Genomic DNA, 57671 nt, shown 5'->3' with positions numbered 1-57671 from the left:
AATAGCTCGTTACCTAACTCGGAAAATGTCCTGTTACAACTCCTAGCAAAGCTCTCTTTAAAGTTAAGTGTACCCATCCTAACTTGCGGGTCGTTTTCACCATATAAATCTTTATTACAGTTAAATGTTCGATTAAACAAATTTACTTTTTGATCAATGACTGCAGCTGCAACTACTGTTTTAAAAACAGAGCCTGGAAAATGTGGCGTTAACATTTGATTTTCAAGTGTAGTTTTATATAAATTCTCATCCCTTACTTGTAAAGACGGCTTACTAGCCATCGCTAATATTTCATTTGTCTTTACATCAATTAATACTAATCCCCCCTTCTTTATTTCGTTTGCTTCAATCACTTCTTCTGCTTTTTGCTGCAACTCTTTATGTAAAGTAGTTTGAATCCTAACTGGATAAAATGGATTTCCTGGTGAAGTGTATTTCGCTTGCTTTCCGAAAATTGGTTCTCCTTGCCGATCTACTTGATATAATACTTTTGCCTCTCCATCAGTCAATAGAAATTCATCAAATGATTGCTGTAATCCTGAAATACCTATCGGCGTTTGTTTTGAAATTCTTTTCAATTCTCCATATCGCTTTTGAAACTCCCTTTCGTTCTCCCCTACATCACCAATTAAATGATTTATCTCTCCAGTCTGTTTTAATCGCACTTCAGCTGCTACAATACCTAATACATGTAATTCATTTACCTTCTCCATCTGCTCTCGTGTCACTCGAAATGGAGCAGTTTCTCCTTGTAGTGTAAATGCATTTTTATTATTTTTCATTTGTCTTCTAATCTCTTGTCTCGACACACCAATGATATGCGCGATTTTCTCTAACATGTCATTTTTTATTTGTAAAAATGGAAAAATAATTAAAACAGGATATTTTTCCTCACCTATTTTTTTACCATTACGATCTATAAACTGCCCACGTCCATCGTCTACTGTAATGGATTGTGTGCGTTGCGTAACACTTTTTTCAATTAAATTTATTTTGCGATCAGTAAATGATTCTGTATCTATAATTTGAATTTGGATTAAACGACAAAGCAATACAAACATAACGCTCATAAAACAAATTAAAACAATTGTAATTCTCCGTTTTATTTTCATAAAAAACACCTCGTCTATTGTAGTTTAGACGAGGTACTATTTTATTTATACAATCCCCAAACAAAAACAGATATTATATAAGGTTATTATTGTTTCTTTGGCTTCTCTAAAAATTTCATAAGAAGCGATCTAAATTCAGTTTCATTCACTCCAGTGTTTTTAGCAACTTCAATTACAGTGGTTGTTACATTAGCCGCTATTTTTAAATAATCCTTACTAAGATTATCCATTTCATTTCTTTTTTCTTTTGCATTCTCAACTGTTACAGAATCAATACAAGTAATCATCTTATCTACAATATGTAAATAATTATTTTGTGCATCTATTATTTTTTGAATATCATCTTTATTACTTACTTTCGATTGTTTTAAATATGTATACGCTTGATTCACTTCATCTTTTAAAATTTTATCATTATTCTTCGCCTGTTCTTGTAACATATTCTTCATATCATCTATTGTTTTTTGATCCATCGAATCTCGCAATAAATAATCTGGATTCCCAATTGCGTAATCATACTTAATCGTTACATCTTGAAATATTTTCATGACAATAGCTAATTGATACGCCACATCAAAATCATTAAATTCCTTTTTATCTTGTGGATTTTCTAAGGCTTTTGAACTCTCAGTTGCTTTAATATCCTTTTTTTCTTCTTGCTTTACTTTTTCTCCCTTTGATGATGTAGTTTCTTCATTCGTTCCGCATGCAGCAAGTCCTAATATGGATATACTACACACCAATCCTGTAAAGATTTTATGTTTCATAATTAGCCCCTTTTCCCTTTTAAAACCTATATTCTCCAATTATGATATCAAATCTTAAAGTGTTTTTTTGACATTTTTTGTCGAATCACTCTAAGGTTTACACAATTTTTTTCATTCTACAGAAAAAAAAGATTCTCCCGATAGGAGAATCTTTTTTTTATTTTACAGAGACAATCTCTACTTGCATTTCTCCGCCTGGTGTTTGGATTGTTACTTTCTCACCAATTTGCTTACCTAATAAGCTTTTTGCGATTGGAGAATCGTTAGAAATTCTTCCTTCGAATGGATCAGCTTCCGCGCTACCTACGATTGTATACGCTTCTTCATCTCCGTTTGGTAATTCTTTAAATGTTACTGTTTTACCTAATGTAACAACAGTAGATACTTCGCCAGTATCTTTAATGATAACTGCGTTACGAATCATATTTTCTAATTGTGTAATACGTCCTTCTACGAACGCTTGCTCATCTTTCGCTGCATCGTACTCAGAGTTCTCAGAAAGATCCCCGAAGCTACGTGCGATTTTAATACGTTCTACTACTTCTTTACGTCTTACTGTTTTTAATTGCTCAAGTTCGTTCTCTAGTTTTTGCTTACCCTCTTGCGTCATAGGGTATGTTTTTTCTGTTGACATATTTTCCACTCCTTTTATATACCAATCCCCTGAAAAAAAGAGGAGTTCCATATGAAAACTCCTCCGCTTCCATTGTTAGCGGAGGTTTCTAGTACCCTTGCACTAGCGGAGTTGTCACATACAACCCCGTATTTCCAATTCTTCTTTATATAAAGAAGATATGTATGGAAAGTTGATATAAATATGCCCTCACCTATATATAGATGAGGTTGCATGTTTCATTGTATTCGATAAGAAGGGAAAAAATCCCTTCCTACCGTACATCTTTTACTATGCTATTACAAATTTACTTTTTGTTCAAGAATTGTTGCAATTTTTGTCACCATAATATCAATTGCAACGTGGTTTTGTCCACCTTCAGGGATAATAATATCCGCAAATTTCTTAGAAGGCTCAATAAATTGATTGTGCATTGGACGTACAACATTTACGTACTGATCAATAACTGAATCCATCGTACGACCGCGCTCTTTAATATCACGTTGCATGCGGCGCAGAATACGAAGGTCAGCATCCGTATCAACGAATAATTTAATGTCCATTAACTCGCAAAGACGTGGGTCTTCTAAAATAAGAATTCCTTCTAAAATAATTACATCTTTCGGCTCAACCGGAATAATTTCTTCTGAACGCGTATGCAATGTATAGTCATATACAGGCTTATCAATTTGCTCATATGCAAGCAACTGCTGCAAATGTTCAATTAACAGATCATTATCAAACGCAAGCGGATGATCATAATTTGTTTTTAAACGCTCTTCCATTGGTAAATGGCTTTGATCTTTGTAATAATAATCTTGCTCTAAGATTAAAATAGAATGACCTTTAAAATGGTCAAAAATCGCTTTCGTTACACTCGTTTTACCTGATCCCGAACCACCAGCAATTCCAATTACAACAGGCTTATTCGTCCCCATTCGACTATCACTCTTTCTTATTGAAGTATGCTTTTGCGCATCATATTATTCACATACACTCGTTGATCCACTTTGAATTTCACGATTTGCAACGGATGTCTCGCTGCATCTAATTCGTTTCCATCCTCATCCCAAATTTTCTCCACCGTTTGCGTAAAGTTTTCTATTTCTGGTCCAAAGAACTCCACTTCATGTCCTGGTTTAAAATGATTACGTTGCTCAATCGTTACGATGCCCGTTTCTTCATTATAATCTAACACTAAACCAGCAAAATCATACGTTGTTTTCTTACTATGATTTCCAAACATTTGCTCTTGATGTCCTGGAACCCCTTCAAAGAATGCAGGAGCTGTATCACGATTTGCACATTTATCAAGCTCATCTAACCATTCTTGTTTAAACTCAAAGTTATCTGGATCAGCACAATAAGCATCAATTACTTTACGATATACAGTTGCTACAGTCGCTACGTAATGGATTGATTTCATACGTCCTTCTACCTTTAAGCTATCGATTCCGATTTCAATCATTTTCGGAATTGATAAAATTAAATTTAAATCTTTTGGACTCATCGCAAAGTGAGCATCTCCTTCTTGGAATAGAGGAAGCTCTTTTGCATCTTTATGTTGTGATACTGTTTGAACTAAATCATAATCCCAGCGGCAAGATTGGCAACAACCACCACGATTAGAATCACGCGCTGTCATATGGTTACTTAATGTACATCTTCCTGAATATGCGATACACATTGCACCATGTACGAACGCTTCAATTTCAATATCCACTTTTTCTTTAATTTCTTTCATTTCTTCATAGCTTGCTTCACGAGCTAATACAAGACGATGTAAACCTTCTTCTTTCCAATACTGTGCTGCTTTCCAGTTGGATAGTGATTGCTGTGTGCTTAAATGCACCTCAACAGAAGGCGCTACGCGTTTACAAGTCTCAATGATAAGCGGATCAGCAACGATAATTCCCGTTACGCCAGCTTTTTCAATCCCTTTTAAATATTCCTCTAGCCCGTCCATATTTTCATTATGTGCAAAGATATTTGTTGTTACGTATATTTTTGCTCCATACTTCTTTGCAAACTCAACGCCTTCTGCCATTTCTTCTAGCGTAAAGTTACCTGCATTCGAACGAAGACCAAATTCTTGTCCACCTAAATATACAGCATCTGCCCCGTAATGGATAGCTACTTTTAATTTTTCTAAGTTACCCGCAGGGATTAACAGTTCAGGTTTCTTCACAATAACACGTTTGCCATCGATTACTCGTGAAATTTCTTGTACAGTCATTTCCTACACCCTCCTCGTTTAGTAAACCGTTTCTTTAAAGAAGAATCCTGTATCTAACGGACGATTTACTGGTTGCATTTCTTCTATTTCTTTATATAGATCATCTTTCACGTCATAATATGCATCACGATCTTCTACGCATAAATCAATTGCTTTACGATATTTTTTCGTTACTTCAATAATGTATTCAGAGGTTTTTAGTACTCCGTCGATTTTTAAGCTATCAACTTCAGCTTCGATTAGTTCCTCTAATTCATCGATGAAACAAATATCGTTCGGACTCATAATGTGAGTACCATTTTCATCTTCATAAATTGGATATTTATTGTTACGCTCTGGGTCATATAAGAACATATTCTCTTCATATTTTTTCTTTTCAATGTCTAGATTACGTCCTTGATACTCAAAGTAGTTTCCTACTAATGAACGCTTCGATTGGAACATACAAGTCATACCGTGAATTTGTACTTCCAGTTCCACTTCAGCATTTTCTTTTAAATCAACAATTTCATCTAAGCTCAGCTCACGAGCTAATACAGCACGCTTCGCTCCTCTTTGTCCCCAGTAATTACAAGTGAACCAGTTTGTTGCTGTCGTTTCTGTATTCCAGTGCAACTGCATATTTGGCGCTACTTCGCGAACAGCCATTAATACCGCTGGATCTCCGAAAACAATTGCATCTACATTTACTTCGTTTAAAAATGAAACGTAATCTGTTAATTCTTCTACTTTATCGTTGTGGAACATAGCGTTCATGGCTACGTATACTTTCACACCATTTTCATGTGCAATCTTCACAGTTTGTTTTACATCTTCACGTGAAAACTCCCCTGCTAAACGTAAACCAAACTTTTGCTCACCGATCATTACCGCATCTGCTCCTGCTTTCGCAAGTTGTTCGATATCCGCCACCGCTCTTGGCGTTACTAACAATTCAGGTTTCTTCATACCTTGGTCACCCTCTCTTTTTACTAACAGCTACTCCATCACCAATTGGGAAAATCGTTGTATCGTATCCTTCATGGTTCATAAGCCACTCATTGTACGTCTTAATACGACGGATTAAACCTCGTGTACGTCTGTTTTCAATTTTCTCTTTTGTCGTTACAAGACCGTGATACATAACATTATCTGAAATAATTACGCCACCAGGATTTAATAACGGTTCATATAAGTCAAAAAAGCGACGATACTGTCCTTTTGCTGCATCAATAAAAATAACGTCAAATGTCCCGTGTTCTTTTACTTGTTCACCTGTCTCTAACGCATCACCGTAAATAACTGAAATACGATCTGTTACTGGGGAACGTTCTATATATTCAAGTGCTTTTTCATATCGCTCACGATTGCGCTCAACTGTCACAATACGTGAATTTGGAATAGCTTGCATCATACGAATACTAGAATAACCGATTGCTGTTCCAAGTTCTAAAATGCTTTTCGGTCCAATTAAACGTAAAAATTGCAGCATAAATTCCATTCCAAGTCGATCCATAATCGGCACATGATTTTCTGTTGCATATTCTTCCATTTCAAGAATTAATTTATCTTTCGGATCAATAAATGATAATAGGTACTCGTTAACTGCATCCTCCATAAATGGTCCTCCTTATTTACATGGAGAAGTGCCTCTATGACGTCTTTTCACACATAGAATGCAATAAAAATACAAGCCAGCTTTATCCTTAGCTTGTACGTCCCGTTTTGATATTAAAAACGATTCTTCTGCCAGTTTTTAACCCGATATATTTTACCACAAAAAAGAGGGATGTGCGACTTTTTTCGCTATCCCTCCCCATTTCACTATTTTTTCGTAATGTATTTTTGCTTTAATGCATTATGCTCTTCTAATGTTTTCGCATAGTACACTTCACCACTTGGTGCGGCTAAGAAATAATAATAATCTGTTTGCGCAGGTTCTAACGCAGCTTCTACTGAATGTTTACCAGAGTTTGCGATTGGCCCTACCGGCAATCCTTTTACAACATACGTATTGTACGGTGAGTTGACCTTTAAATCTTCGTATAATACACGTTGTTTATGCTTTCCAAGTGCATATAATACCGTTGGATCCGTTTGAAGCGGCATACCTTTTGCTAAACGATTATAAAAGACACTAGAGATCTTTTGACGATCTGTAAAACCAGTTGCCTCTTCTTCAATAAGTGAAGATAATGTTAAAAGCTGATGAACATCCCAATTCTTCGCTTTCATTTTCGCCTCATTTTGAACAATGATTGCATTTGTTTTCTCAAGCATTGGAATTACAATTTCTTCTAACGTTGTATCTTTCTTATAAAACGAATACGTTGCAGGATATAAATAACCTTCTAATGGGTATTTAATATTACTATCAAAGATTTTATCCGTTAATAACTTCGGATACTTTTGCTGCATTTTTTGAATAAATGCTTTATCGTTTAATTGACGCGTAACATCATCTTTATTCCACTTTAGTTCTGTCGCAATCGTTTCTGCAATTTCAGTTACTTGCGCCCCTTCTTTAATCGTCACTTTATAAAGAGCTGGACGATGCACGTTGCCAGATGACATTTGTTCAATCACATCTTCAGCATTCATTGAAGGATTTAATAAATATGTACCTGCTTGTAAACTTTTCGATTTAGCCTTTGTATAAAAACTAAAAACTGTACCGTTTTTCACAGCACCTTTTTCTTCTAAAATTTCTCCAATTTTACTAGTAGATGATCCCTTTGGAATTTCTACTTCAATCTCTTTTTTATTCCCGCTATCAACTGGTCCTAATGCGGATGAAATATACGCATAGACTGAACCACAAACTAAAAGCAGTGCAATAATCGAAAATAAAAAGATGCGTCTACGCTTCTTTTTCACTTGATTCTCTATCAAAACATTTCCTCCTTACTTAATTGTAGACCGTATGTACACCTTTCTATACAGCACGATGTAAAAACGCTAAAAATTTACTTATCTTTTTTAATTGACACTTTATTTTTCTACAATCCGTCTCATTATACTACAAAGACTTACACAGTTTCGACAAAAAATCTTTCATTTTACATATAAATACAAAAAAAGATGGACTGTATGTCGTCCATCTTTTCAGTACTTATTATTCAGCTTCTTGCTCATCAGCAATAGTGTTAAACGTTTCTTGTACCATTTCCCACTCTTCTTCTGATTCGATTGGAAGTAAAACTCCGCCCTCTTCTTCATTTTGCTCATAAGCCATTGCATCATAAATTGGGTCTCCATCTTCATCTACTTCACCGATTGGAGAGAAGATTACGTATGATTTTTTACCAAATTTGTCAGCATCAAAAGTGAAAATAATTTCACATAAATGTTCGTTACCTTTTTCGTCTACAATTGTAATTTGACGTTCTTCCATTTTGGTCACCTCTTATTTTCTATCTAAAAATCCTTGTAAGATTACGACTGCAGCCATCTTATCGATTACTTGTTTTCGCTTCTTACGACTTACATCAGCTGAAATGAGTAGACGTTCCGCTGCCATTGTTGACAAACGCTCGTCCCACATTACAACGTCTAATTGTAACAGCTCTCGTAGGTTTTCTGCAAATTGTTGGCACGCTTCGCCACGTGGGCCAATTGTACCATTCATATTTTTAGGTAAACCTACTACTATTTTGTCCACATTGTACTGCTTTACTAACTCAGAAATACGATCAAAACCAAAGTGACCTCGTTCTTCGTTAATCTTAATTGTTTCTAATCCTTGTGCTGTCCAGCCCATTTCGTCGCTAATTGCAACTCCGACTGTTTTTGTACCTACATCTAAACCTAATATCCGCATAAACTACTCCTCACGATGATGTTTCAAGTAAGACTTCACAAGCTCTTCAATTAACTCATCACGTTCAAGCTTGCGAATGATGCTACGTGCATCTTTATGGCGAGGTATGTATGCTGGGTCTCCACTTAATAAATAACCGACGATTTGGTTAATCGGATTATAGCCTTTTTCTTGAAGTGCATCATACACAGTTAAAAGTACATCATTTACATGGACACTCTGTTTTTCATCTTGAATGCTAAACTTCATTGTTTTATCAAAACCGTCCATTTCAAGCACCTCACTTATATAGTAAGTATAGGGAGAAGAACTTCTCCTCTCCCTACCATTGTACACTACTATCTCTTTATTTTGAAACAGATTTAACGTACTCTTGTACAAATGCTAAAGCTTCTTCGACTTGAGCTGGGTTTTTACCGCCTGCTTGTGCCATATCAGGACGGCCACCACCGCCACCGCCGCAACGAGAAGCTACTTCTTTCACAAGTTTACCAGCATGGTAACCTTGGCCAATTAAGTCTTTCGTTACACCTGCTAGGATGTTTACTTTATCGTCATTAACAGACGCCAATACAACAACTGCTGACTCTAATTTATTTTTCAGATCATCCATCATCGTACGTAAGTTGTTCATATCTGCAACATTTACTTTCGCTGCTAATACATTCACACCATCAACTGTCATTACAGAATCAGTTAAGTTTCCAGCTTCGATATTGCTTAATTTCGCAGCAAGAGATTCATTTTCTTTTTGCAGTTGTTTCACTTCAGCAAATAGACCATCAACTCTTGTTAAAATATCTTTCGGATTTGTTTTCATTTTTCCTGCTGCTTCTTTTAATAAACCTACTTGATCGTTCATTAATTCGTATGCAGACTTACCAGTTACTGCTTCAATACGACGAGTTCCTGCACCAATACCAGACTCAGCAACGATTTTGAAAATACCGATAGAAGCTGTATTATCAACGTGACAACCACCACAAAGCTCTAAGCTGTAATCGCCAACTTGTACAACGCGTACAACATCTCCGTATTTTTCACCGAATAATGCCATTGCGCCCATTTCTTTCGCTTCTTCGATTGCTTTTTGAGAAATCTCAACATCAATACTTTCCCAAATTTTTTCGTTTACCATACGCTCAATTTTTTCTAATTCGTCAGCTTGTACTTGACCGAAGTGAGAGAAGTCAAAGCGTAGACGTTCAGAAGTTACAAGAGAACCTGCTTGGTTAACGTGTGTTCCAAGTACGTCTTTTAATGCTTGGTGTAGTAAGTGAGTTGCTGTATGGTTCTTCACAACGCTACTACGGTTTTTCGTATCGATAATAGCTTTTACAGCCGCATCTTTCGTTAATGTACCTTCTTCAACAACAACTTTGTGCAAGTTTTGTCCGTTTGGTGCTTTTTGTACATCTTTTACAAGAACTTTCACGCCATCAGCAAGAAGGTAACCACGGTCTGCAATTTGTCCACCGCTCTCAGCATAGAATGGTGTTACATCAAGCATTAATTGTCCTTCTTCACCTGTTTGTAAGCTGTCTGTGTATTCGCCATTTTTCACAAGTGCAACAACGTTACTTTCTGTTGCAACTGTACCGTAACCAACGAATTCACTCGCTACTTTCACTTCTCCAAGGACACCGCCTTGAACTTGCATAGAATCAACATCTTGACGAGCAGCACGTGCGCGCTCACGTTGTTTTTCCATTTCATTTTCAAAGCCTTCATGATCAACAGTCATACCAGCTTCTTCTGCATATTCTTCTGTTAATTCAATTGGGAAACCGTATGTGTCATATAGACGGAACGCATCTACTCCAGAAATAACAGTTGTTTTTTCTTCTTTAGCTTTTGCGATAACTTCAGCTAAAATTGCTTCACCATCATGAAGTGTTTCGTGGAAACGCTCTTCTTCATTTTTCACAACTTTTGCGATGAAATCTTTCTTTTCAAGTACTTCTGGATAGAAGTCTTTCATTACTTCTCCAACAACCGTTACTAATTCAAACATGAATGGACGGTTGATGTTTAATTTCTTCGAATAACGAACCGCACGGCGTAATAAACGACGTAATACATAACCACGGCCTTCGTTAGATGGAAGAGCACCGTCACCAACAGCGAATGTTACTGTACGGATATGGTCAGCAATTACTTTGAATGCCATATCTTTTTCTAAATCGCCATTACGATATTTTTCACCAGAAATTGTTTCTGTTGCACCAATCATCGGCATGAATAGGTCTGTATCAAAGTTCGTAGGTACATCTTGAACGATAGATGTCATACGCTCTAGACCCATCCCTGTATCAATGTTTTTCTTAGGAAGTGGTGTATATGAACCGTCTGGATTATGGTTAAATTGAGAGAATACAAGGTTCCATACTTCTAAGTAACGCTCGTTTTCTCCGCCTGGATATAATTCTGGGTCACTAAAGTCATTACCGTAAGCTTCTCCGCGGTCATAGAAAATCTCTGTATTCGGTCCACTTGGCCCTTCACCGATATCCCAGAAGTTTTCTTCTAAGCGGATAATACGCTCTTTTGGAACGCCCATTTTCTCATTCCAAATTGTGAATGCTTCTTCATCTTCTGGATGGATTGTAACTGATAGTAATTCTTTATCGAATCCGATCCATTTGTCGCTCGTTAAGAATTCCCAAGCCCATGTAATTGCTTCTTCTTTGAAGTAATCACCAATTGAGAAGTTTCCTAACATTTCAAAGAATGTATGGTGACGAGCTGTTTTCCCTACGTTTTCAATATCGTTTGTACGAATTGATTTTTGAGCATTTGTAATACGTGGATTTTGTGGGATTACACGTCCATCAAAATATTTTTTTAATGTAGCTACACCACTATTAATCCATAGAAGAGATGGATCTTCATGTGGAACTAGTGATGCACTAGGTTCTACTGCATGTCCTTTTTCTTGGAAAAAGTCTAAAAACATTTGACGAATTTGTGCGCCTGTTAGTTGTTTCATTGTATTTTCCTCCTTAAATATAAAAAACTCCCGTCCCTATAAAAGGGACGAGAGTTAACTCGCGATACCACCCTAATTATGAATTGATTACAATAACAATCAATTCATCACCTCATGGTGCCGTAACGTGGCAAGACGGCAGTGATTAGCTGCTCTCAGGATTAGCTTTCTGTTACCCTTCATTTAAAGCTTCTTTCAGCCATATGGAAGCTTCTCTCTATAAATGGACTGTAACGTACTTGTTCCGTCATTGATTTAATGTATTATATGACTAAATATAATAGAATTCTCTTAAGTTTGTCAATGTAGATAATCATTTATATTGTATTAATTGCTTATTAATCATAGGTATTCTACTATTCATTCTTAACAGCCTTTTCATATATTATGCGTTTATTAACAAATCGGAATCTCCTTATAAGAATGATTTATAAAAATTTCTAAATATTACTTTTTTTGCTACAATTAAATTATTGTTAATAAAATAAAGGAGCGATCACAATGACAACCTTACTTAACAAAGCTAAAAACATATTAGCGACTGACGAAACGATATTATTTTACGCAGCATGTTCATTAGACATATTTATTTATCGTTCCGTCGCAAGGCCAGGATTGCTAATTTTAACGAACAAAAGACTATTCTTTTATGGGCCAGATGTAAGTAAGAATCCAATATTTGAAGAGTACTCTTTCGCAAAAATTTCTAATTTAAAAGAACAAAAGCGTCTTTTCAACAATCAAATTATATTTATGTATGATAACGAATGGAAAAAAATAAAACATATTCAAACAAATGATGTGAGCTCCCTCATTCAAAAAATACACGAGCAACTTTCTAAATAAATATATGATTAGCCCTCTATTTCTTACATAGAGGGCTTCTATACTTACACATCTTCTTTTTTCAAGAGCGGTCTCACATGAACAATGACAGTGCGAATAACTGCTAAAATCGGAACCGATATTAGCAATCCTACAATCCCAGCTACCTCTCCCCCAACTAGTAAGGCAAGCATAATAATAACGGGATGCATACGAAGTGACTTACCAACGATGTAAGGCGATAAAATGTTACTCTCCACAAATTGCAAAATCGCAATCGTAATCCCCGCCTTAATAAGTAAACTCGTTGATACTGTTGCTGCAATCATTAACGTCGGGATCGCTCCTAAAATAGGACCGAAGTATGGGATTATATCCGTTACCCCAATAATAATGCCAAGCAATAATGGATATTTCATACCGATAAACCAAAAAGAAAGAGCTGATACTCCCCCTAATACTAAACAAACAAATAACTGGCCTCGAATATAACTTCCAAGTGACTTATCAATTTCTTTCGCAAGCATTTGCCCCGTACCTCGCCATTTACTTGGGACTAGTTTCCAAAAGATATGATAAAACTCACCATAATCTTTTAATATGTAAAATACAATGAACGGTATTAAGAAAATAATGAGCAATGAATCGAGTACACCACGAGCTGTACTCATCACTTTATTTAAAAGCGCTTGAATCTTCGTTTCCACACCCACAAAAAGTTGCTTCACCTTTTCATGAATGAACGAAGGGAAATTCGCTGTTTGTTCTGTAACGCCATCCATCCACGAATCGTACATCTTTGTAAACTGGGGAAATTGTTCATTAATCTCTTGTAACTGTTTAATAACGACTGGTGTTCCTTTATAAATCCCATAACCAATTCCGCCAAAGAAAAGGATATAAATGAGCAAAATGGCAAGTGTACGGGGCATCCCTTCCTTATGAATTTTTTCAATTAAAGGGTGCAATAAATACGCAATAAAACACGCGATAAGAAACGGCGTGATTGCTACTTTAAATACAAAAATAATCGGTGCCCATAGCGGCTTAATTTTTAAAAAGACGAGCAGACAAAGAAAAACAAGTAACAATAATCCTAAACGATATATCCAAATGATTTTAAGATTCTTCACATGAAAAACCTCCTCCACCTTTATTTTGAAAATAAATGGGGTAGGTTATGTGCGAAACTTTTAAAATCTTTTCATACGGACCATACTGTTTTTTAAAGACGTACATATAAATAACATAACAAGGACAACCACCCCTGAGAATACAGCATGAATTAATATAATCAGGAGGGCTAATTATGGTTTTGTTTATGCTTGGATTATCAGCACTTTTTATGATTCTTGAATGGATTTGTATCGGGTTCGGTATTTGGAAGGGGTTCTTTATTCATTCCTCACGTAAAGAAAAAGCGAAGCAATTATGGCAGTATGGAATACTTGGCGTTGGCTGCTACGGTCTATCTTATCTTTTCTCAGAAATCGGACTTTTTTATTTACATATGAGTGCATAAAAAAACTCCCTTGTCTATAAGGGAGTTTTTCACTTTATCGAAATGATTATAAGTAAGACTTAATCATCTTACGTGCTTTTTTCATATTGCGTTTTGAAAATACATCTTGTTTACGAGCATATTGATATGCTGCAGCTCCAACACCTAATGCGATTAATGAATTGCGTAGATTCAAAGTAAATCCCCCTTTTCGTTATCCGATCGTTCTTTCATTCTCATCAAATAAATCATCAAGAGAGCTTAATGAACCGTCTTCCTCAACTTGATGTGTATGGATTTTCCCCTTTGAAACCGATAATTCGATATAACAATTCCAGCAATAAAATTGGTTGACACCTATTTTTCCAATGTCTTTCCCTTTGCAATTTGGACAAATGAACATATGGCTTTCATCTCCTTACAGTCTCCCAGATTCTATTCGCCATTATGTCCAAACTGCATTCATTTATACATTGCTGGAGCCTTTCAACGCTATGCGTTTGAAAGTTTCACTATATAATTTCACCTTGTTACATGAAATCATACGGTGAAATGTTTTCCACGTCCATTTCCTCGCCATTAACTGTGACCATCTGTACTTCTCCTTGTGATTCTTGCAAGCGACTAGCTAAGGTTGTTTGACGCATTGCATCATCAAGGCGATTTACACCAGATTGGAAAGCTGCTTCCTCTCCGCAAATAATAAGGAACTTCTTACTTCTTGTAATGCCCGTGTAAATTAAATTACGACGTAACATACGGTTGTAACTCCTCACGATTGGCATAATAACAATCGGAAATTCACTACCTTGTGATTTATGAATGGAACAACAATATGCATGCGTAATTTGATTTAAATCGGGCTTCGTATACGTTACCTCAATTCCATCAAACGAAACGATAATCATATCTTGTTGCTCAACGTTTTCTTTCGCATAAAACACCGAAACAATTTCCCCAATATCACCATTAAACACTTGGCTCTCCGGCTGATTCACGAGTTGCAGTACTTTATCGCCTCTTCGGTACACAACATCACCGTAAGCAATTTCTTTACTCTTTTCCCTCTTCGGATTAAATACTTGTTGCAGCGCTTCGTTTAATACATTAATACCAGCAGGCCCGCGGTACATCGGTGCTAATACTTGTACATCTCTTGCGCTAAAGCCTTTTGTTTTAGCATTTTCACAAACTTTTTTCACAACCTCAACAATTTGAGCTCCTGTACAGCCGATAAATGAACGATCTTTTTGATTTTGTGCTAAATCTGGTGGTAGAGTTCCATTTTTTATCGCATGGGCAAGTTGAATCACTGATGAGCCTTCCGCTTGACGATAAATTTCAGTAAGCTTCACTGTCGGAACTGCGCCTGCATTTAATAAATCTTTTAATACTTGTCCAGGTCCTACAGATGGCAACTGATCTTCATCACCTACAACGATAACTTGAATGTTCGTCGGCAACGACTTAAATAGCTGATTTGCAAGCCAAATATCAACCATTGAAAATTCATCGATAATAAGGAGCTTACCTTGGACAGGATCCGTTTCATTACGCTGGAACGATCCTTCTGGCGTCCAACCAAGTAAACGGTGAATTGTGCAAGCTGGAAGTCCTGTTGATTCACTCATTCGCTTCGCTGCTCTTCCTGTTGGAGCTGTTAATAGTATTGGAAATGGATTATCATCACTGTATTCATTCGGATTTAACGATAACCCGTGTAGTGATGCATACATTTCAACAATCCCTTTAATAACTGTTGTTTTCCCTGTTCCTGGTCCACCTGTCAATAACATCATCGGTTTATGAAGTGCCGTTTGAATTGCTTCTTGCTGAAACGGTGCATATTGTACGTTCAGTTGTTCTTCAATTTCACCTAACGTTTTTAACACTTCTGCTTCTGGAAATGAAGGTGTTTCTTCTTGATTCATAAGCCTGCGAATAGACTTTACAACACCTTTCTCAGAGTAGAATAACGTTGCTAAATACACTCGTTCTTCTTCTATGATGACTTTCCCTTCGCTTTGCATCGTTTCAATACAACCTATAATATCTTCCTCAGTCACTCTTCCTTCTTGATTGTTTAAAAGTGACATCGTTTCTCTTACAAGTTGATCTTTCCTCATATAAACGTGACCAAGTTGTAATGAGACATTCTCTAATGTGTAAAAACATCCTGCGCGTACACGGTCGTCATGATTACCCGATATCCCTAACGCACGCCCTATATCATCCGCTCTTCCAAAACCAATCCCATCCACTTCTTCGATAAGTTGATACGGATTATTACGAATCACTTCTAATGTCATCTCTTTATATTGCTGGTAAATCTTAATAGAAAGTTTCGTTCCAAAACCGTAGCCATTTAAAAAGCTCATTACTTTCTCTAGCCCTTGATGTTCAACAATTGTCTCATATATTTCCTGAGCCTTTTGTTTATTAACAACACCATTTAATGCCTCAGGGTCATCCATAATTTTCGAAATAGCATGTTCTCCGAGATGGTCCACAATTTTTTCAGCTGTACGCTTTCCTATCCCTTTAAATAAATCACTCGCTAAATATTGCACCATACCTGCTTTTGTTTGCGGCAATTCTTTTTTAAATGTTTCAACCATATATTGTTTTCCATACTTTGGATGGTCCTTAAAGTGACCTGTCAATGTAAACACTTCATCTTCATGCATGCGGGGAAAATGACCGTTTATCATTACTTTCTTTTCGTCATATGTTTCATTCGTTTCAATGACTTTCATACTGACAACGGAATAGAGGTTTTCTTCGTTGTGGAAAATGGTATGAAGAACTTGCGCTTTTATAAACTTTTTCTCTTCCTCAAACAAATCCATTGCATGTTGATTTCCCATCTTTCCTCTCCTTTCCGATATTTTCACTTTAATGAGCAGTACATCCCCCACCTTTTTAGATGAGGGATAACTACCCATTAAACTATATTTTTATCTTATTCAGCTTCTTGCTCTAATAAACGAATGCCATTCCCCGCTAAAAAGTGATCTGGCTGAATTTCAGTTGCTTTCTTAAATAAAGCGAGAGCCTTCTCATTATTTTCCTCAAATACGTACGCAACACCTAAATTGTAATACGCATCTGCATGCTCTTCATCCATTTCTAATACCTTTTCAAAATAAGGTTTCGCCTCTTGAATGTGTTCTAGTCGCGCGAAGCAAAGTCCACACTGGAATACAGCTTCTACATCGTTTTCATCTAATTCTGTTGCTCTTTGTAAGAATGGTAGTGCAAGACGATCATTTCCAAGCTGCACATGTGTGATACCTACCATAAATGTTACATCAGCTGATTGTAACCCAGCTTGCATTGCTTGTTCAAATACAGCTTTCGCCTCATTAAATTGCTCTTGGCCGTAATATACGTTTCCTAAACCATAATAGGCAGCTGCAGATTTATCATCTAACTCTAGTGCACGTTTATAAAATAAAATCGCTCGCTCACTATCACCTAATACGTCTAATAAATTTGCAAAATTAATGTATCCCAGCGCATCTTTCGGATTTTCTTCGATTGCTTCTGTAAAATTTTTAGCTGCTTCTTCCCAATTTCCTTCTTGCATATATTGAATACCTGTTTCAAGTTTGTTTGACATGTCCTTCACCTCTACAACAAATTATAACAAAGAATGTATTTTCCAAGCGAACGAAAATTCGCTTTATGTAAAAGAAACCTCTAACCGCTAATCGGCAGAGGCTTCTCGTTTATCCTAAATAATCCAATTTCTTACCACTACGGTATACTTCATCAATTGTAGCACCGCCTAAGCACTCATCTCCATCATAGAAAACGACTGCTTGTCCTGGTGTAATTGCACGAATTGGCTCATCACAAAGAATACGAACTGTATTTTCATCAACGATTTGAACCGTTACTTTATTGTCTTCTTGACGATAACGGAATTTCGCCGTGCACTTAAATTCTGTTTCTTTTTCTTTGTTACTTACCCATCCTACATTGGTGGCAATAACTTCATCACCATATAGAAGTTCGTTATGGAATCCTTGATCAACATATAAAATGTTTTCTTTTAGGTTTTTCCCAACAGCAAACCATGGATCACCATTACCACCAATTCCAAGGCCATGACGTTGTCCAATTGTATAATACATTAAACCGTCATGCTTCCCTTTCACTTCACCAGATAATGTTTGCATTACACCTGGTTGTGCCGGTAAGTAGTTACTTAAGAAATCTTTAAAGTTACGCTCACCAATGAAGCAAATACCTGTACTATCTTTTTTCGCCGCTGTCGCTAAACCAGCTTCTTTCGCCATTTCACGAATTTGCGGTTTCTTTAATTCACCTAACGGGAACATTGTTTTTGATAATTGCTCTTGGCTTAATTGATTTAAGAAATATGTTTGATCTTTATTATCATCAACACCGCGAAGCATTTTATATTCGCCGTCCATATAAGCAACGCGTGCATAATGGCCTGTTGCCACATAATCCGCACCAAGCGCAATTGCATGCTCTAAAAATGCTTTAAATTTAATTTCTTTATTACACATTACATCTGGGTTTGGTGTACGACCAGCTCGGTACTCATCTAAGAAGTACGTAAATACTTTATCCCAGTATTGTTTTTCAAAGTTTACTGCATAATACGGAATACCAATTTGGTTACACACTTCAATTACATCATTGTAATCTTCTGTTGCTGTGCAGACACCATTCTCATCTGTATCATCCCAGTTTTTCATAAAAATTCCGATTACATCATAACCTTGCTCTTTTAATAAAAGTGCTGCTACAGATGAATCGACGCCACCGGACATTCCGATGACAACGCGTGTTTCGTGAGGTAGTTTGTTCATCATGTCACCTCCCATGCTAATTTTGTGTTAATCGCTTCACGATTTTCACTGTTTCGTACGCCGCTTTTTCAATTTGCTCTTTCGTATTTCCAAGTCCAAAACTAAAGCGTACGGATGAACGTATTTGATCGGAGTCTTTCCCAAACATCGCTACTAATACATGTGATGGATCAATCGAACCAGCTGTACAAGCAGAACCACTTGATACTGAAATGCCAGCTAGGTCTAAGTTCACAAGAAACGGTTCAATGTTCATTCCTGTAAAACTTATATTAAGTACATGCGGTAAGCGATGTTCTAAGTTTCCGTTTACCTCGAAAGTAATGCCTTCATTTTTGAAGACAGATACCATTATATCTTTAAACTCTTCATATTGGGCATTTTTTTGCTCACGAGTTTTTTCAGCTATAAGAATTGCATGCTGAAGCCCAGCAATACTAGGAACATTTTCCGTACCAGCACGGCGTTTTCTTTCTTGCTCTCCGCCTATTAATAACGGTTCAAATTTCACATTTGCACCAGCGTATAAGAAACCTATACCTTTTGGCCCATTAATTTTATGAGCTGAAATTGATAATAAATCAATACCAAACTCTTTCACATTAATTTCTACTAAACCGTAAGCTTGTACCGCATCTGTATGGAAATACGCTTGATGCTCTTTTAACAGCTTTCCTATTTCCACAATCGGTTGCATCGTCCCTACTTCATTATTCCCAAACATAACAGATACAAGAATCGTCTTTTCTGTTAATGCCTTTTGTATGTCAGAAACTTGAATGCGCCCTGTTTCATCGACAGGTAAATATGTCACTTCAAACCCTTCACGCTCTAACAATTCGCACGTATGCAAAATCGCATGATGTTCAATTTGCGTCGTTATTATGTGGTTACCTTTATGACGATTCGCACGTGCTACACCTATAAGCGCTAAATTATCAGCTTCTGTACCACCGCTCGTAAATATAATTTCATTCGGATTCGCATGAATGCTGCGTGCACACACTCGTCTCGCCTCATCTACTGTGTGACGAGTTTGACGTCCATAAAAGTGAATACTAGACGGGTTCCCGAATATTTCTGTCATATATGGAATCATCTTTTCGACCACTTCTGGGTGAGTCGGAGATGTCGCAGCATGATCTAAGTAAATGCGTTCCATTAAATCTCCTTCTTTCCAAATCGTTTCACAAGGAATTAAATGTAAAACATATAGCCCCCGTGATTTTCTTCCTCATAACGTACTAAATCTTCTAACGTTGTACTATCTAACACTTCTTGCACCGCATCACGAACACGCATCCATAACTGGCGCTGTGCTGGCTCTTCTTCTTCTATCATTTCTACAACACTAATCGGTCCCTCTAATACACGTATTACATCACCAGCTGTAATGTTAGCCGGTTGATCAGATAATACATATCCGCCATATGCCCCGCGCGTACTCTTTACAAGACGAGCGTTACGAAGCGGTGAAATTAATTGCTCTAAGTAATGCTCGGATAAGTCATGCGCCTGCGCAATTGATTTTAATGAAATCGGACCTTCACCAAACTTTTTTGCAAGATCAATCATAATTGTTAAGCCATAGCGGCCTTTTGTTGAAATCTTCATCTATTTTGCACCTCGTTTCAAATTTTCACTTCTATTGGTTATATCTTATTTATAAAAAGAACACAATTTAAAATCCTATGAAATTATAGCATAATATAGTATTATAAGAAATTTCAACTTGTGTATCAAAATGATAACATAAAATCACATTGAAAAACTCGGAAATTATTACAATTGAAAGAAAAATGAAAATATTATCCTTCATTTTTCCCATAAAACAGCATCCTATTTCAAATTTCGTAGAAAAAAATGATACGATAGAACGAGATTATATATTAAGGGAGACGGTCCAAATGAAACAACCACTCGCACATCGAATGCGCCCTACAAATATTCAAGAAATTATTGGGCAACAACATTTAGTTGGTGAAGGAAAGATTTTATGGCGAATGGTCCAAGCCAATCATTTTCAATCTATGATTTTATACGGTCCTCCAGGTACAGGAAAAACATCCATTGCCAGTGCAATTGCTGGAAGTACCGGTACCCCGTTTCGTCTATTGAATGCTGTTACTCACAATAAAAAAGATATGGAAGTTGTCGTACAAGAAGCGAAGATGCATCGACACCTCGTTTTAATTTTAGATGAAGTTCACCGTCTAGATAAAGCAAAGCAAGACTTTCTATTACCTCACTTAGAAAGCGGACTTCTTACTTTAATTGGTGCTACGACAAGTAATCCATTCCATGCAATAAACTCCGCTATTCGAAGCAGGTGTCAAATTTTCGAATTACACGCACTAACAGAAGATGATATTTTAATTGGGTTAAAAAGAGCTTTAGAAGATAAAGAAAAAGGCCTTGGAGAATATGCAGTAACGGTAACAGATGACGCACTACATCACTTTGCAAACGCCTCTGGTGGTGATATGCGTTCCGCTTATAACGCACTTGAGCTTGCTGTATTATCTAGCTTTACTACAGACGATCAAGCGGCTGAAATCACACTCGAGATTGCAGAAGAATGCTTACAAAAGAAGAGCTTCGTTCACGACAAAGGCGGCGATGCTCATTATGACGTATTATCAGCATTTCAAAAATCAGTGCGCGGAAGTGATGTAAATGCAGCGCTCCATTATTTAGCACGCCTTATTGAAGCAGGTGATTTACAAAGTATTGGCAGACGCCTTCTTATTATGGCTTATGAAGATATTGGACTTGCTAGCCCACAAGCTGGACCACGTACACTAGCTGCAATTGAATCAGCTGAACGAGTTGGATTCCCAGAAGCACGCATCCCACTTGCAAATGCCGTTATCGAGCTATGCTTATCACCAAAATCAAATTCAGCTTATAAAGCACTGGATGCTGCATTACAAGATTTACGCAACGGTCAAACAGGTGACATTCCAAGCCATTTAAAAGATAGTCATTACAAAGGCGCAGAATCACTTGGAAGAGGCATTGGATATTTATATCCACACGACCATCCAAACGGCTGGGTAAGGCAACAATACTTACCTGATAAAATAAAAAGCAAGCAATATTATAAACCGAAAACGACAGGGAAATTTGAGCAAGCTCTTTCTACTGTTTATGAAAGATTACAAACTTCGAATAAAACGAAAAATAAAGGGTAACATAAACGAAAACGTCACCATTATGGAGGCTTCGCTTATGAAAACACGTCAAGATGCATGGACAAAAGAAGATGATCTCCTTTTAGCAGAAACTGTTTTACGACATATTCGCAGCGGAAGTACACAAATAAAAGCATTCGATGAAGTTGGCGATGCGTTGAACCGGACTTCAGCAGCTTGCGGCTTTAGATGGAACGCTGAAGTAAGACCGAATTACGAAGATGCGGTGCAGCTTGCAAAAAAACAACGTAAAGAATTAAAACGTTCTGAAGCTAATATAGAAAAAGATCGGTTCACAAAAACGAAGCAACTCGTAATTGACGCCGATTTTTCAGAAGATATTACGCCAAGTAAACAAGATCTTACAATGCAAAATGTCATCTCATTTTTACAAAATTTAGAACATAACAATCCTTCACTTGCAAAGTTGCAAACTGAAAATGATGTATTACAAGCTCAGCTCACTTCTCTGCAAAAAACGAATCATGAACTTGAAACGAAATTAGCGGTACTCACAAAAAAACAACAAGCAATCGAAGAAGATTACGCGATGCTTGTTCGAATTATGGATCGTGCTCGAAAACTTGTTTCAGTCGAAGAGCAAGAAGAGCAAATTGCCCCGATTTTCAAAACTGATCAAAACGGGAATTTAGATATTATTTATTCTGCAGAGAATTAAAAACAGGGATGTCACTTTTTTAACTGAGTGACATCCCTGTTTGTTTTTGGTGAAGCGTACATATATATGCGCGTGTCGGTAAATGAAATTATATTAACGATTTTTCAAATATTTCTATCACAACTTGCAATATATCAACGATTCGACAAAGATTGACAATAACACTCCTCCCTGTCATACAAGGAAACTCCTAATGTTTATTAGATAATTTTTACTAAAATGTTATTGTAAACATATATCTTTAAAGGGAGATGGTTGCTATTTCATTCATAATCTTCAAAATAACTCTTGGCCTTCTCATCCTGACTTTAGCTCTTTTCACCATTAAAAGTCTACACAAGACGTCCGCCTATAAATCAGATAAATATGATTATTACTTACTAACCTTACTTACATTTGAACTAGTAGTGATGCAAATATCCATATTTCTTTAATACATATAAAAAAGCATATATCCGAAATGGATATATGCTTTCACTTTATTCTTGCCCTACACGCTTCACTTCTACGTTTTTAATACGTTCACGTACAACGTGACTTGCCATAATTAGGCCTGCCACTGATGGTACGAATGCATTTGATGAAGGCGGTAATTTCGCTTTACGAATTTTTGCATTTTCGTCTGGTACAATTTCTTTACGTACCTCTTCACGAATTACGATTGGGTTTTCGTCAGAAAAGACAACTTTTACACCTTTTTTAATACCCTCTTTACGAAGCTTCGTACGAATGACTTTCGCAATTGGATCTGTATGTGTTTTAGAGATATCTGCAATACGGAAACGAGTTGGGTCCATTTTATTTGCAGCACCCATACTCGAGATAATTTTAATTTTGCGACGTAAGCACTGTTTAATTAAATGAATTTTGAACGTAATCGTATCAGATGCATCCACTACGAAGTCCAAACCGTGCTTAAAGAACTCTTCATATGTTTCATCTGTATAAAACATTTCTAGTCCAATTACTTCACACTCTGGGTTAATGTCTGCGATACGCTCTTTCATTAATTCTACTTTTGAACGTCCTACAGTAGATACTAAAGCGTGAATTTGACGGTTTACGTTTGTAATATCTACAACGTCTTTATCAACTAATACGAGACGTCCTACGCCAGAACGTGCTAACGCTTCAGCTGCAAAAGAACCTACGCCGCCAATTCCTAAAATACCGACTGTACTATTTTTTAATATTTCAAGTCCTTCTTTACCGAAGGCTAATTCATTACGTGAAAATTGATGTAACATTCAGCTCTACACTCCTATTACAAAAATGGTCTACCATGTATTCTAGCGTTTTTCCGACTATTTGTATAGAAAAAGTTATAGAATTCCTAAAAATACATATTTCGAGAATGAAAACATAGACCAGAATTTTCTTTCTTCCTAAATACACGTTTGATTCAGAGAACCGAACAGATCGAGGCACGTATGATAGGAGAAGCGTAGTGTAGAGTTACTACTCGAGCACCGGACTAGCATACATAACGATGAGATGCGACAGTTATCTGAACCGGACTTTTTTAACTTCCTTCCAAAAAAAGTCTAGATGGTATTAGTATAACCATCTAGACCCTATTCTTACTTCTCTTCTTTTAAGCTTAATTTTAATTTTAAGTTTAACTCTTCAAGCTGCGCTTCTGCAACTGGGCTTGGAGCTTCTGTTAATAAGCAGCTTGCGCTTGCTGTTTTCGGGAATGCAATTGTATCACGAAGGTTCGTACGGCCTGCAAGTAACATAACAAGACGATCTAAACCTAATGCGATTCCGCCGTGTGGTGGTGTACCGTATTCGAATGCTTCTAATAAGAATCCGAATTGCTCTTGCGCTTCTTCTTGTGAGAATCCAAGTGCTTTGAACATTTTTTCTTGTACGTCACGCTCGTAAATACGAAGTGATCCACCACCAAGCTCATAACCGTTTAATACAAGGTCATATGCTTGTGCACGTGCTTTTTCTGGTGCTGTTTCTAGTAACTCAACGTCTTCACGGAATGGCATTGTGAATGGGTGGTGAGCTGCGAAGTAACGATCTGCATCTTCATCGTACTCAAGAAGTGGCCAATCCGTTACCCATAGGAAGTTAAATTTACTTTCGTCAATTAGCTCAAGCTCTTTACCTAGACGTAAACGAAGTGCGCCTAAGCTATCTGCAACAACGCTCTTCTTATCTGCTACGAATAGTAATAAGTCGCCAGCAGTAGCTTCTAATGTGCTCATTAACACATTTGCATCTTCTTCACTGAAGAATTTCGCAATCGGTCCTTTTAGGCCGTCTTCTTCCACTTTAAGCCAAGCTAGACCTTTCGCACCGTATACTTTCACGAATTCAGTTAATGCATCGATGTCTTTGCGAGAGTATTTGCTCGCAGCGCCTTTTGCATTAATTGCTTTTACTTGTCCGCCGCTTTCTACAGCACTTGTAAACACTTTAAAGCCACAACCTGCTGCAAACTCAGATAAGTCTGTTAGTTCCATTTCAAAGCGTGTATCTGGCTTATCAGAACCGTAGCGAGCCATTGCATCAGCATATTTCATACGAGGGAATGGTGCACTAACTTCTACACCCTTTGCATCCTTCATAACTTTCGTCATCATACGCTCCATCATATCTAAAATTTCATCTTGTGTTAAGAATGAAGCTTCGATATCGATTTGCGTGAATTCAGGTTGACGGTCTGCACGTAAATCTTCGTCACGGAAACAGCGTGCTACTTGATAGTAGCGCTCAAATCCGCCGACCATAAGAAGCTGTTTAAATAGCTGTGGAGACTGTGGTAACGCATAGAATTCACCATCATGTACACGACTTGGTACTAAATAGTCACGAGCTCCTTCTGGCGTGCTTTTCGTTAAAATTGGTGTTTCTACTTCTAAGAACTCTTCTGTATCTAGGAAGTTACGAATTGTTTTTGTTACGTCGTGACGCATTTTGAATGTGTTGAACATTACGGGACGACGTAAGTCTAAATAACGATATTTTAAACGCACATCTTCTGATGCATCTGTATCATCAGCAATGATAATTGGCGTTGTTTTCGCTGCATTTAGTACATTTACTTTTATTGCTTGTACTTCAATACGACCAGTCGCCATATTGTCATTAATTGCGCCTTCACCACGTTCAACAACTGTACCTTCTACGTGTAATACGTATTCGCTACGAATTGTTTCTGCTACTTCTAACGCTTCTTTTGATGTTTCTGGGTTAAATACAACTTGTACGATACCTGTACGGTCACGTAAATCGATAAAGATTAATCCACCTAAGTCACGGCGTTTTTGTACCCAACCTTTTAATTGAACCGTCTGTCCAACTGCTTCTACTGTTACTTTTCCACATGAATGTGTTCTTTCAGCCACTGTAAGTTCCCCCTATATTAATTTCTCTGCTACGTATGAAGCAAATACATCTAATGCTACTTCTTCTTGTTCGCCCGTTGCCATATCTTTTAAGTTAATGATGCCTTTATCTAGCTCATCTTCCCCTAATACAGCTACAAATTTCGCTTTTAGACGATCTGCTGATTTAAATTGTGCTTTCATTTTGCGGTCTAAATAATCTTTCTCAACTGATAATCCAGCTTTTCGAAGATCAAACGCAACTTTTGCAGCATGATCTTTTGCTTTTTCACCAAGCGCTACAACGTAACAATCAATGCTATGTTCAATTGGTAATTCAATATTTTCAGCTTTTAGCGCCATAATTAAACGTTCAATACTCATCGCAAAACCGATACCTGGCATTTCTGGTCCACCGATTTCTTGTACAAGTCCGTTGTAACGTCCACCACCACTTAATGTAGTGATAGCACCGAAACCTTCTGCCTCACTCATAATTTCAAATACAGTGTGTTGGTAGTAGTCTAAACCACGTACTAAGTTCGGATCTTTTTCAAATGGAACATCCATCATCGTTAATAGTTCTTGAACTTTGTCGTAGTATACTGCTGAATCTTCGTTTAAGTATTCTGTAATAGATGGTGCTGTTCCCATTAATTCATGGTTACGGTCCTTCTTACAATCTAAAATACGAAGAGGGTTCTTTTCTAAACGAGATTGACAGTCAGAACAGAACTCACCGATACGTGGCTCAAAGTGTGCGATTAATGCATCACGGTGTGCTTGACGGCTTGCTGTGTCACCTAAACTGTTTAATACAACTTTAATATTTTTTAAGCCCATGCCGCGGTAAAATTCAACAGCAAGTGCAATTACTTCTGCATCAATTGCAGGGTCATTACTGCCGATTGCTTCGATACCGAATTGTACGAATTGACGATAGCGACCCGCTTGTGGTCTTTCATAACGGAACATTTGACCGATATAATATAATTTCGTTGGTTGTGTTGCGTCACCGAACATTTTATTTTCAACGTAAGAACGTACAACAGGTGCAGTGCCTTCTGGACGTAATGTTAAGCTGCGCTCTCCACGATCTTGGAATGAGTACATTTCTTTTTGTACGATATCTGTCGTATCACCAACACCACGTAAAAATAACTCAGTGTGTTCAAAAATCGGTGTACGAATTTCTTTATAATTGTAACGACGGCAAATTTCGCGTGCTTGCCCTTCGATATACTGCCATAACTCAACAGTGCCTGGAAGAATATCTTGCGTTCCCCGTGGGATTTGAATAGACATATTCAGTTCCTCCTCAAATTGTTTTAATCTTAATAAAAATAAAAAAACTCCCGCCTCTACTGTTTGAACAGTAGGGACGAGAGTATTATACCCGTGGTGCCACCCTAATTGAAGCACGTATGCTTCCACTTTTTTAATAACGCTTAAATGTGCGTTCATCCCTACTAAGCGTATATGCCGTTCAAGTTGAAACCTCTAGAGTGTCATTCAATCAGTCATCATGTAGAAATGTTTTCAGCCTAAGACATTTCTTCTCTTTCCATGTGTGTCTCATTTACTCTTCTCTATCAACGGTTATATTCATATGTAAATATAAAATTACTATACGTTTGTTCAGTAGGATTGTCAAGTGCTCTAAGAGCGTTCAATCTGCTTCTTTAAACGCTTTACATCTTGAAGAGAAATCCCAAACTCGGAAGCAAGCTCCATTGAAGTATTGTTTTGCTCTTTTGAAATAAAATCATGAAAATTCACGTTAAATAGCTGATTTGCACCATTTGTAACAGAATGCCCTTTTTCATTCATACGCATACGTATATCCCTCACATTCAATATGGATGTTTTACTTTTTATTGTTCCATATTGATGAGAGAGTTATACATAACCGAAACTGCTATTGATTCCAAATAAACATTAGTATTCGATTTACAACAATAACAATAGCCAGTCCACTTGCTAGCATATGATGCTTCAAATGATATAACGCTACAATACCTACTCCAAATACGATAATTTCTAGTAATACATGTAATATACCTTGTACTTCCCATTCTGCATGTGGAGCTCCAAATAGCCCCCAAATGACAGCAAAAACAATTGGAATTATAATAGCAAGTGTAATTTTTATAGCCATTGTTGTTCCTACTCGAAACCCCCAGTATCCAACAATCCCAAGAATACATAACTCTAGCATAAAACGTAAAGCTATATTAAATTCTTGAAGCATACTACACCTTCTTTTCCTTTTATTCCCCTTTAAATTAATCCTATGATAAATGAACAAAACATACAACAATGTATAAAAAAGAGAGGATTATATAACCCTCTCTTTTTTATCAACACTATTTACTTTCTACAATTAAGGTCACCGGACCATCATTGATCAAAGAAACATCCATCATTGCTCCGAACTTTCCTGTTTCCACATGTAATCCTTGTTTACGAACTTCTTCATTAAAGAAATCGTATAAACGCTCTGCATAGTCAGGTTTCGCAGCATCCATAAAGTTTGGACGTCTTCCCTTGCGGCAATCTCCGTATAATGTGAATTGCGAAATAGATAGAACTTGTCCTTCTACATCAAGTACAGAATGATTCATCTTTCCGCTCTCATCTTCAAAAATACGTAAGTTCGCAATTTTTTCTGCAATGTAAGTTGCATCTTTTTCTGTATCTTCATGCGTAATGCCAACTAGTAATGTTAAACCGAACGGAATTTGTCCTACGATCTCACCGTCTACTGTGACAGACGCTTTCTTTGATCGTTGTAAAACAACTCTCATCTTTCTACACTCCCTATTAATGCATCATGCGTCGTACTGCATAAATTTCTGGAACGCGTTTAATGCGTTCTACTACTTTTTTCAAGTGTTGTAAGTTACGAATCGAGATTGACATATTAATTGTTGCCATCTTATTACGGTCACTTCTACCAGAAACAGCTGAAATGTACGTTTTCGTCTCTGTAACAGCTTGCAGTACTTCATTTAATAAACCACGGCGATCGTAACCTGAAATTTCAATATCAACGTTATACTCAATTTCTTTTTCAGGGCTACCTTCCCACTCTACTTCTAATAATCGTTCTACAGCTTCTTCTGTATGAACGTTTACACAATCACGGCGGTGAATCGATACACCTCGACCTTTCGTAATATACCCAACGATATCATCACCTGGAACTGGGTTACAGCATTTCGATAAACGGATTAATAAATTATCAGCACCGCTTACCTTTACACCAGAATCCCATTTTCGAATTTTCATCGGTTTACGAACTTCTTTAACTTCAACAATTTCTTCTTCTTCGCGTTGTTTGCGGAACTTGTCCGTTAGTCGCGTAACAATTTGCGAAGCTGTAATTCCACTATATCCAACTGCTGCAAACATATCTTCTTCATTTGCAAAGTTAAATTTTTCAGCGACGCGTTTTAAGTTATCAGGCGCTAATACTTCTTTCATCTCATACTCTAGACCACGTACTTCCTTTTCAACAAGTTCACGGCCTTTTTCAATATTTTCGTCTCTACGTTGTTTCTTAAAGAATTGACGAATTTTATTTTTCGCATGAGATGTTTGAGCAAGTTTTACCCAATCTTGACTTGGGCCATATGAATGTTTCGACGTTAAAATTTCAATGATGTCGCCTGTTTTTAATTTATAATCCAGCGTCACCATTTTCCCGTTTACTTTTGCACCAATTGTTTTATTCCCAATTTCCGAATGGACACGATACGCGAAATCAATCGGAACCGATCCAAGTGGTAATTCCATTACATCGCCTTTCGGTGTAAAGACGAACACCATGTCAGAGAATAAATCAATTTTTAATGACTCCATAAATTCTTCTGCATTAGAAGCTTCATTTTGCCATTCTAATATTTGACGGAACCATGTGAGTTTCTTCTCTAATGTACCTGTTGTTTCTGCTGTTTTTCCTTCTTTGTACGCCCAGTGTGCCGCGATCCCGAATTCTGCAATTTCGTGCATTTCTTTCGTTCGAATTTGCACTTCAAGTGGATCACCTTTCGGTCCAATTACAGTCGTATGAAGAGATTGATATAGATTTGCTTTTGGCATTGCAATATAATCTTTAAAACGACCTGGCATCGGCTTCCAGCACGTATGAATAATTCCAAGCACCGCATAACAATCTTTAATACTATTTACAACGACACGTACAGCTAATAAATCGTAAATTTCATTGAACTGCTTATTTTGCAGTGCCATTTTACGATAAATACTGTAAATATGTTTCGGTCTTCCAGAAATCTCAGGTTGTATCGCAACTTCGTCTAATTTCTCACGAATACCAGTCATTACTTCCTCTAAATATTCTTCACGTTCTGCACGTTTACGCTTCATTAAATTTACAATACGATAATATTGTTGTGGATTTAAATAGCGAAGTGACGTATCCTCTAGCTCCCACTTAATAGTACTAATTCCGAGTCTATGTGCTAAAGGTGCAAAGATTTCTAACGTTTCATTCGCTATGCGACGCTGCTTCTCTTGAGGCAAATGTTTCAATGTACGCATGTTATGAAGACGATCAGCTAGTTTAATTAAAATAACTCGAATATCTTGAGCCATTGCAATAAACATTTTGCGATGGTTTTCTGCTTGTTGTTGTTCGTGAGATTTATATTTAATCTTCCCAAGCTTTGTAACACCATCAACAAGCATAGCAATTTCTTTGTTAAATTCCCGTTCAATATCTTCTAACGTAATCTCTGTATCTTCCACTACATCATGTAAGAAACCTGCTGATACCGTAGCTGGATCCATGTGTAAATCAACTAAAATACCTGCAACTTGAATCGGATGAATAATATACGGTTCACCCGATTTTCTATATTGTTCGCTATGCGCATCACGTGCATATTCATAGGCACGTGCCACTAGCTCAATATCTTCATCCGCTAAATATTGACTTGCTTTCTCGAGTACCTGTTCAGCTGTTAGTACCTGCTCATTTGCCATCGAATCACCTTTTATTGAAAATTGACTTTATCTTTATTTAATAGAATAAATTATATTCTATCATTATAACCCAATGATTGTGAATTGTGAAAAGGAAAAGATTTTACTGACATTTCACCATGATTTTTTGTTCAATTATACAAAAGTACCCGCTCCTCTCCAAGAGATTCACGGGTACTTTTTATCACCGTAGTTTTACCTATATAGTGATTAGTATTTTTCTAATACTAATACATCGTAACCATCTAACATTTTACGACCATCTAAGTAAGTAAGTTCTACTAAGAATGCAATCCCTGCTACAACTCCGCCAAGTTCTTCAACTAACTTAATTGTCGCTTCGATTGTTCCACCTGTAGCTAATAGATCATCTGTAATTAATACGCGTTGACCTGGCTTAATTGCATCTTTATGGATTGTTAAAACATCTTTACCGTATTCTTTACCGTAGTCAACTGTAATTACTTCACGTGGTAATTTTCCTAATTTACGAACTGGTGCAAATCCTACTTCTAACGCATAAGAAACTGGGCAACCGATAATGAAACCACGAGCTTCTGGTCCTACTACAACATCGATATCTCTTTCTTTTGCGTACTCAACGATTGCATCTGTTGCTGCTTTGTATGCTTTACCGTCATTCATTAAAGGTGTAATGTCTTTAAACACAATACCTTCTTTCGGATAATCCGGTACAATTGCGATATGTTGCTTGAAATCCATATTTCTGAATCCTCCTCAGATCTAAAAGGTTTGTAAATACAAATCCTTTACCCTAACTGTTCTACTTCTTTATGATTACGAATCGTTTCAAACCATGTATATAGTTGCTGATATGTGCTATAAACCAATTCTTTTTCTAATTGTAAGTGGTTCATTTTCTCACGATATGTGTTCGATTCAATTAAATCACGCTTTTGTTTTTTGTCTGCCATAAAAATGACGCCATCTTTTATTGTAACAAATTCTAACTCAAAAAACACCTGTGTCATAAAATTTACTGTATCTTTTGACCAACCTTTATGACGACATAGTTGTTCTCCATATTGTCTTAAAGAAAATGGTGTTTTTTGGCTTAAGAAAGAATAGTACCATTTAAAGTGTTCTCTCGTCGGAACTGTACTAAATAAATGGTTATTCTCTTGATAAAATAGCGTATAAATTCGCGCTGGGAATCCTACCTTAAATAGCTCACGTAATTCATCTGTTCCTTTTGGTAAATCAAGTAACACGATATATTGATCATCTAAATGCGTTACTTCTGAAGCATGCATGAGCTTTTCTTTATAGCTCTCTAAAGAAAATTTATTCAATACCTCTTCAGAAAAATACACCATTGTTATTTTTTCTTTCGGAAGTTCTGCTAAATTTGCTTCTGCATTACGCATACTACGCCAATCAAATAATTGCCACGCCTCTACAGCAATATCTTGTACCATTAGTTGTGGCTTCTTAAAATTATTCCATTCATTAATGGACGCTTCTCCTATTACAGATACTTTTGCAACTGGAGAGATTTCTTTCGCATATGCACCAAAACCAAATCCAATTGTATCCAGTGTTGCTTGTCCATCACGAAGAGCCATTTTTAAATGAGAGCCATCTGATCCGATTGCGCGAATGCTTTCTAACTCTGCATCTTTTACTGCAATACGTGGTTTCGGATTTCCAACACCAAATGGAGCTAGTTTTTGCATATCTTCAATTGCCGCTAGCGTTACATCCTCTACTTTACAAAAAACATCAACTGCTGTAATTGGAATAAAATCTTCTTCTGTTAAAATTGCATCTGCTTGTTCATTTAAGCGGCGACGTAATTCATCTACATCATTCATATGTAGCGTCATTCCCGCTGCCATCGGATGCCCTCCGAAGTGTGGTAATAACTCTCTACAATCTGATAAATTTGCAAACAAATCAAATCCTGCAATACTACGTGCTGAGCCTTTTGCTGTTTCTTTTATAGGATCAATGCTTAATACAATCGTCGGACGATAAAAACGTTCAACTAATTTAGAAGCAACAATTCCAATTACCCCTGGGTTCCAGCCTTCTTTTGCAAGTACTAATACTTTGTTTTCTTCTGGCGGGAAGTTATTTTCAACTTCAGCGATAGCCTCTTCTGTAATTTGCTTTACAATATCTTTTCGCAGTTTGTTCAGCTCATCAATTTCTTCAGCTAGCTCCTTCGCTTCCTCTGGATCATCTGATAATAAAAGGTGTACAGCCGGCGCTGCATCTTCTAAACGCCCGACCGCATTAATACGCGGTGCAATTGAGAAGCCAATACTCTCTTCTGTAATTTCACTTTGCGAAACGTTAGCAACTTTAAACAATGCCTTCAAACCAATATTTCTCGTCATACGCATATGTTTTAAACCACGTTTCACTAGCAACCTATTTTCACCATGAAGTGATACTAAATCGGCTACTGTACCGATTACTGCAATCTCTAATAAATGTTCTGGTACACGGCCTAATAATGCATGCGCAACTTTAAACGCAACACCTACACCAGCTAAATAGTGAAACGGATATACGCCACCTTCTAATTTCGGATGTATAATCGCAAGTGCTTCTGGCAATTCTGGCGGTGGCTCATGGTGATCTGTAATAATTAGATCTATTCCAAGCTCCTTCGCTACATTCGCTTCATGTACTGCTGCAATGCCCGTGTCGACCGTAATAATCAGTGAGAACCCTGCGCTATGCGCCCAACGAAACGCTTCTTCGTTCGGTCCATACCCCTCTGTAAAACGATTTGGAATGTAAAATTCTACTTCTGCACCTAATTCTTGAAGAGCAAGATATAAAACCGTCGTACTACTTACTCCGTCCGCATCGTAATCACCAAATATTAATATTTGCTCTCCATTTTGAATCGCCTTATTTACACGTTCTACCGTTCTATCCATTCCTTCTAATAAAAATGGATCATGAAATTCTTGATTTTCTGTATTTAAAAAATCTAAAATCTTATCTTCTGTATCTAGTCCTCTACCGAGGAATAATGAAACGACAAGTGGCGATAACTGTAATTTACTTGCTAATTCACTCACTCGCTCGTCATTATATTCTTTTTCTTTCCAACGCGTCTTCGGTTGTAACACGAAATCACCCCTTAACCTGTTCATTATACAAGACAGATTAAGGGGTGACAATATAATGCAAACTACGATGCAATATCTATATACTAAAATATTAATGATGTTTAATTTGGAGAATACGGATTTATATGTACGAATACATTTTGTACATTATCTTGTTTCATAAGTATTTCTTTCACATGTTTTCCAATACGGTGTCCTTCTTCTACGGTAATGTATGGGTCTACAGACACTTTAATATCGACAATAACATAATGACCATGCTCCCGTGCATATAAAGAACCAATTTTTTTCACACCATCTACTTGAAGAACTGCTTCCCTAAGCGGAATAACATCCTCCTCATGAAGAACATGGTCAAGCGTTGCATGAATTGCTTCCGCTCCAATGCTCCATGCCATTTTTACAACAAGAAGTGAAACAACTAATCCCGCAATCGGATCGGCATATACAAGCCAGTCTATACCAAGCTTACCACCGATTATAGCTGCACAAATACCGATTAAAGCTGCAATTGAAGAAAATACATCCGAACGGTGCTCATATGCATTTGCAATAATTGCATCACTGTTTACTCTTTTCCCTAATCGGAATTTATATTGAAACATTCCTTCTTTCACGACGATTGAAAGAACAACAGCAAAAATCGTAATTCCTTTTGGCGGTTCTAGTTCTTGCGAAAAAGCTTTTATAGACGAAATCGCTATCTCGAGTCCCACAATAAATAATAATACCGCAACAATAATCGCTGAAATCGATTCCGCTTTACCATGACCATACGGATGATCTTCATCAGGTGGCTGCTTTGCCGCTCGCAATCCAAAAAGTACAGCTAGCGAACCAATTACATCTGATGCAGAATGCACAGCATCCGCTAACAGTGCTTTACTGTTCCCAATATAACCAATTACCGCCTTTACAATCGCTAATATAATATTACCAACGATCCCGACAATAGCACCAAACTCGGCCTGTTTAAAACGTTCATCTTTTTCCATAATTAAAATCCCTTCTTTTCTTAACCTATCTTTTTATTTTAACAAATACAGTGATAACACCACCACTTTCTTCCATCTTCTTTCTGTAAAAAAGTTGCTATCTTATTGTATCCACAAACGAAAAAAGAGATGCCTCATAAAGAGACATCATCTTTTCTATACTTGCGGTTCAGATTCTACTTTCTCAACCTTCTTCTTGTTTCTTCCCTTTTTCAAACGACGGTTTTCAAGCATTAACCAAATTTGAGAGGCAACGAAAACAGAAGAGTACGTACCTACAATTAATCCAACAAGTAACGCAAACGAGAAGTTACGTAGTGACTCACTACCGAAGATAAGCAGTGCAATTACTGGGAATAACACTGTTAATACGGTGTTAATCGAACGACCAAGCGTTTGGCGAATACTTGCATTTACGATTTCTTCTAGGTCTTTTATATCGCGCACTCGTTTTTTCTGTTTGTATAATTCACGGTTTCTATCAAATGTAACAATCGAGTCATTAATAGAATAACCGATGATTGTTAATACTGCAGCGATAAACGTCAAGTCTACCTCTAGTTGGAAAATACTAAACATAACAATCATAACGAATGCGTCATGTAATAATGCAAGTACTGCAGATAACGCATACGTAAATCGGAAACGAATACTTACGTATAAAATGATAACCGCAGAAGCAATCAGTACAGCGATAAATGCATTTCGTGCAATTTCTTTACCGATTGTCGGTGAAACTGTACTTACGTTTGGATCTGTACCATATTTATCGTGGAAGAATGTTTTTGTTTTCGCAATTTCATCTTTTGATAAAACACCTAATGTACGAACTGCGAAACCTTTATTGTCATCTCCAGTCGGTACAATATTTTCTTCCTTCACATCAATGTTCAATTCTTTAAAATCTTTATGAACATCAGACACAGTAACGGCTTGTTTTGATTGCAAGTCGATACGTGTACCACTCGCAAAGTCAATACCAAGATTCAATTTGAAAATTGGTAAAATAATTGCTCCTGCAATTACAACTACAATCGAGAAAATAAGGAATTTATGACCGATATTTACGAAGTTAATACGATCAAATCTTGTCGGTGGATGTACTACACCTTTTGTTAATGGAATAATATCCTTTTGTTTCACACCAAAATATCCTGGTTTTTTATCAAAGTAACGGCTCTTTACAAGTAAACCTAATAAGAAACGAGTACCGAATACGTTCGTAATAAAACCAACTAAAATACTTACGATTAAACTTGTTGCGAATCCTTTTACAGAGCTATTACCATACACGAATAACACACCAGCTGCTGCAAGTGTTGTAACGTTTGCATCTAAAATTGTTGCTAATGAACGATGGTTACCAGCGCGGAATGCCGACATCATGGACTTACCAATTTTCAGCTCTTCTTTCAGTCTCTCGTACGTAATAATATTCGCATCAACTGCGATACCTACTCCGAGCACTAACGCTGCAATACCTGGCAACGTAAGAACTGCATGCATCCAGTTAAAGACAAGTAATGTAACGAAAATGTATAAACCTAACATAATAACCGCTACAAGTCCTGGTAAACGGTAGAATACAAGCATAAATAAGAAAATAAGAGCGATACCAATCGCACTAGCGAAAATCGTTTGCTCTAACGCTTGTTGACCAAATTTCGCTCCAACAGATGTTGAATACATTTCTTTTAAATCAACAGGAAGTGCACCTGCATTTAATAAAGATGAAAGTTGTTTCGCACTTTCAACTGTGAAGTTTCCACCTACGATAGATACTTCAGCTTGGTTAAATACTTGGTTTACTGTTGCTGCTGATAAGAACTTCGGATTCGGTTTTGCAGATTCTGCTTTATACGAATCTTTTCCTTCTTCAAAGTCAAGCCAAATTACCATTAAGTTCGTTGGTGGTGGCATTTTTGAAATTTTTTCAGTTACTTCACGGAATTTTTCAGCGCTTTTTAGTGTAAGACCTACGCTTGCACGGCCTTGCTCATCAAATGTTTGCTTCGCTCCGCCGCCTTTTAAATCCGCTCCATCCATAAGGAGATTGTCATCTACATCACGGAATGTTAATTTCGCTTGTGTCGATAACATTTCACGCGCTTTTTGCTGATCTTGTACACCAGCAAGCTGTACACGAATTCGATCTTGCCCTTCGATTTGAATGTTCGGCTCACTTACACCGAGAACATTGACACGATTTTCAAGAGCACCTACTGTACTTACAAGTACGTCTCGATCGATTTTATCACCTTTTTTGGCTGGTTTTACTTCATACAGAATTTCAAAACCACCGCGAAGGTCTAGTCCTAGACTAATTCCTTTTGCTATGTCTTTTCCTGCCGAACCAATTACTCCACCGATTAATAAGACGATGATGAAAAAGGCAGCAATTCTCGTACCACGCTTTGCCATATGTACCCTCTTTCTGCTACTAACACTTTCAATAAATCTCTTACGATTCACTGCTATACGTGTGCATACGCCTAGTTAGTAGACTTCCTTTCTATAATTTTTGCTAGTTCATCACTAGCTGTATAGGTAAGCTTTTACACTACCTACACTTCCATCATTTATTTTCCTCTTCACTACCTCCTTTATATATAATCTTAGACATAATTATTTCCTCTTTATCAATACATATCATTATACTGCAAAAGGAAGAACAAACCAATTGCAGTCGGTTATTTATTTTCGTACTCATCAAATGACCAAAGTGGCGCTTGGTAAGCTTCAACAGTTAAATATGTCATATATTCATTAGCTGTTACTGTTAATACGTCATTAACTAATTCATACAATCTAACATCGCTGTCTATCTTCTTCCACTTTTTCACTTTAAGAAACTTCCAAATATCATCATCTGTCACTCGGTCGTAACCGAACATTTGAAACTCTTCTACTTTACTTTCTAAAACGACTTGTAACTGTCCGCGGTATGATTCTACCAAAGCCTCTCTATCTAACATCTATAACATCTCCTTCTTATTTCAGCACGAAAAAGTCGCTTTAATCCCGCTCTAATGGACAGCAATAACTACTTTCAAGAGCACTATCATACTTCACTCTCTTAAATGCTTGTCATTCTTGTCTCGTACGTGCATATAAATTATTGTAAATCATTCCATTGATTTTGAGAAGGTAGGAGAAGAACATGACGAGACAAAGCTTTTTAAAAGGCGCATTTATTTTAATGATAGCCGGCTTTATTACAAAAATACTCGGCTTTATCAACCGCATAGTAATGGCACGTATTTTAGGAGAAGAAGGCGTTGGTCTTTATATGATGGCCGTTCCTACATTCATTTTAGCAATTACATTGACACAAATTGGTCTTCCTGTCGCCATCGCAAAATTTGTAGCAGAAGCGGAAGCTGTGAACGATAAACAAAGAGTTAAAAAAATATTAACCGTATCACTAGCTGTTACATCCGTTATTAGTATCATTTTAACAATCGGAATTATGTTCCTCACACCTATTTTAGCAAAAACATTATTAACCGACGAAAGAACGTACTATCCATTAATGGCCATTTTGCCCGTTGTTCCCGTTATTGCTGTTTCTTCTGTTTTGCGTGGTTACTTTCAAGGGAAACAAAACATGAAACCTAGCGCTTATGCGCAAGTTCTAGAACAAGTCGTCCGCATTACCATTATCGCTATATGCATCCAATTATTTTTACCTTACGGCATAGAATACGCTGCAGCCGGCGCTATGTTATCAGCTGTTCTCGGTGAAGTTGCATCGTTATTATTTTTACTCACGTTATTTCAGCGAGAAAAACATTTATCAATACGTTCTGAATTTTTCACTACTGTAAAAGAAAGCAAAGGGACATTTTATTCTCTGATGGATATTGCCCTTCCAACTACAGGAAGTCGTTTAATCGGTTCCGTTTCATATTTTTTTGAACCTATTGTCGTTATGCAAAGTTTAGCAATCGCTGGTGTCGCTGCTTCTGTTGCAACCCAGCAATACGGTATATTAAACGGTTATGCATTCCCACTCCTATCACTACCCGCCTTTATTACATACGCTCTCTCTACAGCGCTCGTTCCTTCTATTAGTGAGGCAATGGCAAAAAGACAACATAAATTAGTAGAGCACCGTTTACAACAAGCACTTCGAATTTCATTAATTACCGGCGGATGGTCTGTCGTTATATTATACGTATTCGCTTCTCCTGTTTTAACTCTTATGTATGGATCAGACAGCGCAACAGCATTCATTCAACTTCTTGCGCCTTGCTTTTTATTTCATTATTTCCAAAGTCCACTTACCTCTGTTTTGCAAGCTTTAAACTTAGCAAGAGCTGCAATGATGAATACATTTATTGGTGCCATCGTGAAATTAATCGTTATTTTTGTACTAGCATCAAGGCCAGAATTTCAAATGATGGGGGTTGCCCTTGCTATCGCTGCAAATATTGTAACAGTAACATTTCTTCACTACGCTACTGTTTTGAAAAAGATTACATTTACCATTTACGCAAAAGACTATATTTTCGGCGGACTTGCCATCGGTATCGCAGGCGCCTTCGGTTTTTATCTTCATAAATATATTATTTTCTCTCATTCCCTTGGCATACAAACATTATGGGAAATCACTTTAACAACAATTGTTTATATCGTACTTCTCTTCACTTTCAAACTCATTCGAAAAGAAGAGTTAAGTCGCCTCCCTATTATTCGTAAACTTTCATTTTTGAAATAAGGTGAAACTTTAATCAGTGGGGTAATCTCCACTGATTATTAGTTACACTAATCATTCTTACTCTTTCAAAGAATAAGTATCTAATTTTCTTTTAAATCAACAAAAAATTGTCCGTTTTGAAAACTACAGTATAAAATTTGTGTTATATCGTTGTAACCTAAGTTTTTTAATTTCTCAATAAGCCATTCATCTGTATGCTCAATCATTTGTAAATGGCTAGATTGAATTTCTCCATCAATAATAAGAGGAAGCGTAAACCGCAATGTATCTTGTTTATTTTTTTGTTTTTGAAAGACAGATAACTTCCCAGACGGTTCCAAAATAGCATATTCTACATCCCGAATATCTCCAACTCCTTGTTCCCTTAATTGCATCATTAAATCATCAATATTATATCGCTGGTTTCTCATCTTTTTTTCATCAATCTTTCCCGCATTAATAATAATTGCTGGTTCACCTTCTATTAAATGCCGAAATCGTTGAAACTTTAATGAAATGACTGACAAAATGATTTGTATGCACATAAGAAAAGCCATCGGAACTAATTGATGCCAAAGTGATTTATCGGTATTTTCAATTGCTACTACAGCCATTTCTCCAAGCATAATAAATACGACTAAATCTAATACACTTAGCTCTCCTATCTCACGTTTACCCATAAGACGAAAAATAATTAAGATAATGATATACAAAAGCATTGTCCGTCCAATTACCGATATCCATTCCATTCCTACATCTCCTTTTTTACGTATAGACTCCCCTATAAAAAAGAAACTAGTCTAACTTGGGCAAAAGGAAAATATGCTTGTATTAAAAAGGGGGAATGCATAAATGGATGGAACGAAAAAATTATCAACTGCAATTGGCTTCGGTATTGTTACGCTACTAATTCTCGCATCTATTACTAGTATGATTATGGCTCTTTTATTAAAGTTTACGAATATAAATGAAGGGACATTAACCGTTACTATTTTTATACTTGCTCTTTTATCTATGCTTATGTCTGGATTTACTGCCGGCAAAAAGGCTCAAGGAAAAGGTTGGCTAGTAGGTTTCACAACAGGGCTCACGTTCACTATACTCGTCTTTCTAGTTAACTATTTAGGCTTTTCTCAAACCTTATCGAACTCACAATTACTTTATCAATTAGCATTAATGGGGGCGAGTACACTCGGTGGTATTTTCGGTGTAAATATGTCAAAGCAAAGTAACTAAAAAAGGCCCTGCACATTTCATGCAGGGCCTTCCACATTAGTTTTTCACAACTTCACGAATCGCATTGCGATCGAAAGTTAAGTGTGAACCACCAGATTTAATAACGATTTTCGTCTCATCTACTGATTCGATTGTACCGTGTAAACCACCGATTGTTACGATAGCATCACCTTTTGCTAACTCACTTTGCATTTGAGCAACTGCTTTTTGACGTTTTTGTTGCGGGCGAATTAATAAGAAATAGAAAATCGCAAACATCGCAACGATCATAACGATATTCATCATACCTGCATTCATCTTTTGTTCCTCCTTTTAAATTATGTATTAGAAGTTTTTAGCATTCGGTTTATTAAAGCCATACTGTTCAAAGAACTCTTCGCGGAAATCGCCAAGACGGTCTTCACGAATAGCTTGTCTCACCTGCTCCATTAAGTTTAACAGAAAATGAAGGTTGTGATAAGACGTTAAACGAATTCCGAACGTTTCATCACATTTCATTAAGTGACGAATGTACGCACGTGAGTAGTTTTTACATGTGTAGCAATCACAGTTTGGATCAAGCGGACCGAAGTCTCTTGCGAATTTCGCATTTTTTACAACGAGGCGACCTTCACTTGTCATACATGTACCATTTCGAGCGATACGAGTTGGAAGTACGCAGTCAAACATATCAATACCACGAATTGCGCCATCGATTAACGAGTCAGGAGAACCTACACCCATTAAGTAACGAGGCTTATTATCTGGAAGAAGTGGTGTTGTAAACTCAAGAACACGGTTCATAATATCTTTCGGTTCACCAACAGATAAACCACCTACAGCGTAACCAGGGAAGTCCATTGAAACAAGGTCTTTCGCACTTTGACGACGAAGCTCTTCGTACTCCCCGCCCTGTACAATACCGAATAAACCTTGATCTTGCGGACGTTCATGCGCTTTTAAGCAACGTTCTGCCCAGCGGCTCGTACGCTCTACAGATTTCTTCATATATTCAAAAGTAGCCGGGAATGGTGGACACTCATCAAATGCCATCATAATATCTGAACCTAATGCATTTTGGATTTCCATCGCTTTTTCTGGTGATAAGAATAATTTATCTCCATTTAAGTGATTACGGAAGTGAACGCCTTCCTCTTCAATACGACGGAAGTCACTTAAACTGAATACTTGGAAACCACCAGAGTCTGTTAAGATTGCACGATCCCAGTTCATAAATTTATGCAAGCCGCCTGCTTCACGAATAATTTCATGACCTGGACGTAGCCATAAATGATACGTATTACTTAAAATAATGCCAGAATCCATTGCTTTTAATTCTTCTGGTGACATTGTCTTAACTGTTGCAAGTGTACCAACTGGCATAAATGTTGGTGTATCAAATGAACCGTGCGGCGTATGCACACGACCTAAACGGGCACCCGTTTGTTTACATGTCTTAATAAATTCATAACGAATTGCTGTCATAACTTACTCCTTTTATTTGTTTCTCATTTTAGCGTGAGATGCAACGAACATTGCATCACCGAAGCTAAAGAAACGATATTTTTCTTTTACTGCTTCATTATAAGCATGAAGTACATTATCTCTATTTGCAAATGCACTTACAAGCATAATTAATGTTGATTTCGGTAAATGGAAGTTTGTAATTAAACCATCAATTGCTTTAAATTCATATCCCGGATACATGAAAATATCTGTCCATCCAGAAGCGGCGCAAAGCTTACCTTCATGATCTGTTGCAATTGTTTCTAACGTACGAGTTGATGTCGTACCTACAGTAATAATACGTCCACCATTCTCTTTCACACGATTTAATAATGCCGCTGTCTCTTCAGACATATGGTAATATTCTGCGTGCATATGGTGTTCTTCAATCGTATCAGCAGAAACTGGTCTAAATGTTCCAAGCCCTACGTGAAGTGTAATAAATGCTAACTGAACGCCTTTTTGTTTTAACTTCTCCAGTAACTCTTCTGTAAAGTGAAGTCCCGCAGTCGGCGCTGCTGCTGAACCGATTTCTTTCGCATATACTGTTTGATAGCGATCGCGATCTTCTAGCGTCTCTTTAATATATGGAGGAAGTGGCATTTCCCCAAGTTCATCTAAAATTTCATAGAAGATGCCGTCATATGAAAATTCAAGCTGGCGTCCACCTTGATCTGCAGTTCCTGTGCAAGTTGCTTTTAATTTCCCTTCGCCAAAAGAGATAACAGTTCCTTCTTTTACACGTTTCGCTGGCTTTACAAGCGTTTCCCACTTATCACCTTCTTCTTGTTTTAAAAGAAGTACTTCAATGTGCGCGCCTGTATCTTCTTTCACACCGTGCAAACGAGCAGGCATAACTTTCGTTTCATTTAAAACTAAGCAATCCCCCTCATGTAAGTAAGAAAGAATATCCGTAAAATGTTTATGCTCAATATCACCTGTTTCACGGTCTAACACCATTAATCTTGATGTTTCACGATCTTCTAACGGGACTTGTGCAATAAGTTCTTCTGGTAAATGAAAATCAAACAGATTTATATCCATAGCTATATCCACCTATTTCTTATTTAAATCGATTTATTATATACATAATAAAAGATAATACAATACTTAACACAATACATGTAATGATAGGAAAATAAAAGGTAACGTTTCCTTTTTTCACAAAAATATCGCCTGGAAGCCTTCCAATGAACTTCCAAGCTAATCCAACAACGATGAGTAAGATCCCGGCTGTAATAAGCAGCTTTGGCATCTCCGTCATACTTTTGGTATCTCCATTCCGAAATGTTCATACGCAAGCGGCGTTACAATTCGGCCCCTTGGCGTTCGTTGTAAAAAGCCAATTTGTAATAAATACGGCTCATACACATCTTCAATCGTATGAGATTCTTCTCCAATTGTTGCTGAAACCGTTTCTAATCCAACTGGACCGCCACGGAATTTCTCAATAATACCAAGCAGTAATTTATGATCAATATGATCTAGACCTAATTTATCTACTTGCAGTAGCTCTAATGCCATTTGTGTAATTTCCATCGTAACCGTTCCGTTACCACGAACTTGCGCGAAATCACGTACACGTCTTAAAAGACGATTCGCAATACGAGGTGTACCACGAGCACGTCTTGCAATTTCTAATGCAGCTAACGAATCGATTTCAACTTCAAATACTTCTGCTGTACGTTCAACAATCGCAGAAAGCTGATCTACTGTGTAGTACTCTAACCTTGAAAGTACACCGAAGCGGTCACGAAGCGGTGCCGATAATGCTCCAGCACGTGTTGTTGCTCCAACTAATGTAAATGGCGGTAAATCTAGGCGTACAGAACGTGCTGAAGGCCCTTTTCCAATTACAATATCAAGGCAAAAGTCTTCCATCGCAGGATACAATACTTCTTCAATTGATCTATGCAAACGATGAATTTCATCAATAAATAATACATCCCCTGGCTGAAGCGCTGTTAATACAGCAGCTAAATCTCCTGGTCTTTCAATTGCGGGACCTGAAGTTGTTCTAACATTAACGCCCATCTCATTGGCAATAATATTCGCAAGCGTCGTTTTACCAAGACCTGGTGGTCCATATAAAAGCACGTGATCTAACGTTTCTTCACGCATTTTCGCCGCTTCAATAAATACTTCTAAATTATGTTTTGCTTTATCTTGGCCAATATACTGACGGAGCGTCTGTGGCCGTAATGAATATTCTAAATCCGCATCTTCATATGCAGATTCCCCTGAAAGGAGACGTTCGTCCATTATACTCACCTCTTACCATTTAGTAAAAGACTAAGTGCCTTTTTAATATACTGATCCGTCGTTAATGATTCTTTTAATAACTCTGGTACAACACGAGAAACTTCGCGTTCTGCGTATCCAAGTGCGCGGAGAGCTTCCAGTGCCTCATCAAGCTCAGCTGATGAACCTTTCTTCTCATCAAAACGTTCTGTGTCTGAGAATAAATCAACAAATGCATCTGGTACGACATCTGCTAGTTTTCCTTTTAAATCTAAAATCATTTGGCGTGCTGTTTTCTTTCCGACGCCTGGGAATTTCACTAAAAACTTCTCATCTTCATGCTCAATCGCTTGAACGACCTGTCCTGTTTGACCAGAAGCTAAAATTGCAAGAGCTCCTTTTGGCCCAATGCCAGACACGCCTAACAACTTTGTAAATAATAAACGCTCTTCACGTGTTTTAAACCCGTAAAGTGCCATAATATCTTCTCTCACATAATGATATGTATAGACACGGATTTCTTGCTTACTTCTTTGAAATACATACGGATTTGGTGTGAAAATTTGATAACCAATTCCATTATGATCAATTACGACATATTCCGGCCCTACATACTCCACGTAACCTGTAACATATTCAAACAAAATACGATCTCTCCCTCTTAAATCATGTATTCCATTTTAACATATTTAATGATAGAAAAGCGAGACTGCCCCAACAAATGTTCTCCACTTGAAACTTCTGTTATTTTCCATTGACAGAAAGGTTAAAGCACCTTAATATACAGAAGTCGATAATGATTATCAATACTAATTAAAGGGGTTGCATCAGGATGAAACGTAAGCTATTTATTTTATTTACTATTATGCTCGTTGTTCTTTCTATCGTTGGCTGTTCTTCTCAAAAAGAAGAATCGAAGGCAAAAGAACAACCGAAAACAAAAGTTGTAAAACATGCTAAAGGTGAAGCTACAATTCCAGTAAATCCAAAGAGAATTGTTGACTTATCTGGATCAACAGAAGAACTATTACTTCTTGGACACAAACCTGTTGGTACAGCAAATACATATAAAGATAAAATCCAAACTCACTTAACAGACAAGTTAGATGGAGTAAAAGCAGTAGGTTGGTACTGGGCACCTAAAGTTGATTTAGAAGCTGTTACTGCTTTAAAACCAGACTTAATTATTTTAAACAACCGTCAATTAAAAATTTATGATCAACTAGAAAAGGTTGCACCTACAGTTGTTCTAGAAACAAACTTAGAAGACTGGCGTGGTAAGTTTAAAGAAGTAGGTAAGCTATTTGACGAAGAGAAGAAAGCAGACAAATGGATTGCAGACTACGATAAGAAAGCAGACTCTTTATCTAAAAAAATTAAAGAGAAAACAAAAGATGAGAACTTTATGTTCGTTGCAGTTACACCACAAAACTTCCGTGTATACGGTAGCTTCGGATACGGTGACATCATCTTTAATGACTTAAAACTTCCAGCAACAAAAGGTACGGATTTAAAACAAACGATGGCGCAAGTATCACTAGAAGGTCTAGTTGCATTCCAGCCTGACCAAATGTTTATTGTAAACTTCGGCGGCGAAGCTGATAAAGTTTACGAAGACTACAAAAACAGTGCCGTTTGGAAAGACAATAAAGCAGTTAAAAATAATCACGTATATGAAGTATCAAATGAAGTCTTCAATACGAAAGCATTCAATCCAATCGGAAAAGATATGCTAATTGATGAAATCGCAAAAGAAATTTTAGCTAAAAACAAATAAGAAAAAAAAGCAGCTCACCATGAGCTGCTTTTTTTCTTACTCTGAACTGCGTATTGCTTCATTTTTTCAATCGTCTTCACAAAACCTTCTTTTGATTTAATACGAATGCCACGTTTCAATTTCGCACGTTCATAGCTCTCAAGCTTTTTCATATCAATTTGAAAGAAAGAATGGATCGCATTATCACTTTTCGGTACACCTTTGAAAATTTGTAATATCCCTTCCTCTGAAACACCAAAATACCCGCTCGTTTTCAATAACGGAGAAATATCATCAACTTTCTTTTGCAATACAATTTGTACATCATCACAATCAACGAGCTGCCATTCTTTATACTGCTGTAAAAACTTTTCTAAATCCGTCACTTTTTCTGTAAGTATTTCTTCGCTTACTTCGCCATCAACATACATACGCTCTAATAAAATTGTAACCTCAGGTTCTTTTTTCGTTACTTCTGGTACTGGCCCTTCCGCCTTCACATTCGTTCCATAAACGAAACAAAACATCATAACGAAAGCTTGCATCGCAATCAGTATCCATTTCATTTCCGTTCACCTCTTTTAGGCAAGATCATACTTTCATTAGTAGTTTTTCCGGAAATGGGGGTTTTATCCATATTACATTTCTTTCGAAAAATAAAAAATGCAGATAAGGGTTTACCTCATCTGCATGTATCATTTACTTTTATATAAAATGAAAGACGCCTGCAAAGCAGGCGTCTTGATGCGTTTACGGCGAGAGACCAGGCGACCACATTCGCGTGTTTAGCACTTAAGCATATCTCTCGTCTTACGTAAATTAGCTCATCGCTTTGCTAATATAACATTAATAAAGTATAAGTGCAACATGTTTATAAAAATATTTTATTTCCTCTTTCATCCAAATTATTTTATGTAAATTATAAATTGATAATTGCAATATATATGTTACAATTAATGTGACAGCGAAATCATAATAAGCAGGGGATGAATATTATGAAAAAAATAAAGGATGAACGCCTCATTCTTCAAATGTTAAAAAACATACGTATTGTCTTTCTTTTTCAATACATTGGCGTAGTTGGAATTTTAGGCTATATCGGATTCACTGAAGGCATTGATCAAATTACGAAATCTCCATTGTGGCTATTATTTATGTTTACAAGTATTTTACTTGCTTATTTACAGTTAAGTGTTTCAATCGATGTAGAAGAAGGCGAAAAGGAAATACAGTTAACTCCTTATTACAAACTTGTCTTCCACTCCCTTATTGTAGGAATCGTTACGGCTATTATTTATATTATTTTCAGTCCAGAAAGACCTCTATTTGAAGCTATTTCAACAGGTAGTATTCTTTTCATATGCTTTTTAGTTTCTTATTCCGTTAGTTATTTTATTAAAAAACGTCGCTTACAAGACAACGATGAATAAAGAGGAAGGGCTATCCCTTCCTCTTTTGTTTTGTTATCGCACTGTACCAGTTAAACCGTAACGAATGTCTCGGAACATATTCACTATGTCACGATTAAAATCGTTTGTAACTGTACCGTTACGTAGACGCGTACTCATTGCATCGACACGAGTAAACATATCATTTCTTACAGAAACATATACGTTTCTGTTTCCAACTTCATTTGCAACAGCTTGACGAATTTCGTTAGCCATCGCCGTTTCATTTGTCACTGTGTTACGTGGTTTTACCGCAATCGCTACATCGTTTCCATATACAACTGTAGACACACGGTCTACGTTATTCATACGTTTCACACGATTTGTTATTCTTTCAGCTGTTTTACCATCATTGTTAATGTATGAATTGTTCATTGTAATATTACGAGTTGGATGCGGATTAGCAATTTGTCCATTGTAATTTACATCTCGATAATAATTGTATCCTGTATCGTTACGACCATTTCTATATGTTACATAATCTGTATAACGATCATTACGTGTCACATTATCACGATACTGGTGTGTATCATTATAAGATGTACGCTCGTAATTGTAGTTACGTCCATCCATTGCATTGTTATCTTTCGGTGTACCACATGCAGCTAATGCACTGGTAACTAACAAAGAAGCAGCAATCACTTTTACTTTCGTATTCAATACAAAAACCCCCTCTGTTAGAATGAGCTTCTCTACTGAAAAGCTCCCTCTTATGATGAGTAACCGAGAAGGTTTTTACACTGTTAATATTTCACTGGGAATTTTCTAGCACTTCATAAAAAAACTTCATTTTCTTAATTAACAGGAATGTAAAAAAGGCGGGAATACTCCCGCCTTTTTAAACTTCTTCTTCGTCCTCTTCTTCTGAAACGGGCTCTCCAAATACATTCGGTGGATCTGGTTGATAATACATCGTTCCTGGCTGTGGTGCATATGCAGACTGAGTTGGTTGGTAATATAAAGGATTCGCATATTGCGGACCGCCTGGTTGTGGACTATATAGTCTACTTTCTCCTCCGCATCCACAATCTTCCTCACCCTGCACAAGCGGCGGCATATTATTATCCATTGGCATCATATTCGGGTTTGGCATAGACGTATATTGCGGTCCAAACGGCGCTCCTTGCTGATATGGCATTTGATATGGATTTGGTTGTTGATAATACGGATTCGGCGGCATCATGGGCTGTTGATACGGCATTTGATAGGGCATCATATTTGGTGGTTGATTGTTATCCATAATCGGCATCATATTCGGCATTTGATTGTTATCCATAATCGGCATTATATTCGGCATTTGATTGTTATCCATAATCGGCATCATATTCGGCATTTGATTGTTATCCATAATCGGCATCATATTCGGCATTTGATTGTTATCCATAATCGGCATCATATTCGGCATTTGATTGTTATCCATGATCGGCATCATATTCGGCATTTGATTGTTATCCATAATCGGCATTACATTCGGCGGCTGGTTGTTATCCATAATTGGCATTATATTCGGTGGCTGGTTGTTATCCATAATTGGCATTATATTCGGTGGCTGGCTGTTATCCATGATTGGCATTATATTCGGTGGCTGGTTGTTATCCATGATTGGCATTATATTCGGTGGTTGGTTGTTATCCATGATTGGCATTTGAATATTTGGCGGTATGACTTGTGGAATAACTACATTTTCTTTCGATACATTTGGCGATACTATATTCCCTACGTTTTCTTTTTTCACTTGCGGTGACACTATATTCCCTACATTTTCTTTTTTTACTTGCGGTGACACTATATTCCCTACATTTTCTTTTTTCACTTGCGGCGATACTATATTTCCTACATTTTCTTTCTTCACTTGTGGCGATACTATATTTCCTACATTTTCTTTCTTCACTTGCGGCGATACTATATTTCCTACATTTTCTTTCTTCACTTGCGGCGATACTATATTTCCTGCATTTTCTTTCTTCACTTGCGGCGATACTATATTTCCTACATTTTCTTTCTTCACTTGCGGCGATACTATATTGTTTTTTTTCGTTTGCGGAGAAATGATATTGTTAGGTTTCATTTTACTAATTTGAGGAGCAATTAACTCGCTTCCTTTTTTTATTACATCTGAAATTTTATATTCTTTTTTCGGTTTTATTGGTGGTTGTGGCGGCTGCGGTAATACATTTACCGAAAACTTCGTGTTTTCTTTTTCCGCCGGTTTTTGTTTTTCTATCACAGGTGGTTTTTGAATAACAGACGGTTTTTCAACTGGTTTTTCTTTTTGAATTGGCTGTTCTTTTTGCACTTCTTTTTGCGGTTTCACCTGTACTTCTTTTTGCGGCTTTACCTGCATCTCCTTCTGCGGTTTTACTTGCACTTCTTTTTGTGTTTGTTGCATAGCTGGCTGCTGTGTAATTGGTGCTGATTGATACGTAACTTCTTCCTCATCTTCTATTCCAAGCGGAGTTGGTGTTGCTGCAAATTCTTTTTGCTGCACTTCTTTTACGTATTGCTTTGGAGGCGCTGAACCTGCTCCAGCCTGTTGTTTCATGTGAACACTCTTTGATGGCACTTTAATTTTCATACCTGGCATGATTAAATCTGGATTACTAAGTTGTGTATTTGTTTTTTTCAACGTGTCAAAATCCACTCCGTACTTTTTCGCAATTTTCCAAAGGGTATCCCCTTTTTGCACGATATGAATTTTCAAATTTTCCCCCTCCTGTATAACTTATCTATAAGTAACAAATCTCATGAAGTAACTCTTTTTCTAAATAACATTAACTTCTTTTCACTTTTATCACTTCTTCGATTTTCAATATCATTAGAAGCGGAATAAGCATAAAGAACCACAATGATTTCTTCAAAACAATGTATGCCCATTTTGTTCTCGTTATGATTATATGTACGAAAAAAAGCAACGGGAATCCGCTGCTTTACACACGCTCTAACATACGATTTAATGCAAGAACTGCCTCTTCAGTCACTTGTTTATCTACGCTAATAACGTTAATTACTTCTCCTCTTTCTATCATTTCAAGTGCCCATAATAAGTGCGGCAAATCAATTCGGTTCATCGTTAAACACGGACACATAAATGGATTAAGTGAAACAATTTCTTTATCTGGATGTTGCTTAATAATTCGATTCACTAAATTCATTTCTGTACCAATCGCCCATTTACTTCCAGATGGAGCCGCTTCAATCATATCAATAATATATTTCGTTGAACCTGCATAATCCGAAGCAGCTACAACTTCGTAGCAACATTCTGGATGTACAATAATGTTCATGTCCGGATGATTTTTCCGTACGTTCTCAATGTTTTTCACTGTAAAGTTTTGATGAACAGAACAATGTCCTTTCCATAAAATCACTTGAATTTCTTCTATATCTCCATCGTACTCTAATGAATCTGTGTGTGGGTCCCATACTGCCATTTTATCTAACGGGATACCTAAATCGTACGCTGTATTTCTCCCTAAATGTTGGTCTGGTAAAAAGACGAGACGTTCTTTTTGAGTAAACGCCCAAGATACCATTTGCTTTGCATTAGAAGAAGTTACTGTTGCTCCGCCATTACGACCGCAAAACGCTTTAATTGCAGCTGTAGAGTTAACATACGTTAACGGAATCATCGTATCTCCAAATAATTTTGTGAGCTCTTTCCACGCTCTTTCTGTTTGTTCAATATCTGCCATATCCGCCATCGAACAACCTGCACGCATATCTGGTAAGATGACAACTTGATCATCTGTCGTTAACATATCTGCTGTTTCCGCCATAAAGTGCACCCCGCAAAACACAATATATTTTGCGTCTTTATTGCTCGCTGCAACTTGCGCAAGCTGAAGTGAATCCCCTGCTGCATCTGAAAATTGTACCACTTCATCTTTTTGATAATGATGCCCTGGAATGAATAACATTTTCCCCATTTTCTCTTTAATTTCACGAACCCGATTTTCCATATCTTCCGTTGACATCGTGTAATAACGCTCTGGTAACATCGTTTCAATTGGCTGTACTTGTTCTAAAATACTCATATACGTTTCTCCCCCTCTAAGCCACTTTCCTTACCCTTCAATATTGAAACTAATATCAAGTGCTTTCACTGAATGTGTTAACGCTCCAAGTGAAATATAATCTACCCCTGTTTTTCCGTATTTCGATAAATCTTCAATTGTGATGCCACCTGAAGCTTCTGTAACGATAGCGCTTGGTACAATTTTTGAAAACTCCCGAATTTCATCTGGCGTACGATTATCGAACATAATAATATCCGCACCAGCAGCAACAGCCTCTCTCACCTGTTCCTCAGTTTCTGTTTCTACTTCTACTTTCACCATATGTCCTAACTTTTCTTTCACTGATGTAACAGCTTTTGTAATAGAACTAGCAAACGCAATATGATTGTCTTTAATCATGACCCCATCATATAAACCGAAGCGATGATTAAATCCACCGCCGCACACGACTGCATGCTTATCAAACATACGTAGTCCTGGCATCGTTTTTCGCGTATCACAAATGCGAGTATGACTACTATCTAAAGCAAGAACCGCTTTATGCGTCATCGTCGCTATTCCGCTCATACGCTGAATAACGTTTAATATAACGCGCTCTGCTGTTAATAACGATGCAATTGGACCTTGCACAGTTGCAATGATTTCGCCTTTTTCTACAAGGTCCCCATCTTTTTTATGAAGCTCTACTTCAATTCTCTCATCAATTAATTTAAATCCTGATTCAATTACTAAACGTCCTGCAAAGACCCCTGTATCCTTCGCAAGAAACGTTCCTTTCGAAAGCAAATTATCTGGAAAAATAACCTGAGATGTTACATCTCTTTCCCCTATATCTTCTAAAAAAAATCGATTTAATGCTTCTTTAACTTTTATCGTGTTCATAAAGCCCCTCTTCCCCTCATCACACAAGTTGTCGTTTTCTCTTTACTCGAACAATCTCTTTCTTTCCTATATTTCTATCTGGATAATCACTCCGGTAATGCCCGCCAATACTTTCTTCTCTTTGCAAGGCTGACACAACTATAAGCTCACAAACCGTTAACATATTAATAAGCGTTATCTCTTCATTCGTAAGAACATCATGTTGTAATATCATATTTCGAACACCATACTTACTAAGCCATCTCTTCGCATAAGATAAACTTTGCTGTGTTCGCACAATCCCAACATATTTCATCATGCATTTTTGTATTTCTTCTTTCGTCGGTAAATGATTCAGAACGATAAACGTTGCTTCCTTTTCGGCTAGCATATTCACCTTTTCTTTTGTCTCTCTAGATAAAATGTGTCGTCCGATTCTTTTTCCAAACACAAGACCTTCTAATAATGAATTACTCGCTAATCTATTTGCACCATGAACCCCGTTACAAGCTACTTCACCGACTGCGTATAAGTTCGAAATAGACGTCTCTCCATCACAGTTCGTTTTCACGCCGCCCATGTGAAAATGAGTACCAGGCACGACTGGAATAAGTTTTTTATTTATATCGACTCCATTTGTTTTACATATCGATGACACGGTCGGAAAGCGTTGTTCAAAGTTTTGAATCATTTCGATGTTTAAGTACACTTTTTCACCCGCAAGTAGCTGTTCATGAATAGCCCTTGCGACTACATCACGAGGCGCTAAATCCTGTTCGGAATGTATATCCATCATAAAACGCTGCCCTTTTCCATTTATAAGGACAGCTCCTTCTCCGCGAACAGCTTCGGACACAAGACCAGAACAACGCCCACCCGCGTATAACATCGTCGGATGAAATTGTATAAACTCTAAATCTACAAGCTCTCCACCTGCACGGTACACCATTGCAAGTCCATCGCCTGTAATCGTCTCATCATTAGAAGTAAAGGCGTATAAACTGCCAATACCACCTGAAGCTAACACCGTATAATCTGCATTGTAACGTTTCAATTCGCCTTTATTGTTGCGAGTTAAAGCCCCAACACATTTATCTTTTTCTATAATAAAATCGAGCACCATTTCCTGTTCCACTACCGTAACATATGGAGCTACTTCTTGAATAAGATGCTCTAATAAATTCTTTCCTGTTGCATCGCCACCTGCATGTACAATACGACGTTTTCGATGCGCTCCTTCTTTTCCAAGATGAGGACCTGTTTCATCTCCATCAAATTTCATCCCATTTTCAATAAGGTTATTAATTTCTTTCGGTCCTTCCTCAACTAAATAACGGACCACTTCTTCATTGTTATAATGACACCCTGCTACTAACGTATCTTCAAAATGATCATTAGGATTGTCGTATGTAGCTACTGCTGCGGCAATTCCACCTTGAGCTAAATGTGTATTATTATTACGTTTCGTCTCCTTTGTGATAATAATCACATTCTTTTCGTGACAAATCTCTTTTGCAACACGAAGTGCCGCAACACCACTTCCAATAATTAAGACATCTGCACTTGGCATAATTGTTGCCTCCTACTTTACACTTTTCAACTGTCTTGACACCTATATTTACATAGTTTTAAAATAATGACAAGAGTTTTTTTATAATTCTTATTTTCACTACCATTTAAAAAGTAAAAGAACTGTAACTCTTACTAGAGAGAGGAACTTACATGATGATATATCTTGACTATGCAGCTACTACACCTATGAGCGAGGAAGCGTTACAAACATATATGAAAGCAGCGTCGCAATACTTCGGAAATGAACAAAGTTTACATGATATTGGAGGAACAGCTGCTTCTTTATTACAAGTTTGCCGAAAAACATTTGCGGAAATGATTGGAGGAAAAGAACAAGGAGTATTTTTCACAAGTGGCGGATCGGAATCAAACTATCTTGCGATTCAATCACTTCTAAATGCCCAAACTAAGAAGCATATTATTACGACACCTATGGAACATGCATCCATTCGAAGTTATTTTCAATCTCTAAAATCAAAAGGCTATACGATCACTGAAATTCCTGTTGATAAAAGCGGACTCCTTTGTTTAGTAGATTTAGAGGCAGCTATTACAGAAGATACTGTGCTAGCAAGTATACAGCATGGAAACTCTGAAATCGGAACCGTTCAAAACATTACAGAAATCGGGGCACTTTTAAAAAAATATAATGTTTTATTTCATACAGATTGTGTGCAAACGTTTGGTAAACTGCCTATCCATGTTTTTGAGATGGGCATTGATAGTCTTTCTGTTTCAGCACATAAAATATACGGACCAAAAGGTGTCGGCGCTTGCTACATAAATCCGCAATCTCGCTGGGAGCAAGTATTTCCGGGAACTTCTCACGAAAAGGGATTTCGCCCAGGTACAGTGAACGTTCCCGGCATCGCATCTTTTTTAACAGCTGCTGAAAATATATTAAAAACTCAATGGGAAGAAAGTTTACGTTTTAAAGAGTTACGCTCCTACTTTTTAGGGCAAATACAAACCCTTCCGCTAGAAATTGAAGTAGAAGGTCATTCTACTTCTTGTTTACCACATATTGTTGGGGTTACAATAAAAGGAATAGAAGGTCAATATACTATGCTAGAATGTAATCGCCATGGTATCGCCATTTCCACCGGAAGTGCTTGCCAAGTCGGTAAACAAGAACCTTCGAAAACTATGCTTGCAATTGGAAAAACGTATGAAGAGGCCAAACAATATGTCCGCTTCTCTTTCGGACAACAAACAACGAAAGATCAAATTGATACTACTATTCATGCACTACACACAATTGGAAATCAATTTTATAGAGGTGTTAAATCATAATGAAACAAAATGACCAAAAAAAGATTTTAGGTGAAGAAAGACGACAGCTTATCCTTCAGTGGCTTCTCGCTGCAAATGAGCCGTTATCTGGGAATGAACTATCGAAGAAGACAAACGTAAGTAGGCAAGTTATCGTGCAAGATATTTCCTTGCTTAAAGCACGAAACGAACCAATTATTGCGACTGCCCAAGGCTATTTATATCTAAAACCACAAGAGAAACAACAAGCTTTTGAACGCGTAATCGTATGCCAGCACAAACCAGCAGAAGTACGTCAAGAACTTACAATGCTTGTTGACCACGGCGTTACGATTAAAGATGTAAAAGTTGAGCATCCTGTATACGGTGACTTAACAGCATCCATCATGGTAAGCAATCGCTTTGATGTAGAGCAATATTTACAAAAAATCGAAAACACAAATGCTTCCTATCTTTCACAACTAACAGATGGTATTCACTTACATACAATTGAGGCAGATTCTAAAGAAAAGTTAGATGCTGCTTGTGAGGCGTTAGATAAAGCAGGATTTCTCGTTTATTAATGTAAAGCACAGAGTTTTTATCATTCTCTGTGCTTTTTTAATGCTATAATATTGTAATCAATCGTAAAGGAGATCAAATATGGGAATTGAACTCGTTCACTTTAGCATTGGCAAGCCGAAACAAATGAAATATAGCGAAGATAAAGAAATGATAACAGGTATATGTAAAGACCCTACAGAAGAGGCCTTTCTCTCAAAAGACGGATTTCGTGGTGATGACGTAGCGGATTTAAAACATCACGGCGGTCCTGATCGCGCTGTTTGTGTATACCCACACGAGCATTACGCACTATGGGAAGAGGAGTTTCAAACTACGCTTCCAGCTTCCACATTTGGCGAAAACATTACCGTAACAAATATGTTAGAGCGTGATGTTTGCATCGGAGATACATATCAACTAGGTGCAGCAATCATTCAAGTAACACAAGCAAGAGTACCTTGTAGCACTATTTCAAAACGCCTCGGTATTCCTGGCATTTTGCCGCGCATTGTAGCAACTGGATTTACTGGCTACCTATGCCGCGTTCTTCAAGAAGGTACTGTACGTAAAGATTCTAAAATTACATTACTAGAACGTCAACCGAGCAATGTTTCTGTTTTGTTCTCTAACGAAATTTATTTTCATAATAGAAAAGATAAAGATGGCATTGAAAAAATTCTTGCCGTTCCAGAACTAGCTGATATTTGGCGTGGTCAGTTAGAAGATCGTCTTGCGAAGTTAAAATAAAGAATCACACCATGTAAAACAGTATTGAGTCCATCATACCAGATGGACTGTTTTTATTTTCTCTTCCTTCACGTCCAAACATATAAAAATATATTTCATATTATATATGGACAACCTTTAATTCTTATATGTGAAGGGAGTGATTAATTATGGCGGATTACTTCTTAAAAAATGGAAAAAAATATTATAAGAAAAATGATCGCCCATGTAATTCTTCAAATTCAGATTCAAATAACTGTTTTATACAGAACTATACTATTTTCGGTACGGGAAATACCCCTCAAGATCTTGATATAACAACTGGAATTCCTCGAACTGTATTTGAAAACTTCACTAAAAATCATAATAAGACACTTATTAAATTTAGTTTCAGTCCTGCATTTGCAACAACGATTAGATTAACAATTGCAAGATTAAACCATCGCTCTCCACTTACATTTACCTTAACACCAGGAGATATTAAAACATTTTTAGTAGAAGATGTTGAGAGTATTACTTTCTCAGATACTGTAGCTCCATCTACACTCAATCTATTCATACAACAAACGAATTGTATTTGCTGCAGTAATTCGAACAATGATGAATCCTATTATTATAATAGTTGTAATGATGCGTACTAAAAACCCGACAAAAGAGTTATCTATTCCTAACAGAAGCCGTCCTAAATATCTGAAGTGCACCCCAATTGTTAGACACAGTCTAACAATTGGAGGTGCATTTTTTATGGCTAAATTTTCTTCAAAAGAAAAAATCCAAGCGGTGAAACGATATTTAGATGGT

The 57671-nt window shown here is 37.1% G+C and carries 56 protein-coding genes, 1 pseudogene and 2 other annotated features (1 of these 59 running past the window's edge); of the genes and pseudogenes, 12 read left to right on the top strand and 45 right to left on the bottom strand.

Features of this window, described 5'->3' with window-relative positions; genetic code table 11:
- The 12 genes from ACTFRH_RS14675 to alaS form a co-directional block, all read right to left on the bottom strand.
- On the bottom strand, window positions 1-1112 hold the 5' portion of the coding sequence (locus ACTFRH_RS14675) for a peptidoglycan D,D-transpeptidase FtsI family protein (RefSeq protein ID WP_000695154.1). 643 nt of this gene lie to the left of the window's left edge; only the first 1112 of its 1755 coding nucleotides appear in the window; it begins with the start codon at window positions 1110-1112; its stop codon lies off the left edge, out of view.
- A gap of 86 nt (window positions 1113-1198) precedes the next feature.
- Window positions 1199-1879, bottom strand: coding sequence for a hypothetical protein (locus ACTFRH_RS14670; RefSeq protein WP_000680878.1), 681 nt, complete (start codon window positions 1877-1879; stop codon window positions 1199-1201).
- Between the two features lie 157 nt (window positions 1880-2036).
- Complete coding sequence (gene greA / locus ACTFRH_RS14665; RefSeq protein WP_000102591.1) at window positions 2037-2513, bottom strand: transcription elongation factor GreA; 477 nt, start codon at window positions 2511-2513, stop codon at window positions 2037-2039.
- A gap of 278 nt (window positions 2514-2791) precedes the next feature.
- Window positions 2792-3430 carry a uridine kinase gene (gene udk / locus ACTFRH_RS14660; RefSeq protein ID WP_000537078.1) on the bottom strand — a complete coding sequence of 213 codons (639 nt, stop codon included), beginning with the start codon at window positions 3428-3430 and terminating at the stop codon, window positions 2792-2794.
- 17 nt (window positions 3431-3447) lie between these two features.
- The gene (locus tag ACTFRH_RS14655; protein ID WP_000217974.1) at window positions 3448-4728 is read right to left on the bottom strand and encodes a peptidase U32 family protein; all 1281 of its coding nucleotides are present in this window, start codon (window positions 4726-4728) and stop codon (window positions 3448-3450) included.
- Window positions 4729-4746: 18 nt separating this feature from the next.
- Window positions 4747-5676: a peptidase U32 family protein gene (locus ACTFRH_RS14650; RefSeq protein ID WP_000742808.1), complete on the bottom strand. Its 930-nt coding sequence runs from the start codon at window positions 5674-5676 to the stop codon at window positions 4747-4749.
- A 7-nt stretch (window positions 5677-5683) separates the two neighbouring features.
- Complete coding sequence (locus ACTFRH_RS14645) at window positions 5684-6325, bottom strand: O-methyltransferase (RefSeq protein ID WP_000389102.1); 642 nt, start codon at window positions 6323-6325, stop codon at window positions 5684-5686.
- Window positions 6326-6531: 206 nt separating this feature from the next.
- Window positions 6532-7599, bottom strand: coding sequence for an endolytic transglycosylase MltG (gene mltG / locus ACTFRH_RS14640; protein ID WP_000572137.1), 1068 nt, complete (start codon window positions 7597-7599; stop codon window positions 6532-6534).
- Window positions 7600-7822: 223 nt separating this feature from the next.
- Window positions 7823-8101: a DUF1292 domain-containing protein gene (locus ACTFRH_RS14635; protein WP_000392730.1), complete on the bottom strand. Its 279-nt coding sequence runs from the start codon at window positions 8099-8101 to the stop codon at window positions 7823-7825.
- A 12-nt stretch (window positions 8102-8113) separates the two neighbouring features.
- Complete coding sequence (gene ruvX, locus ACTFRH_RS14630; RefSeq protein ID WP_001221192.1) at window positions 8114-8527, bottom strand: Holliday junction resolvase RuvX; 414 nt, start codon at window positions 8525-8527, stop codon at window positions 8114-8116.
- 3 nt (window positions 8528-8530) lie between these two features.
- Window positions 8531-8797, bottom strand: a complete 267-nt coding sequence (locus tag ACTFRH_RS14625) for an IreB family regulatory phosphoprotein (protein ID WP_000348590.1) — start codon at window positions 8795-8797, stop codon at window positions 8531-8533.
- Between the two features lie 76 nt (window positions 8798-8873).
- Window positions 8874-11516 (bottom strand): alanine--tRNA ligase, encoded by a 2643-nt coding sequence (alaS, locus tag ACTFRH_RS14620; RefSeq protein ID WP_000811846.1) that lies wholly within the window; start codon window positions 11514-11516, stop codon window positions 8874-8876.
- A gap of 40 nt (window positions 11517-11556) precedes the next feature.
- Window positions 11557-11776, bottom strand: a binding site (T-box leader).
- 241 nt (window positions 11777-12017) lie between these two features.
- Between alaS and ACTFRH_RS14615 the strand changes: the two genes are divergently transcribed.
- Window positions 12018-12362: a PH domain-containing protein gene (locus ACTFRH_RS14615; RefSeq protein WP_000209463.1), complete on the top strand. Its 345-nt coding sequence runs from the start codon at window positions 12018-12020 to the stop codon at window positions 12360-12362.
- 44 nt (window positions 12363-12406) lie between these two features.
- On the opposite strand, the gene ACTFRH_RS14610 is transcribed toward ACTFRH_RS14615, so the two are convergent.
- Window positions 12407-13474: an AI-2E family transporter gene (locus ACTFRH_RS14610; protein WP_000793128.1), complete on the bottom strand. Its 1068-nt coding sequence runs from the start codon at window positions 13472-13474 to the stop codon at window positions 12407-12409.
- A 176-nt stretch (window positions 13475-13650) separates the two neighbouring features.
- Between ACTFRH_RS14610 and ACTFRH_RS14605 the strand changes: the two genes are divergently transcribed.
- Window positions 13651-13863: a hypothetical protein gene (locus ACTFRH_RS14605; RefSeq protein WP_000242536.1), complete on the top strand. Its 213-nt coding sequence runs from the start codon at window positions 13651-13653 to the stop codon at window positions 13861-13863.
- 46 nt (window positions 13864-13909) lie between these two features.
- On the opposite strand, the gene ACTFRH_RS14600 is transcribed toward ACTFRH_RS14605, so the two are convergent.
- The 7 genes from ACTFRH_RS14600 to cymR form a co-directional block, all read right to left on the bottom strand.
- Window positions 13910-14038, bottom strand: a complete 129-nt coding sequence (locus ACTFRH_RS14600; RefSeq protein WP_001053553.1) for a YrzQ family protein — start codon at window positions 14036-14038, stop codon at window positions 13910-13912.
- 18 nt (window positions 14039-14056) lie between these two features.
- Window positions 14057-14245: a hypothetical protein gene (locus tag ACTFRH_RS14595; RefSeq protein ID WP_000469281.1), complete on the bottom strand. Its 189-nt coding sequence runs from the start codon at window positions 14243-14245 to the stop codon at window positions 14057-14059.
- Between the two features lie 127 nt (window positions 14246-14372).
- Window positions 14373-16709, bottom strand: a complete 2337-nt coding sequence (gene recD2 / locus ACTFRH_RS14590; RefSeq protein WP_000528087.1) for an SF1B family DNA helicase RecD2 — start codon at window positions 16707-16709, stop codon at window positions 14373-14375.
- Window positions 16710-16804: 95 nt separating this feature from the next.
- Window positions 16805-17464, bottom strand: coding sequence for a tetratricopeptide repeat protein (locus tag ACTFRH_RS14585; protein ID WP_000066405.1), 660 nt, complete (start codon window positions 17462-17464; stop codon window positions 16805-16807).
- A gap of 109 nt (window positions 17465-17573) precedes the next feature.
- Window positions 17574-18689, bottom strand: a complete 1116-nt coding sequence (gene mnmA, locus ACTFRH_RS14580) for a tRNA 2-thiouridine(34) synthase MnmA (RefSeq protein WP_001038010.1) — start codon at window positions 18687-18689, stop codon at window positions 17574-17576.
- Window positions 18690-18705: 16 nt separating this feature from the next.
- The gene (locus ACTFRH_RS14575; protein ID WP_000439895.1) at window positions 18706-19851 is read right to left on the bottom strand and encodes a cysteine desulfurase family protein; all 1146 of its coding nucleotides are present in this window, start codon (window positions 19849-19851) and stop codon (window positions 18706-18708) included.
- A gap of 35 nt (window positions 19852-19886) precedes the next feature.
- The gene (gene cymR, locus ACTFRH_RS14570) at window positions 19887-20303 is read right to left on the bottom strand and encodes a cysteine metabolism transcriptional regulator CymR (protein ID WP_000704116.1); all 417 of its coding nucleotides are present in this window, start codon (window positions 20301-20303) and stop codon (window positions 19887-19889) included.
- 293 nt (window positions 20304-20596) lie between these two features.
- Between cymR and ACTFRH_RS14565 the strand changes: the two genes are divergently transcribed.
- Together ACTFRH_RS14565 and ACTFRH_RS14560 are read left to right on the top strand one after the other, a co-directional pair.
- Window positions 20597-21883 carry a replication-associated recombination protein A gene (locus ACTFRH_RS14565; protein WP_000812915.1) on the top strand — a complete coding sequence of 429 codons (1287 nt, stop codon included), beginning with the start codon at window positions 20597-20599 and terminating at the stop codon, window positions 21881-21883.
- Window positions 21884-21920: 37 nt separating this feature from the next.
- Window positions 21921-22562, top strand: a complete 642-nt coding sequence (locus ACTFRH_RS14560; protein WP_000857709.1) for an RsfA family transcriptional regulator — start codon at window positions 21921-21923, stop codon at window positions 22560-22562.
- Between the two features lie 479 nt (window positions 22563-23041).
- On the opposite strand, the gene ACTFRH_RS14555 is transcribed toward ACTFRH_RS14560, so the two are convergent.
- The 12 genes from ACTFRH_RS14555 to ACTFRH_RS14500 form a co-directional block, all read right to left on the bottom strand.
- Window positions 23042-23809: a tRNA threonylcarbamoyladenosine dehydratase gene (locus ACTFRH_RS14555; RefSeq protein ID WP_000903177.1), complete on the bottom strand. Its 768-nt coding sequence runs from the start codon at window positions 23807-23809 to the stop codon at window positions 23042-23044.
- A gap of 333 nt (window positions 23810-24142) precedes the next feature.
- The gene (gene aspS, locus ACTFRH_RS14550) at window positions 24143-25924 is read right to left on the bottom strand and encodes an aspartate--tRNA ligase (protein ID WP_000840925.1); all 1782 of its coding nucleotides are present in this window, start codon (window positions 25922-25924) and stop codon (window positions 24143-24145) included.
- Between the two features lie 12 nt (window positions 25925-25936).
- Window positions 25937-27208: a histidine--tRNA ligase gene (gene hisS, locus ACTFRH_RS14545; RefSeq protein ID WP_033673109.1), complete on the bottom strand. Its 1272-nt coding sequence runs from the start codon at window positions 27206-27208 to the stop codon at window positions 25937-25939.
- 69 nt (window positions 27209-27277) lie between these two features.
- Window positions 27278-27508, bottom strand: a binding site (T-box leader).
- A gap of 54 nt (window positions 27509-27562) precedes the next feature.
- Complete coding sequence (locus ACTFRH_RS14540) at window positions 27563-27739, bottom strand: hypothetical protein (protein WP_001242605.1); 177 nt, start codon at window positions 27737-27739, stop codon at window positions 27563-27565.
- Window positions 27740-27821: 82 nt separating this feature from the next.
- Window positions 27822-28154 carry a YrdB family protein gene (locus ACTFRH_RS14535; RefSeq protein WP_000938749.1) on the bottom strand — a complete coding sequence of 111 codons (333 nt, stop codon included), beginning with the start codon at window positions 28152-28154 and terminating at the stop codon, window positions 27822-27824.
- A gap of 115 nt (window positions 28155-28269) precedes the next feature.
- Window positions 28270-28710: a D-tyrosyl-tRNA(Tyr) deacylase gene (locus ACTFRH_RS14530; RefSeq protein ID WP_001266965.1), complete on the bottom strand. Its 441-nt coding sequence runs from the start codon at window positions 28708-28710 to the stop codon at window positions 28270-28272.
- Between the two features lie 16 nt (window positions 28711-28726).
- Window positions 28727-30910 carry a GTP diphosphokinase gene (relA, locus tag ACTFRH_RS14525; protein ID WP_001262803.1) on the bottom strand — a complete coding sequence of 728 codons (2184 nt, stop codon included), beginning with the start codon at window positions 30908-30910 and terminating at the stop codon, window positions 28727-28729.
- A 210-nt stretch (window positions 30911-31120) separates the two neighbouring features.
- Complete coding sequence (locus ACTFRH_RS14520; RefSeq protein ID WP_000346215.1) at window positions 31121-31633, bottom strand: adenine phosphoribosyltransferase; 513 nt, start codon at window positions 31631-31633, stop codon at window positions 31121-31123.
- A gap of 47 nt (window positions 31634-31680) precedes the next feature.
- Window positions 31681-34020, bottom strand: a complete 2340-nt coding sequence (gene recJ, locus ACTFRH_RS14515; RefSeq protein ID WP_000941239.1) for a single-stranded-DNA-specific exonuclease RecJ — start codon at window positions 34018-34020, stop codon at window positions 31681-31683.
- 101 nt (window positions 34021-34121) lie between these two features.
- Window positions 34122-35015, bottom strand: a complete 894-nt coding sequence (locus ACTFRH_RS14510; RefSeq protein ID WP_000409743.1) for a cation diffusion facilitator family transporter — start codon at window positions 35013-35015, stop codon at window positions 34122-34124.
- Window positions 35016-35171: 156 nt separating this feature from the next.
- On the bottom strand, window positions 35172-37436 hold the full coding sequence (gene secDF / locus ACTFRH_RS14505; RefSeq protein ID WP_001119051.1) for a protein translocase subunit SecDF: 2265 nt from the start codon (window positions 37434-37436) through the stop codon (window positions 35172-35174).
- Between the two features lie 269 nt (window positions 37437-37705).
- A complete protein-coding gene (locus ACTFRH_RS14500; protein WP_000886980.1) occupies window positions 37706-37990 on the bottom strand; it encodes a post-transcriptional regulator in 285 nt (94 codons plus the stop codon).
- A gap of 185 nt (window positions 37991-38175) precedes the next feature.
- Between ACTFRH_RS14500 and spoVB the strand changes: the two genes are divergently transcribed.
- A complete protein-coding gene (gene spoVB, locus ACTFRH_RS14495; RefSeq protein WP_000198295.1) occupies window positions 38176-39735 on the top strand; it encodes a stage V sporulation protein B in 1560 nt (519 codons plus the stop codon).
- Between the two features lie 80 nt (window positions 39736-39815).
- On the opposite strand, the gene ACTFRH_RS14490 is transcribed toward spoVB, so the two are convergent.
- On the bottom strand, window positions 39816-40463 hold the full coding sequence (locus tag ACTFRH_RS14490; protein ID WP_000454836.1) for a DUF421 domain-containing protein: 648 nt from the start codon (window positions 40461-40463) through the stop codon (window positions 39816-39818).
- A gap of 103 nt (window positions 40464-40566) precedes the next feature.
- Between ACTFRH_RS14490 and ACTFRH_RS14485 the strand changes: the two genes are divergently transcribed.
- The gene (locus ACTFRH_RS14485; RefSeq protein ID WP_000349148.1) at window positions 40567-40950 is read left to right on the top strand and encodes a TIGR04086 family membrane protein; all 384 of its coding nucleotides are present in this window, start codon (window positions 40567-40569) and stop codon (window positions 40948-40950) included.
- A gap of 36 nt (window positions 40951-40986) precedes the next feature.
- On the opposite strand, the gene yajC is transcribed toward ACTFRH_RS14485, so the two are convergent.
- From yajC to ruvA, 6 genes are read right to left on the bottom strand one after another with little or no spacing between them, the layout of a single operon-like run.
- Complete coding sequence (gene yajC, locus ACTFRH_RS14480) at window positions 40987-41247, bottom strand: preprotein translocase subunit YajC (RefSeq protein ID WP_000991115.1); 261 nt, start codon at window positions 41245-41247, stop codon at window positions 40987-40989.
- A gap of 27 nt (window positions 41248-41274) precedes the next feature.
- Complete coding sequence (gene tgt / locus ACTFRH_RS14475) at window positions 41275-42414, bottom strand: tRNA guanosine(34) transglycosylase Tgt (RefSeq protein WP_000125365.1); 1140 nt, start codon at window positions 42412-42414, stop codon at window positions 41275-41277.
- 12 nt (window positions 42415-42426) lie between these two features.
- Entirely contained in the window at window positions 42427-43479 is a 1053-nt protein-coding gene (queA, locus tag ACTFRH_RS14470; RefSeq protein WP_000354015.1) for a tRNA preQ1(34) S-adenosylmethionine ribosyltransferase-isomerase QueA, read from the bottom strand.
- A 19-nt stretch (window positions 43480-43498) separates the two neighbouring features.
- On the bottom strand, window positions 43499-43699 hold the full coding sequence (locus ACTFRH_RS14465) for a DUF2905 domain-containing protein (protein WP_000138162.1): 201 nt from the start codon (window positions 43697-43699) through the stop codon (window positions 43499-43501).
- The gene (gene ruvB, locus ACTFRH_RS14460; protein WP_000344449.1) at window positions 43696-44697 is read right to left on the bottom strand and encodes a Holliday junction branch migration DNA helicase RuvB; all 1002 of its coding nucleotides are present in this window, start codon (window positions 44695-44697) and stop codon (window positions 43696-43698) included. The genes ACTFRH_RS14465 and ruvB overlap by 4 nt, the downstream gene beginning before the upstream one ends.
- A 5-nt stretch (window positions 44698-44702) precedes the next feature.
- Window positions 44703-45320, bottom strand: a complete 618-nt coding sequence (gene ruvA, locus ACTFRH_RS14455) for a Holliday junction DNA helicase RuvA (RefSeq protein WP_000464511.1) — start codon at window positions 45318-45320, stop codon at window positions 44703-44705.
- Between the two features lie 188 nt (window positions 45321-45508).
- Here ruvA and ACTFRH_RS14450 point away from each other — a divergent pair, with 188 nt between their 5' ends.
- Window positions 45509-46453, top strand: a complete 945-nt coding sequence (locus ACTFRH_RS14450; protein ID WP_000823612.1) for an iron-hydroxamate ABC transporter substrate-binding protein — start codon at window positions 45509-45511, stop codon at window positions 46451-46453.
- Window positions 46454-46467: 14 nt separating this feature from the next.
- Here the strand turns inward: ACTFRH_RS14450 and ACTFRH_RS14445 are convergent, their stop codons facing one another.
- Complete coding sequence (locus ACTFRH_RS14445; protein WP_000871190.1) at window positions 46468-46998, bottom strand: BofC C-terminal domain-containing protein; 531 nt, start codon at window positions 46996-46998, stop codon at window positions 46468-46470.
- Between the two features lie 429 nt (window positions 46999-47427).
- On the opposite strand from ACTFRH_RS14445, the gene ACTFRH_RS14440 reads away from it, so the two are divergent.
- Window positions 47428-47862, top strand: a complete 435-nt coding sequence (locus tag ACTFRH_RS14440; protein WP_000721223.1) for a hypothetical protein — start codon at window positions 47428-47430, stop codon at window positions 47860-47862.
- Between the two features lie 33 nt (window positions 47863-47895).
- Here ACTFRH_RS14440 and ACTFRH_RS14435 read toward each other — a convergent pair whose 3' ends face one another.
- From ACTFRH_RS14435 to nadB, 5 genes and pseudogenes are all read right to left on the bottom strand, one after another.
- The gene (locus ACTFRH_RS14435; RefSeq protein WP_001093536.1) at window positions 47896-48540 is read right to left on the bottom strand and encodes a YhcN/YlaJ family sporulation lipoprotein; all 645 of its coding nucleotides are present in this window, start codon (window positions 48538-48540) and stop codon (window positions 47896-47898) included.
- Window positions 48541-50424: 1884 nt separating this feature from the next.
- Window positions 50425-50581 (bottom strand): annotated as a pseudogene (gene safA, locus ACTFRH_RS14430) (SafA/ExsA family spore coat assembly protein); the annotation flags it as partial.
- 226 nt (window positions 50582-50807) lie between these two features.
- Window positions 50808-51914 (bottom strand): quinolinate synthase NadA, encoded by a 1107-nt coding sequence (gene nadA / locus ACTFRH_RS14425; RefSeq protein WP_000025343.1) that lies wholly within the window; start codon window positions 51912-51914, stop codon window positions 50808-50810.
- Window positions 51915-51944: 30 nt separating this feature from the next.
- Complete coding sequence (nadC, locus tag ACTFRH_RS14420) at window positions 51945-52778, bottom strand: carboxylating nicotinate-nucleotide diphosphorylase (RefSeq protein ID WP_001092248.1); 834 nt, start codon at window positions 52776-52778, stop codon at window positions 51945-51947.
- Between the two features lie 19 nt (window positions 52779-52797).
- Window positions 52798-54327, bottom strand: a complete 1530-nt coding sequence (gene nadB / locus ACTFRH_RS14415; protein ID WP_001138535.1) for an L-aspartate oxidase — start codon at window positions 54325-54327, stop codon at window positions 52798-52800.
- Between the two features lie 152 nt (window positions 54328-54479).
- Between nadB and ACTFRH_RS14410 the strand changes: the two genes are divergently transcribed.
- From ACTFRH_RS14410 to ACTFRH_RS14395, 4 genes are all read left to right on the top strand, one after another.
- Window positions 54480-55622 (top strand): IscS subfamily cysteine desulfurase, encoded by a 1143-nt coding sequence (locus tag ACTFRH_RS14410; protein WP_000973756.1) that lies wholly within the window; start codon window positions 54480-54482, stop codon window positions 55620-55622.
- Window positions 55622-56164, top strand: a complete 543-nt coding sequence (locus ACTFRH_RS14405; RefSeq protein ID WP_000812240.1) for a transcription repressor NadR — start codon at window positions 55622-55624, stop codon at window positions 56162-56164. Before ACTFRH_RS14410 ends, ACTFRH_RS14405 begins: the two co-directional genes overlap by 1 nt.
- Before the next feature lie 79 nt (window positions 56165-56243).
- The gene (locus ACTFRH_RS14400) at window positions 56244-56891 is read left to right on the top strand and encodes an MOSC domain-containing protein (RefSeq protein WP_000510679.1); all 648 of its coding nucleotides are present in this window, start codon (window positions 56244-56246) and stop codon (window positions 56889-56891) included.
- A gap of 149 nt (window positions 56892-57040) precedes the next feature.
- Window positions 57041-57511, top strand: a complete 471-nt coding sequence (locus ACTFRH_RS14395) for a hypothetical protein (protein ID WP_000796369.1) — start codon at window positions 57041-57043, stop codon at window positions 57509-57511.
- Window positions 57512-57671 lie beyond the last annotated feature (160 nt).

Source organism: Bacillus cereus group sp. MYBK216-1 (assembly GCF_051916495.1).
In the GTDB taxonomy this organism is placed as follows: domain Bacteria; phylum Bacillota; class Bacilli; order Bacillales; family Bacillaceae_G; genus Bacillus_A; species Bacillus_A thuringiensis_K.
Note: the sequence above shows the minus strand (reverse complement) of the source record. Positions and strands in the feature narration are given on the sequence as shown.

Bases quoted from the DNA above. Each gene is read 5' to 3' on its own strand.
- ACTFRH_RS14670 (WP_000680878.1), bottom strand. From the start codon at position 1,879: ATGAAACATAAAATCTTTACAGGATTGGTGTGTAGTATATCCATATTA.
- greA (WP_000102591.1), bottom strand. From the start codon at position 2,513: ATGTCAACAGAAAAAACATACCCTATGACGCAAGAGGGTAAGCAAAAA.
- udk (WP_000537078.1), bottom strand. From the start codon at position 3,430: ATGGGGACGAATAAGCCTGTTGTAATTGGAATTGCTGGTGGTTCGGGA.
- ACTFRH_RS14655 (WP_000217974.1), bottom strand. From the start codon at position 4,728: ATGACTGTACAAGAAATTTCACGAGTAATCGATGGCAAACGTGTTATT.
- ACTFRH_RS14650 (WP_000742808.1), bottom strand. From the start codon at position 5,676: ATGAAGAAACCTGAATTGTTAGTAACGCCAAGAGCGGTGGCGGATATC.
- ACTFRH_RS14645 (WP_000389102.1), bottom strand. From the start codon at position 6,325: ATGGAGGATGCAGTTAACGAGTACCTATTATCATTTATTGATCCGAAA.
- ACTFRH_RS14635 (WP_000392730.1), bottom strand. From the start codon at position 8,101: ATGGAAGAACGTCAAATTACAATTGTAGACGAAAAAGGTAACGAACAT.
- ruvX (WP_001221192.1), bottom strand. From the start codon at position 8,527: ATGCGGATATTAGGTTTAGATGTAGGTACAAAAACAGTCGGAGTTGCA.
- ACTFRH_RS14625 (WP_000348590.1), bottom strand. From the start codon at position 8,797: ATGGACGGTTTTGATAAAACAATGAAGTTTAGCATTCAAGATGAAAAA.
- alaS (WP_000811846.1), bottom strand. From the start codon at position 11,516: ATGAAACAACTAACAGGCGCACAAATTCGTCAAATGTTTTTAGACTTT.
- ACTFRH_RS14615 (WP_000209463.1), top strand. From the start codon at position 12,018: ATGACAACCTTACTTAACAAAGCTAAAAACATATTAGCGACTGACGAA.
- ACTFRH_RS14605 (WP_000242536.1), top strand. From the start codon at position 13,651: ATGGTTTTGTTTATGCTTGGATTATCAGCACTTTTTATGATTCTTGAA.
- ACTFRH_RS14595 (WP_000469281.1), bottom strand. From the start codon at position 14,245: ATGTTCATTTGTCCAAATTGCAAAGGGAAAGACATTGGAAAAATAGGT.
- recD2 (WP_000528087.1), bottom strand. From the start codon at position 16,709: ATGGGAAATCAACATGCAATGGATTTGTTTGAGGAAGAGAAAAAGTTT.
- ACTFRH_RS14585 (WP_000066405.1), bottom strand. From the start codon at position 17,464: ATGTCAAACAAACTTGAAACAGGTATTCAATATATGCAAGAAGGAAAT.
- mnmA (WP_001038010.1), bottom strand. From the start codon at position 18,689: ATGAACAAACTACCTCACGAAACACGCGTTGTCATCGGAATGTCCGGT.
- ACTFRH_RS14575 (WP_000439895.1), bottom strand. From the start codon at position 19,851: ATGGAACGCATTTACTTAGATCATGCTGCGACATCTCCGACTCACCCA.
- cymR (WP_000704116.1), bottom strand. From the start codon at position 20,303: ATGAAGATTTCAACAAAAGGCCGCTATGGCTTAACAATTATGATTGAT.
- ACTFRH_RS14565 (WP_000812915.1), top strand. From the start codon at position 20,597: ATGAAACAACCACTCGCACATCGAATGCGCCCTACAAATATTCAAGAA.
- ACTFRH_RS14560 (WP_000857709.1), top strand. From the start codon at position 21,921: ATGAAAACACGTCAAGATGCATGGACAAAAGAAGATGATCTCCTTTTA.
- ACTFRH_RS14555 (WP_000903177.1), bottom strand. From the start codon at position 23,809: ATGTTACATCAATTTTCACGTAATGAATTAGCCTTCGGTAAAGAAGGA.
- hisS (WP_033673109.1), bottom strand. From the start codon at position 27,208: ATGTCTATTCAAATCCCACGGGGAACGCAAGATATTCTTCCAGGCACT.
- ACTFRH_RS14540 (WP_001242605.1), bottom strand. From the start codon at position 27,739: ATGCGTATGAATGAAAAAGGGCATTCTGTTACAAATGGTGCAAATCAG.
- ACTFRH_RS14535 (WP_000938749.1), bottom strand. From the start codon at position 28,154: ATGCTTCAAGAATTTAATATAGCTTTACGTTTTATGCTAGAGTTATGT.
- ACTFRH_RS14530 (WP_001266965.1), bottom strand. From the start codon at position 28,710: ATGAGAGTTGTTTTACAACGATCAAAGAAAGCGTCTGTCACAGTAGAC.
- relA (WP_001262803.1), bottom strand. From the start codon at position 30,910: ATGGCAAATGAGCAGGTACTAACAGCTGAACAGGTACTCGAGAAAGCA.
- ACTFRH_RS14520 (WP_000346215.1), bottom strand. From the start codon at position 31,633: ATGGATTTCAAGCAACATATCGCAATTGTACCGGATTATCCGAAAGAA.
- ACTFRH_RS14510 (WP_000409743.1), bottom strand. From the start codon at position 35,015: ATGGAAAAAGATGAACGTTTTAAACAGGCCGAGTTTGGTGCTATTGTC.
- secDF (WP_001119051.1), bottom strand. From the start codon at position 37,436: ATGGCAAAGCGTGGTACGAGAATTGCTGCCTTTTTCATCATCGTCTTA.
- ACTFRH_RS14500 (WP_000886980.1), bottom strand. From the start codon at position 37,990: ATGTTAGATAGAGAGGCTTTGGTAGAATCATACCGCGGACAGTTACAA.
- spoVB (WP_000198295.1), top strand. From the start codon at position 38,176: ATGACGAGACAAAGCTTTTTAAAAGGCGCATTTATTTTAATGATAGCC.
- ACTFRH_RS14490 (WP_000454836.1), bottom strand. From the start codon at position 40,463: ATGGAATGGATATCGGTAATTGGACGGACAATGCTTTTGTATATCATT.
- ACTFRH_RS14485 (WP_000349148.1), top strand. From the start codon at position 40,567: ATGGATGGAACGAAAAAATTATCAACTGCAATTGGCTTCGGTATTGTT.
- yajC (WP_000991115.1), bottom strand. From the start codon at position 41,247: ATGAATGCAGGTATGATGAATATCGTTATGATCGTTGCGATGTTTGCG.
- tgt (WP_000125365.1), bottom strand. From the start codon at position 42,414: ATGACAGCAATTCGTTATGAATTTATTAAGACATGTAAACAAACGGGT.
- queA (WP_000354015.1), bottom strand. From the start codon at position 43,479: ATGGATATAAATCTGTTTGATTTTCATTTACCAGAAGAACTTATTGCA.
- ACTFRH_RS14465 (WP_000138162.1), bottom strand. From the start codon at position 43,699: ATGACGGAGATGCCAAAGCTGCTTATTACAGCCGGGATCTTACTCATC.
- ruvB (WP_000344449.1), bottom strand. From the start codon at position 44,697: ATGGACGAACGTCTCCTTTCAGGGGAATCTGCATATGAAGATGCGGAT.
- ACTFRH_RS14450 (WP_000823612.1), top strand. From the start codon at position 45,509: ATGAAACGTAAGCTATTTATTTTATTTACTATTATGCTCGTTGTTCTT.
- ACTFRH_RS14445 (WP_000871190.1), bottom strand. From the start codon at position 46,998: ATGAAATGGATACTGATTGCGATGCAAGCTTTCGTTATGATGTTTTGT.
- ACTFRH_RS14440 (WP_000721223.1), top strand. From the start codon at position 47,428: ATGAAAAAAATAAAGGATGAACGCCTCATTCTTCAAATGTTAAAAAAC.
- nadA (WP_000025343.1), bottom strand. From the start codon at position 51,914: ATGAGTATTTTAGAACAAGTACAGCCAATTGAAACGATGTTACCAGAG.
- nadC (WP_001092248.1), bottom strand. From the start codon at position 52,778: ATGAACACGATAAAAGTTAAAGAAGCATTAAATCGATTTTTTTTAGAA.
- nadB (WP_001138535.1), bottom strand. From the start codon at position 54,327: ATGCCAAGTGCAGATGTCTTAATTATTGGAAGTGGTGTTGCGGCACTT.
- ACTFRH_RS14410 (WP_000973756.1), top strand. From the start codon at position 54,480: ATGATGATATATCTTGACTATGCAGCTACTACACCTATGAGCGAGGAA.
- ACTFRH_RS14405 (WP_000812240.1), top strand. From the start codon at position 55,622: ATGAAACAAAATGACCAAAAAAAGATTTTAGGTGAAGAAAGACGACAG.
- ACTFRH_RS14400 (WP_000510679.1), top strand. From the start codon at position 56,244: ATGGGAATTGAACTCGTTCACTTTAGCATTGGCAAGCCGAAACAAATG.
- ACTFRH_RS14395 (WP_000796369.1), top strand. From the start codon at position 57,041: ATGGCGGATTACTTCTTAAAAAATGGAAAAAAATATTATAAGAAAAAT.